General features: G+C 70.7%; 41 protein-coding genes and 1 riboswitch (1 of these 42 only partly in view). Of the genes, 20 read left to right on the forward strand and 21 right to left on the reverse strand.

The window, feature by feature from the left end; genetic code table 11:
- Positions 1–15: 15 nt before the first annotated feature.
- Positions 16–357 (forward strand): DUF5713 family protein, encoded by a 342-nt coding sequence (locus OCJ37_RS04070; RefSeq protein ID WP_263112419.1) that lies wholly within the window; start codon positions 16–18, stop codon positions 355–357.
- Between the two features lie 230 nt (positions 358–587).
- On the opposite strand, the gene OCJ37_RS04075 is transcribed toward OCJ37_RS04070, so the two are convergent.
- Together OCJ37_RS04075 and OCJ37_RS04080 are read right to left on the reverse strand one after the other, a co-directional pair.
- Positions 588–3260: a hybrid sensor histidine kinase/response regulator gene (locus OCJ37_RS04075; protein WP_263112420.1), complete on the reverse strand. Its 2673-nt coding sequence runs from the start codon at positions 3258–3260 to the stop codon at positions 588–590.
- Between the two features lie 268 nt (positions 3261–3528).
- Positions 3529–4701, reverse strand: a complete 1173-nt coding sequence (locus OCJ37_RS04080; RefSeq protein ID WP_263112421.1) for an OprO/OprP family phosphate-selective porin — start codon at positions 4699–4701, stop codon at positions 3529–3531.
- A 470-nt stretch (positions 4702–5171) separates the two neighbouring features.
- Between OCJ37_RS04080 and OCJ37_RS04085 the strand changes: the two genes are divergently transcribed.
- Both OCJ37_RS04085 and OCJ37_RS04090 read left to right on the forward strand, forming a co-directional pair.
- Positions 5172–6509 (forward strand): dicarboxylate/amino acid:cation symporter, encoded by a 1338-nt coding sequence (locus OCJ37_RS04085; RefSeq protein WP_263112422.1) that lies wholly within the window; start codon positions 5172–5174, stop codon positions 6507–6509.
- A gap of 147 nt (positions 6510–6656) precedes the next feature.
- On the forward strand, positions 6657–8951 hold the full coding sequence (locus tag OCJ37_RS04090; protein ID WP_263112423.1) for an NADP-dependent malic enzyme: 2295 nt from the start codon (positions 6657–6659) through the stop codon (positions 8949–8951).
- Between the two features lie 442 nt (positions 8952–9393).
- Here OCJ37_RS04090 and OCJ37_RS04095 read toward each other — a convergent pair whose 3' ends face one another.
- Positions 9394–9633, reverse strand: coding sequence for a helix-turn-helix domain-containing protein (locus OCJ37_RS04095; RefSeq protein WP_263112424.1), 240 nt, complete (start codon positions 9631–9633; stop codon positions 9394–9396).
- 213 nt (positions 9634–9846) lie between these two features.
- Here OCJ37_RS04095 and OCJ37_RS04100 point away from each other — a divergent pair, with 213 nt between their 5' ends.
- The 3 genes from OCJ37_RS04100 to OCJ37_RS04110 are packed head-to-tail and all read left to right on the forward strand — an operon-like array spanning position 9847 to position 12504.
- Complete coding sequence (locus OCJ37_RS04100; RefSeq protein WP_263112425.1) at positions 9847–10044, forward strand: zinc-finger domain-containing protein; 198 nt, start codon at positions 9847–9849, stop codon at positions 10042–10044.
- Between the two features lie 11 nt (positions 10045–10055).
- Complete coding sequence (locus OCJ37_RS04105) at positions 10056–11168, forward strand: glycosyltransferase (protein WP_263112426.1); 1113 nt, start codon at positions 10056–10058, stop codon at positions 11166–11168.
- On the forward strand, positions 11149–12504 hold the full coding sequence (locus tag OCJ37_RS04110; RefSeq protein WP_263112427.1) for an O-antigen ligase family protein: 1356 nt from the start codon (positions 11149–11151) through the stop codon (positions 12502–12504). The genes OCJ37_RS04105 and OCJ37_RS04110 overlap by 20 nt, the downstream gene beginning before the upstream one ends.
- Before the next feature lie 291 nt (positions 12505–12795).
- On the opposite strand, the gene OCJ37_RS04115 is transcribed toward OCJ37_RS04110, so the two are convergent.
- Positions 12796–13740 (reverse strand): LpxL/LpxP family Kdo(2)-lipid IV(A) lauroyl/palmitoleoyl acyltransferase, encoded by a 945-nt coding sequence (locus OCJ37_RS04115; protein WP_263112428.1) that lies wholly within the window; start codon positions 13738–13740, stop codon positions 12796–12798.
- A 120-nt stretch (positions 13741–13860) separates the two neighbouring features.
- Between OCJ37_RS04115 and waaA the strand changes: the two genes are divergently transcribed.
- Positions 13861–15180 carry a lipid IV(A) 3-deoxy-D-manno-octulosonic acid transferase gene (gene waaA / locus OCJ37_RS04120; RefSeq protein ID WP_263112429.1) on the forward strand — a complete coding sequence of 440 codons (1320 nt, stop codon included), beginning with the start codon at positions 13861–13863 and terminating at the stop codon, positions 15178–15180.
- Between the two features lie 440 nt (positions 15181–15620).
- Here waaA and OCJ37_RS04125 read toward each other — a convergent pair whose 3' ends face one another.
- The 3 genes from OCJ37_RS04125 to OCJ37_RS04135 form a co-directional block, all read right to left on the reverse strand.
- The gene (locus tag OCJ37_RS04125) at positions 15621–16985 is read right to left on the reverse strand and encodes a TolC family outer membrane protein (protein ID WP_263112430.1); all 1365 of its coding nucleotides are present in this window, start codon (positions 16983–16985) and stop codon (positions 15621–15623) included.
- A 19-nt stretch (positions 16986–17004) separates the two neighbouring features.
- Positions 17005–17664, reverse strand: a complete 660-nt coding sequence (locus OCJ37_RS04130; protein ID WP_263112431.1) for a protein-L-isoaspartate O-methyltransferase family protein — start codon at positions 17662–17664, stop codon at positions 17005–17007.
- Positions 17665–17791: 127 nt separating this feature from the next.
- Complete coding sequence (locus OCJ37_RS04135) at positions 17792–18382, reverse strand: TetR/AcrR family transcriptional regulator (protein ID WP_263112432.1); 591 nt, start codon at positions 18380–18382, stop codon at positions 17792–17794.
- 412 nt (positions 18383–18794) lie between these two features.
- Between OCJ37_RS04135 and OCJ37_RS04140 the strand changes: the two genes are divergently transcribed.
- Positions 18795–21812: a ligand-binding sensor domain-containing diguanylate cyclase gene (locus OCJ37_RS04140; RefSeq protein ID WP_263112433.1), complete on the forward strand. Its 3018-nt coding sequence runs from the start codon at positions 18795–18797 to the stop codon at positions 21810–21812.
- A gap of 316 nt (positions 21813–22128) precedes the next feature.
- On the opposite strand, the gene leuB is transcribed toward OCJ37_RS04140, so the two are convergent.
- The 9 genes from leuB to ilvC form a co-directional block, all read right to left on the reverse strand.
- Positions 22129–23220 (reverse strand): 3-isopropylmalate dehydrogenase, encoded by a 1092-nt coding sequence (gene leuB / locus OCJ37_RS04145; RefSeq protein WP_263112434.1) that lies wholly within the window; start codon positions 23218–23220, stop codon positions 22129–22131.
- The gene (leuD, locus tag OCJ37_RS04150; protein WP_263112435.1) at positions 23210–23788 is read right to left on the reverse strand and encodes a 3-isopropylmalate dehydratase small subunit; all 579 of its coding nucleotides are present in this window, start codon (positions 23786–23788) and stop codon (positions 23210–23212) included. The genes leuB and leuD overlap by 11 nt, the downstream gene beginning before the upstream one ends.
- The gene (locus tag OCJ37_RS04155; protein WP_263112436.1) at positions 23788–23964 is read right to left on the reverse strand and encodes a hypothetical protein; all 177 of its coding nucleotides are present in this window, start codon (positions 23962–23964) and stop codon (positions 23788–23790) included. Before OCJ37_RS04155 ends, leuD begins: the two co-directional genes overlap by 1 nt.
- The gene (leuC, locus tag OCJ37_RS04160) at positions 23964–25379 is read right to left on the reverse strand and encodes a 3-isopropylmalate dehydratase large subunit (protein ID WP_263112437.1); all 1416 of its coding nucleotides are present in this window, start codon (positions 25377–25379) and stop codon (positions 23964–23966) included. The genes OCJ37_RS04155 and leuC overlap by 1 nt, the downstream gene beginning before the upstream one ends.
- Positions 25380–25463: 84 nt before the next feature.
- Positions 25464–27023, reverse strand: a complete 1560-nt coding sequence (locus OCJ37_RS04165) for a 2-isopropylmalate synthase (protein ID WP_263112438.1) — start codon at positions 27021–27023, stop codon at positions 25464–25466.
- Positions 27020–28132: a threonine dehydratase gene (locus OCJ37_RS04170; RefSeq protein WP_263112439.1), complete on the reverse strand. Its 1113-nt coding sequence runs from the start codon at positions 28130–28132 to the stop codon at positions 27020–27022. The genes OCJ37_RS04165 and OCJ37_RS04170 overlap by 4 nt, the downstream gene beginning before the upstream one ends.
- Before the next feature lie 195 nt (positions 28133–28327).
- Entirely contained in the window at positions 28328–28576 is a 249-nt protein-coding gene (locus OCJ37_RS04175) for an ACT domain-containing protein (RefSeq protein ID WP_263112440.1), read from the reverse strand.
- Positions 28560–30281 (reverse strand): acetolactate synthase 2 catalytic subunit, encoded by a 1722-nt coding sequence (ilvG, locus tag OCJ37_RS04180; protein ID WP_263112441.1) that lies wholly within the window; start codon positions 30279–30281, stop codon positions 28560–28562. The genes OCJ37_RS04175 and ilvG overlap by 17 nt, the downstream gene beginning before the upstream one ends.
- Before the next feature lie 43 nt (positions 30282–30324).
- On the reverse strand, positions 30325–31332 hold the full coding sequence (gene ilvC, locus OCJ37_RS04185) for a ketol-acid reductoisomerase (protein ID WP_263112442.1): 1008 nt from the start codon (positions 31330–31332) through the stop codon (positions 30325–30327).
- A 489-nt stretch (positions 31333–31821) separates the two neighbouring features.
- Here ilvC and ggt point away from each other — a divergent pair, with 489 nt between their 5' ends.
- The 7 genes from ggt to OCJ37_RS04220 all read left to right on the forward strand — a co-directional run bounded on the left by ggt (position 31822) and on the right by OCJ37_RS04220 (position 45620).
- Positions 31822–33537: a gamma-glutamyltransferase gene (gene ggt / locus OCJ37_RS04190; protein WP_263112443.1), complete on the forward strand. Its 1716-nt coding sequence runs from the start codon at positions 31822–31824 to the stop codon at positions 33535–33537.
- Positions 33538–34205: 668 nt separating this feature from the next.
- Complete coding sequence (locus OCJ37_RS04195; protein WP_263112444.1) at positions 34206–36056, forward strand: methyl-accepting chemotaxis protein; 1851 nt, start codon at positions 34206–34208, stop codon at positions 36054–36056.
- A 217-nt stretch (positions 36057–36273) separates the two neighbouring features.
- Positions 36274–36374: riboswitch (TPP riboswitch) on the forward strand.
- 109 nt (positions 36375–36483) lie between these two features.
- Positions 36484–38361 carry a phosphomethylpyrimidine synthase ThiC gene (gene thiC, locus OCJ37_RS04200; RefSeq protein ID WP_263112445.1) on the forward strand — a complete coding sequence of 626 codons (1878 nt, stop codon included), beginning with the start codon at positions 36484–36486 and terminating at the stop codon, positions 38359–38361.
- 69 nt (positions 38362–38430) lie between these two features.
- Positions 38431–39096: an ion channel gene (locus tag OCJ37_RS04205; protein ID WP_263112446.1), complete on the forward strand. Its 666-nt coding sequence runs from the start codon at positions 38431–38433 to the stop codon at positions 39094–39096.
- A 256-nt stretch (positions 39097–39352) separates the two neighbouring features.
- Positions 39353–41677, forward strand: coding sequence for a winged helix-turn-helix domain-containing protein (locus tag OCJ37_RS04210; RefSeq protein ID WP_263112447.1), 2325 nt, complete (start codon positions 39353–39355; stop codon positions 41675–41677).
- Positions 41678–41798: 121 nt separating this feature from the next.
- Positions 41799–42695, forward strand: coding sequence for a helix-turn-helix transcriptional regulator (locus OCJ37_RS04215; RefSeq protein ID WP_263112448.1), 897 nt, complete (start codon positions 41799–41801; stop codon positions 42693–42695).
- 48 nt (positions 42696–42743) lie between these two features.
- On the forward strand, positions 42744–45620 hold the full coding sequence (locus OCJ37_RS04220; protein WP_263112449.1) for a TonB-dependent receptor plug domain-containing protein: 2877 nt from the start codon (positions 42744–42746) through the stop codon (positions 45618–45620).
- 518 nt (positions 45621–46138) lie between these two features.
- On the opposite strand, the gene OCJ37_RS04225 is transcribed toward OCJ37_RS04220, so the two are convergent.
- Positions 46139–47251 (reverse strand): HDOD domain-containing protein, encoded by a 1113-nt coding sequence (locus OCJ37_RS04225; protein ID WP_263112450.1) that lies wholly within the window; start codon positions 47249–47251, stop codon positions 46139–46141.
- Positions 47252–47404: 153 nt separating this feature from the next.
- Positions 47405–47938 carry an inorganic diphosphatase gene (gene ppa / locus OCJ37_RS04230; protein WP_263112451.1) on the reverse strand — a complete coding sequence of 178 codons (534 nt, stop codon included), beginning with the start codon at positions 47936–47938 and terminating at the stop codon, positions 47405–47407.
- A gap of 189 nt (positions 47939–48127) precedes the next feature.
- On the opposite strand from ppa, the gene OCJ37_RS04235 reads away from it, so the two are divergent.
- Positions 48128–48613: a hypothetical protein gene (locus OCJ37_RS04235; RefSeq protein ID WP_263112452.1), complete on the forward strand. Its 486-nt coding sequence runs from the start codon at positions 48128–48130 to the stop codon at positions 48611–48613.
- A 60-nt stretch (positions 48614–48673) separates the two neighbouring features.
- On the opposite strand, the gene OCJ37_RS04240 is transcribed toward OCJ37_RS04235, so the two are convergent.
- Complete coding sequence (locus OCJ37_RS04240) at positions 48674–50701, reverse strand: sodium-translocating pyrophosphatase (protein WP_263112453.1); 2028 nt, start codon at positions 50699–50701, stop codon at positions 48674–48676.
- A gap of 342 nt (positions 50702–51043) precedes the next feature.
- Here OCJ37_RS04240 and OCJ37_RS04245 point away from each other — a divergent pair, with 342 nt between their 5' ends.
- Positions 51044–51499, forward strand: a complete 456-nt coding sequence (locus tag OCJ37_RS04245; protein ID WP_263113580.1) for a hypothetical protein — start codon at positions 51044–51046, stop codon at positions 51497–51499.
- 621 nt (positions 51500–52120) lie between these two features.
- Here the strand turns inward: OCJ37_RS04245 and OCJ37_RS04250 are convergent.
- Positions 52121–52660 (reverse strand): hypothetical protein, encoded by a 540-nt coding sequence (locus OCJ37_RS04250; RefSeq protein WP_263112454.1) that lies wholly within the window; start codon positions 52658–52660, stop codon positions 52121–52123.
- A gap of 138 nt (positions 52661–52798) precedes the next feature.
- On the opposite strand from OCJ37_RS04250, the gene OCJ37_RS04255 reads away from it, so the two are divergent.
- Positions 52799–53374, forward strand: a complete 576-nt coding sequence (locus tag OCJ37_RS04255; protein ID WP_263112455.1) for a TetR/AcrR family transcriptional regulator — start codon at positions 52799–52801, stop codon at positions 53372–53374.
- Positions 53375–53539: 165 nt separating this feature from the next.
- Here OCJ37_RS04255 and OCJ37_RS04260 read toward each other — a convergent pair whose 3' ends face one another.
- The gene (locus OCJ37_RS04260; RefSeq protein WP_263112456.1) at positions 53540–54799 is read right to left on the reverse strand and encodes a 6-phosphofructokinase; all 1260 of its coding nucleotides are present in this window, start codon (positions 54797–54799) and stop codon (positions 53540–53542) included.
- Positions 54800–54944: 145 nt separating this feature from the next.
- On the opposite strand from OCJ37_RS04260, the gene OCJ37_RS04265 reads away from it, so the two are divergent.
- Both OCJ37_RS04265 and mpl read left to right on the forward strand, forming a co-directional pair.
- Positions 54945–55508 (forward strand): adenylate kinase, encoded by a 564-nt coding sequence (locus OCJ37_RS04265; RefSeq protein WP_263112457.1) that lies wholly within the window; start codon positions 54945–54947, stop codon positions 55506–55508.
- 1383 nt (positions 55509–56891) lie between these two features.
- A protein-coding gene (mpl, locus tag OCJ37_RS04270) for a UDP-N-acetylmuramate:L-alanyl-gamma-D-glutamyl-meso-diaminopimelate ligase (protein WP_263112458.1) crosses the window boundary here: on the forward strand, positions 56892–57671 show its 5' portion. Its footprint extends 705 nt past the window's final position; the window shows 780 of its 1485 coding nt (coding positions 1–780); its start codon is at positions 56892–56894; the stop codon falls past the right edge of the window.

Raw genomic sequence — 57671 nt, forward strand, 5'->3', positions numbered from 1 at the left:
CAGGGACCCCCGACCATGCCCATCCGCAACGAGCAGATCGCCTACTACCCGTTCCTGCAGGAAATGCTGGACGACGACTACTTTCCCTCCTTCCTGGTCGGCAAGGGCCAGAAGATCCTGCTGCGGCTGTGCGAGGCGATCGAGGCGCAGGCGCCGCAGGACCTGCCCGCGCTGTACCGGCTCACCCACGCCGCCACCGAGGAATTCAACGCGCTGGCGCAGGAATTCGAGGCGCACGACAGCGAGATCGAGACCGCCGCGCGCGACAACATCGGCGTGGACTTCCTGTACATCGCCAAGACCTACGGCTTCGAAGCCGCCGACGCCGAGGAACTGATCGCCCCGCGCGAGTGGTGAGCGGGGCGGTGACGGTGCGCGCGGCCGGTGGGCCAGGGCGCGCCGCGGCTGTTCCCTTCTCCCATCGGACCATGGCCCCTTCTGGGGGGAAGGTGGCCCGCAGGGCCGGATGAGGGTACGGGCGCAGCCTCGCGCACTCGAACGCAGCGGGTCGCCTTCGCGCCGGACCCTCGCCCCAACCCCTCTCCCGGTGGGCGAGGGGCTACGGCGCGCCGCTGTGAGAAGAGGGGCTAATGCCGCGGTGGAAGAGGAGCTTGGCCGCGACGCAGCAGCATCTGCGTCATCAGTGCGCGCAGCGCCGGGGCGCGGACCGGCTTGGCCAGGAAGCCCCAGCCGCGTTCCTGGGCCAGGGCGCGCAGCGCCGGATCCGGTTCGGCGGTGACCAGGATCACCCGCGGTTCGGCGTTCCAGCGCCGGCATAGCTGTGCGAACAGGGTCGGGCCGTCGCGCTCGCCCATGCGCACGTCCAGCAGCACCAGCTCCGGCGCCTGCGCCGGCTGCGCCGCGGCCAGCGCGTCGTCCGGGCCGGCGGCCAGTTCCACCCGGCATGCCCAGCGCTCCAGCAGCGTGCGGCTGGCCTCGCACACCCGCGGGTCGTCGTCGATGCACCACACCCGGCAGCCGTGCAGGATCGGGTCGTCGCCGTTGTCGCTGGCCACCGCGGTCGGCGGCTGCACCTGCGCCGCGGCGGCGGCGTCGCCCAGCGCCACGGTGACCGCGAACACGCTGCCGCGGCCGAGCTGCGAGCGCAGCCCGATGCGGTGGCCGAGCAGGCGGCCGATGCGCTCCACGATGGCCAGGCCCAGGCCGGCGCCGCGGTCGTGGGCGACGCCGTCGCCGAGGCGGCGGAACTCCTCGAAGATCTCCTGCTGCAGCGCTTCGGGAATGCCCGGGCCCTGGTCGTGGACCTCGATGCGCAGGTGGTCGCCGTCGCGGCGGCAGCCCAGCAGCACGCGGCCGCGCGGGGTGTAGCGCAGCGCGTTGGACAGGAAGTTCTGCAGGATGCGCCGCAGCAGGGTCTCGTCGCTGCGCACCGCGGCGCGGGTCGGCACGTAGTCCAGGCGCAGCCCGCGGTCCTCTGCGACGATGCCGAATTCGTGCGCCAGGGTCTGCAGCAGCGGGCCCAGCGCGAAGTCGCGCACCTGGGTCTTCAGCGTGCCCGCTTCCAGCCGCGAGATGTCCAGCAGGCTGTTGAGGATCGCGTCCTGCGCGACCAGCGCGTTGTCCACGTGGTCGGCGATCTGCCGCGCATCGTCGTCGTGCAGCTTGCCGCGCAGCGCCGAGACGAACATGCGCGCGGCGTTGAGCGGCTGCAGCAGGTCGTGCACCGCCGAGGCGACGAAGCGGGTCTTGTAGCGGTTGGCGTTCTCGGCCTCGCGCTTGGCGTCGGCCAGGTCGCGGGTGCGCTCGGCGACGCGGTGCTCGAGCGCGTCGGCCAGCGAGCGCAGTTCGCGCGCGGCGTTCTTGTAGCTGGTGATGTCGGCATAGCTGGTGACGAAGCCGCCGTCGGGCAGCGGGTTGCCGCGGATCTCCAGCACCGTGCCGTCGTCCTTCTCGCTCTCGCGCATGTGCGGGCGGCCGCTGCGCAGGTGGTCCAGGCGCCGCTGGATCGCCGCTTCCACCGGACCGGGGCCGAGCAGGCCGCGGCGCGCGTTGTAGCGGAACACGTCCTCGATCGGGCGGCCGATGCGGATCAGTTCCGGCGGGAAGCGGAAGATCTCCAGGTAGCGCGAATTCCACGCCACCAGGCGCAGCTGCGCATCGATGATCACCACGCCCTGCGGCAGGTGCTCCAGGCTGCGGCTCAGGCCGGTGTCGGCCTGCTGCGCGGCCTGCACGATGCCGTCCTGCGCGGTGCGCAGCTCCTGCGCGTGCTGTTGCAGCAGCGACTCCAGTTCGCGCCGGCTGCGCTGACGCAGCCGCGCCAGGCGCTGGCGCTGCTGGAACAGCAGGCCCAGGAACACCAGCGCCAGCCAGACGCCGGCCGCGGCCAGCGCGGCGGCGCGGCCGGCGGCGCGGCTGCCGCCGATGTCGTGCAGCAGGTGCAGGCGCCAGCCGCTCTCCGCCAGCGGCATGCTCTGCCACAGCACGGGCGCCGGTTGCGCCGGCGCGCCGATGCGCATCACCTGGCCGCCGTCGTCCAGCGTCTCCAGGCTGCGCCGCTGCGCCGGCAGCAGCGCCTGCCGGGCGTACTGGCGGGTGGCCAGCAGCTCCTCGCGTTCGCGCGCGCTGAGCGGCTGCAGCTGGCGGTAGCGCCAGGCGTCGCGGCTGGACAGGAACACCACGCCGTGGCGGTCGCTGACCAGCACCACGTCGGGCACGCGCAGCCACTCGCGCTCCAGCGCGGCCAGCTCGATCTTGATCACGATCACGCCGAGGGTGCGCCCGGCCTCGTCGCGGATCGCCTGCGACAGGAAATAGCCGGGCACGCCAGTGGTCATGCCGATGCCGTAGAAACGGCCGCTGCCCTGCGCCAGCGCCTGTTTCACGTAAGGACGGAAGCTGTAGTCGGCGCCGACGTTGCTGCTGGCCAGGCGCCAGTTGCTGGCGGCCACGGCGACGCCGTCGGCGCCGATCAGGGTCAGCGTCGAGGAGCGGGTGACGTCGTTGGCGCGCTCCAGTTTCAGGTTCAGCCGCTGGTGCGCGGCTGGGTCCAGCGGCCGAGTCAATGCGTCGCGCAGTTCCGGATCCAGCGCCAGCACCTGCGGCAGGGTGCGGTAGCGGTCGATGCGCTGCTGCAGGGTCTGCGCGTACAGCTCCAGTTGCTGGCGCAGCTGCCGGCTCTCGGCGCGCAACGCGCGCTGTTCGGCGAAATGCCCGGCCGACAGCATCGCCAGGGCCATGCCGCCCAGGACGGCGAGCAGCAGCAGGGCGAGGTGGCGGTAGCGCGAGGCGGAATACATGCGACGTGGACGCGGGCGGACGATGGCCGTCAGCTTAGCGGCAGCAGCGGGTGCGCTGGTGGTGCGGCGTCGTGCAGGCGGCGTTGCGCCGCTGCGACCGGGCCGCCGGCCGTCGTGGCCGGGGCGCCGTGATCGGCGTTTCCCGCTGGGGCGTCACCCGAGCGGGATTGCCGATGGGGGCCGATCGGGACGCGCGGATCCGGACGTTCCGATCGGGGTGTACCGATCGGGATGTGCCGATCAGTGCACCCCGATCAGAACGCGTCGATCAGAACTGCACCTGCGCGCGCAGGTCGATCGAGTCCGGCTTGGTGTGCACGCCGGCGCGTTCGGCATCGGCGCGCACGTAGTTGGCCTGGAACTTGAAGTGGCTGGTCAGGTACCAGTTGGCGCCGAAGGTCCAGTTGTGCTCGCGGCCGCCGAGGATGCTGCCGTCGTTCAGGTCCAGGCGGCTGTAGCGGGCCAGCAGCTCGACCGCGCCGTAGGCGTTGGCCGGCTTGATGTTGGCGACGTTGCCGGCGCTGTACGGGCGCGATTCGCCGGTCAGCACGTAGCTGGCGAAGATGTACTGGCCGTCGGCGGTGTAGTCGGGGCGGCCGTTGTCGCGGGTGACCTCGGCGCGCAGCGCCTCGCCCTGCAGCGAGAACGGGCCCTTGATCCAGATCCCCTCCAGGCCGGTGCGGCGCACCTGGTCGGCATCGACCAGGGTGCCCGAATCGACCAGGCGCACGTCGGTCAGGCCGGCTTCCGGGCGCGCGCGCAGGCGCACGCGCGGGCTGAAGCTCACGTCCAGGCCGTTGTGATAGCCGCGCGGGTTCTCCTGCGAATACGCCAGGCCCAGGTGCAGCACGTCGCCCTCGGCCTTGAACGGGGTCCACACGCCGCGCACCGCCTGGGTGGTGCCGGGGTTGTCGCCCTGCAGGTCCTTGCCGCCGTACGCGCCGGCCTGCAACAGGTACTGCGGACGCTCGAAGGTCCATTCCACGCCGGTGCGGCGGCCCTGGTAGATCGCCTGGATCGGCAGCGCGGTTTCCAGGAAGCTGTCGGCGCGCGAGCTGGTCACGCCTTCCAGGCCGACCGGCACCTTGATGTAGCCCAGGCGCACCTTGCCGTAGTCGCTGCCGAACAGCGCCTTGGTCTCGAAGCGGAAGAACACGTCCAGCCACAGCTTGGACTGGAAGTCGAAGTACACCATCGCGTCGTACACGCCCTTCTTCTTCAGCGTGGCGCCGAATTCCTTGCGCCGGAACGCGTTGTCGTCCTCCAGGCGCGCGTCGTCGTCGGAGAAGTTGTTCCAGTCGTAGCCGTAGTTGCCGGTCAGGGCCAGCTCGGTGCCGTCGTTGAAGGCGACCTTGGTCGGCCAGTCGTCGAAGCCGGCGGCGGCGGCGGCGGGAGCGGCGGCGGTCAGGCACAGCGCGGCGAAGAGAAGGGTATGGCGCATGGTGTGATGTCTTCTTGATGAGGAAATGAAGCGCGCCGGCACTCGACGGACGGCAAGGCTTGCGCGGGCGGTGCAGCGTGGTGCCGACCGCGGCCGATCCTCGGCCACGGTGCGGGCGCATCCGTCGGAACAACGAGCCGCCCGCATGCATTAGCGGACGCGTCCGCCGGTTCTTTACAGCGATGTTGCGATCCTGCGACGGCGCATTCCCCTGAATACGCATGCGCCACCGGCAGCGCGGCGGCAGATCGGTGCGCAGCGCCGCGTCGGCCGGGCGGGGCCCGGCGCCGTTCGTGCGCCTCGCACGTCCCTCCCGTGAGCGTGCCGGGACACTGTAACTGCGTCGGTGGCGCCACGGACAGGGGACTAGTACCAATAGGTTATCTGCTTAGAAGCCGCTGCCGCGTACAAAGGCAGCATTCCGGGACCCGGGTCGGGTCTCCGGTCTATCCCGTTCCGGAGCGCTCTGCATGCATATCCCAACTTCCCCGGCCGACGGCCTCGTGCATCGGCATGTGCCGTTCTACCGGCAGCTGTATTTCCAGGTGGTGGTCGCCATCGTGCTCGGCGCGCTGCTCGGCCACTTCGAGCCGGCCTTCGCCGAGAAGCTCAAGCCGCTGGGCGACGCCTTCATCAAGCTGGTGAAGATGATCATCGCGCCGGTGATCTTCCTGACCATCGTCACCGGCATCGCCGGCATGACCCACCTGAAGACCGTCGGCCGCGTCTTCGTCAAGGCGATGGTGTACTTCCTGTTCTTCTCCACGCTGGCGCTGGTGGTCGGCATGGTCGTCGCGCACGTGGTGCAGCCGGGCGCGGGCATGAACATCAATCCGGCCGACCTGGACCAGAGCGCGGTGCACAGCTACGTGGAGAAGTCGCACGAGCTGACCCTGGTCGGCTTCCTGATGGACATCATCCCGAAGACGCTGCTCAGCCCGTTCGTCGGCGACAACATCCTGCAGGTGCTGTTCGTGGCGGTGCTGTTCGGCGTGTCGCTGGCGCTGGTCGGCGAGCGCGGCAGGCCGGTGCTGAACCTGCTGGAGGCGCTGGTCGCGCCGGTGTTCAAGCTGGTGCACATCCTGATGCGGGCCGCGCCGATCGGTGCGTTCGGCGCGATCGCCTTCACCATCGGCAAGTACGGCGTGGAGTCGCTGATCAACCTGGCCTGGCTGGTGGGCTCGTTTTACGTGACCGCGCTGCTGTTCGTGCTGGTGATCCTGGGCGCGGTGGCGCGCCTGTGCGGCTTCTCGATCTTCAAGCTGATCCGCTACCTGAAGGCCGAACTGCTGCTGGTGCTGGGCACGTCCTCGTCCGAGTCGGCGCTGCCGTCGCTGATGGAGAAGATGGAGAAGGCCGGCTGCGAGAAGTCGGTGGTCGGCCTGGTGGTCCCGACCGGCTATTCGTTCAACCTGGACGGCACCAACATCTACATGACCCTGGCCGCGCTGTTCATCGCCCAGGCCACCAACACCGAGCTGACCCTGGGCCACCAGATCGCGCTGCTGCTGGTGGCGATGCTCAGCTCCAAGGGCGCGGCCGGCGTGACCGGCGCCGGCTTCATCACCCTGGCGGCGACGCTGGCGGTGGTGCCGGAGGTGCCGGTGGCGGGCATGGCGCTGATCCTGGGCGTGGACCGCTTCATGAGCGAATGCCGCTCGCTGACCAACTTCATCGGCAACGCGGTGGCCACCGTGGTGGTCTCGCGCTGGGAGAACGCGCTGGACCGCGACCGCCTGCGCATCGCCCTGGACGGCGGCGAAGACGCGCTGCCGGCCGTCGCCGCCGAGCCTGCCGCGATCCGCTGAGTTCCATGACCCTGCGCGCGCGCCGGCCCCGCCGGCGCGTCGCGTTTTCCGGCACCGGCCTGCGCGGCGACAGCCGCAAGACAGGCTCGGCCCTGGCCCAGAGGGTAGAATCCTGGGTCCTCGCGCCTTTCGACCACAGAAGCCTCGATGTCAAACGACGATTTCAAACAGGCCGCCCTCGACTATCACCGCCAGCAGCCGCCGGGCAAGATCAAGGTGTCGGCGACCAAGCCGATGCTGACCCAGCGCGACCTGTCGCTGGCCTATTCGCCGGGCGTGGCGTTCGCCTGCGAGGCGATCGTCGCCGACCCGCAGCAGGCCAGCGCGCTGACCGCGCGCGGCAACCTGGTGGCGGTGATCAGCAACGGCACCGCGGTGCTGGGCTTGGGCAACATCGGCCCGCTGGCGTCCAAGCCGGTGATGGAAGGCAAGGGCGTGCTGTTCCAGAAGTTCGCCGGCATCGACGTGTTCGACATCGAGATCGACGAGAACGACCCGGACAAGCTGGTCGACATCATCGCCAGCCTGGAGCCGACCTTCGGCGGCATCAACCTGGAGGACATCAAGGCGCCGGAGTGCTTCATCGTCGAGCGCAAGCTGCGCGAGCGGATGAACATCCCGGTGTTCCACGACGACCAGCACGGCACCGCGATCATCGTCGGCGCGGCGGTGCTCAACGCGCTGGTGGTGACCGGCAAGAAGATCGAGGACGTCAAGCTCGCCACCACCGGCATGGGCGCGGCGGGCATCTCCTGCGTCAACATGCTGGTATCGCTGGGGCTGAAGCCGGAGAACATCCTGGCGCTGGACCGCGACGGCGTGATCCACACCGGCCGCACCGACCTGGACCCGGACAAGCTGCGCTACGCGCGCGACACCGACAAGCGCACCCTGGCCGAGATCGTCGAGGGCGCGGACATCTTCCTGGGCCTGTCGGCCGCCGGCATCCTCAAGCCGGAGATGGTGGCGACGATGGCGCCGCAGCCGGTGATCTTCGCGCTGGCCAATCCCAATCCGGAAATCACCCCGGAGGCGGCCAAGGCGGTGCGCCCGGACGCGATCATCGGCACCGGCCGTTCGGACTACCCGAACCAGATCAACAACGTGCTGTGCTTCCCGTACCTGTTCCGCGGCGCGCTCGACGTCGGCGCCACCGGCATCAACGAGGCGATGAAGATCGCCTGCGTCAAGGCGATCGCGGCGATGGCGCGGCGCGAGGCCTCCGACCTGGGCGCGGCCTACGGCGGCGAGACCCCGAGCTTCGGCCCCGACTACCTGATCCCGCGGCCGCTGGACCCGCGCCTGCTGGTCGAGCTGTCCTCGGCGGTGGCGCAGGCGGCGATGGACTCGGGCGTGGCCACGCGCCCGATCGCCGACATGGCCGCCTACCGCGACACGCTCAGCCAGTTCGTCTACCGCACCAGCCTGATGATGAAGCCGGTGTACGACCGCGCCCGCGCCGACAAGCAGCGCGTGGTCTATGCCGAGGGCGAAGAGGAAGTGGTGTTGCGCGCGGTGCAGAGCGTGATCGACGAAGGCCTGGCCTTCCCGATCCTGATCGGCCGCCCGGACGTGATCGAGGCGCGCATCCAGCGCCTGGGCCTGCGCATCACCGCCGGCGTGGATTTCGAGATCACCAACATCCACGACGATCCGCGCTTCAACGACTACTGGCAGTACTACCACACGCTGACCGAGCGCCGCGGCGTCACCGTCACCGCGGCCAAGGAACTGATGCGCTCGCGGCCGACCCTGATCGCCGCGGTGATGGTCGCGCGCGGCGAAGCCGATGCGCTGCTGACCGGCGTGGTCGGCCGCTTCCACAAGAAGCTCGGCTACGTGCGCAGCGTGATCCCGCTGGAGCCGCGGGTCAGTTCGACCTCGGCGATGACCGGGGTGATCAACCAGCAGGGCGCGTTCTTCTTCCTGGACACGCACGTGCAGGAAGACCCGAGCGTGGAGCAGATCGTCGAGGCCACGCTGCAGGCCGCGTACCGGCTCAGGCTGTTCGGCATCGAGCCGAACATCGCGCTGCTGTCGCATTCCAACTTCGGCAGCCACGACTCGCGCGACGCGCTGAAGATGCGCCAGGTGCGCGAGGCGCTGCTCAAGCGCAAGCCCGAACTCAACATCGACGGCGAGATGCAGGGCGACACCGCCTGGGACGAGGCGCTGCGCAAGCAGATCATGCCCAACAGCACCCTGAAGGGCCGCGCCAACCTGTTCGTGCTGCCCAACCTGGAAGCGGCCAACATCGCCTACAACCTGGTGCGCGTGTTCACCGACGGCGTGGCGATCGGCCCGATCCTGATGGGCATCTCCAAGCCGGTGCACATCCTCACCACCAGCGCCACCTCGCGCCGGGTGATGAACATGACCGCGATCGCCGCGGTCGATGCGCAGATCCGCAAGCAGCTGGAAGCGGAGAAGAACGCGCCGTAAGCGAGCGCGTCGGGCGTTCGGTGCGAAGGCGCGCAGCCCATGGCGGTTGCGCGCGGAGGCCGGCGATCCCATGCAGGCGGCGTGTGCGGCGTCTGTCTGCGGCGAATGCCCCGGTGCCACACGTCGGGCGTTGCCGTCGCTGCAGGACTACGGCCATCGAGATCGCTGCGGCGATCGGCGGCGAGCGGCTGTGCGCAGGGTGGCGAAGCGCTGGGCTCCGATCGAGCGCGTCGTCGGCCGGGGGCGAGGGGAGGCCGATCGGCGCATGGCCGACAGGCGTCGCACAGACGCATCCCTTGCGCGCCATCGGCGCGCGCCGCATGAACGATTTAGCGGCCGGTGCGGGATGTCCGCGATTGGCCGGCCAGGCAGGGCGCCATGACGGCGCCCGCCGCGCGGTTTGCGCAGGATCGAACGCGGCGCCAGCGGCGCCGCGGAACTCTCAGGCCAGGCGCTTGCCTGCCGGCAGCGGCAGGCTTTCGTGGTCGCCCTGGTTCAGCTTGGACGGCTTGCCGGTCAGCAGCACGTAGGCATCGACGCCGGTAAGTTCGGCGATCTTCAGCAAATGCCGGGCATTGGGGACGGAACGATTGTTCTCCCAGTGACCCAGGGTGCTGTGCGCCACGCCGAGCAAGGCAGCCAGCTCGCGCAGCGTGAAACCGGCATTGCGCCGCGCCTGCATCAATCGCACACCTATATCCACGGGACACCTCAGAGCGGCAGGTTTGCGCCGCGTGTCCCCGAGCATAGTGGATGTCGTCGCCTGGCATCAAGCCGATACCTGCGGGACAGGCCTGGGCCAGGGCCGCCGACGCCATGCGCCGCTCCGGGCCCGGTCCGGCGCGCGGGACGGGCTGCTAGAATTCGCTGTCCCCTCCCGCCGTGCCACACCGCCATGAGCCATACCGCCACCGCGCCCGCCAATGCAGAGAAGCGCTACACCGTGCACCGCGCCGACCTGCCGCTGAGCTGCCCGACGCCGGAGATGGCGTTGTGGAACTCGCACCCGCGGGTCTACCTGCCGGTGGAGGAAGAACCCAGCAACGAGGCCAAGTGCCCGTACTGCGGCGCGGTCTTCGTGCTGGTCGACTGACCGCCGGCGCGATGCACCGCCTGACCGTGGTGCAACTGCTGCCGGCGCTGGAATCCGGCGGCGTCGAACGCTCGACCCTGGAAATCGCCGCGGCGCTGGTCGCGGCCGGGCACCGCGCGCTGGTGGTGTCGGCCGGCGGCCGCCTGCTGCCGGCGCTGGCGGCGACCGGCGCCGAGCACGTCGCGCTGGACATCGGCCGCAAGTCGCTGCTGACCCTGCGCCACGTGCCGGCACTGCGCCGGCTGTTCGTACGCGAGCGGGTGGACATCGTGCATGCGCGCTCGCGGCTGCCGGCCTGGCTGGGCTGGCATGCGCTGCGCGGGCTGCCGCAGGCGCAGCGGCCGCGCTTCGTCAGCACCGTGCACGGGCTCAATTCGCCGAGCCGCTACAGCGCGATCATGGCCCGCGGCGAGCGGGTGATCTGCGTGTCGGCCACGGTGCGCGACTACGTGCTGCGCCACTACCCGCGGACCGACCCGGCGCGGCTGCGGGTGATCCCGCGCGGCATCGACCCGGCGCAGTTCCCTCGCCGTGCGCAGCCCGATCCCGCCGCGCGTGCCTGGGCCGCGACCCAGGCGCCGGCCACGGCCGGCCGCGGCCCGCTGCTGCTGCTGCCCGGGCGCGGCACCCGGCTCAAGGGCCACGCCGACGCGCTGCGCCTGCTCGCCGCGCTGCGCGCCGACGGCAGCGACGCGCGGCTGTGGCTGCCCGGCGCGCGCGAGGCCGGGCGCGCGGCCTACGTGCAGGAACTGGAGGCCGAGGCCGCCGCGCTGGGCATCGCCGAGGCCGTCGCGTTCACCGCGCCGACCGCGCGCATCGCCGACGCCTATGCGGCCAGCGACCTGGTGCTGCAGCTGTCGCGCAAGCCGGAAGCGTTCGGGCGCACCGTGGTCGAGGCGCTGGCGGTAGGACGGCCGGTGCTGGGCTGGGCGCACGGCGGCGCCGGCGAACTGCTGGCGCAGCTGCAGCCCGACGGCGCGGTGCCGGCCTTCGATCCGGCGGCGCTGCACGCCGCCGCGGCGCGCCTGCTGGCGCAGCCGCCGCTGCCGCCGGCGCAGATTCCCTACACGCTGCAGGCCATGCAGCGCGCGACCCTGGCCGTGTATGACGAACTCCGCAGCTGATTCCTCCCTGCTGGCGCCGCTGACCCCGGCGCGCAACGAGCGCTGGGCGCCGGTGTGGGTGCTGGCGTTCGTGGCGCTGTGGCCGGCGCCGGGCCTGGCCGCGGGGGTGCTGGCGCTGGGCGCGCTGGTGACCCTGGCGCGATTGCTGCACAGCCGTTTCCGTGGCGGCGCCAGCCTGCTCAGCGGCCCGGCGTGGGCGCTGACCACGCTGCTGTTCCTGACCTACTGGCTGCCGCAGCCGCTGTCGGCGCTGGACGCGGTGGACGTGCCGCTGGCGCTGCGCGAATCGGCGGTGGACCTGCGTTTCCTGCCGTTCCTGTGGCTGGTGGCGATGGCGGTGGCGACGCCGCGCGGCCGCCGCACTACCTTCAACGGCCTGGCGTTCATCGCCGCGATCTGGACCGCGGATGCGCTGGCGCAGGCGCTGTTCGGCAGCAGCCCGTTGTTCTGGTCGATGGACCAGCTGAAGTGGGCGATCAGCCACCACGGCCTGTGCACGCCGCAGGAGATCGCGCTGGCCGACCGCCTCAGCGGCGTGTTCGGGCCGTGCAACCTCAAGTTCGGCCAGGTCCTGGCCAGCCTGTCGCCGTTCCTGCTGTTCCTGGCCGGGCGCCGCGGCGGCGCCTGGGGCTGGCTGCTGGCCGCCGCGGCGGTGGGCGTGGTGCTGGTGCTGGCCGGGTCGCGCGCCTCGTGGATCACCTACGCGCTGGTGCTGCTGCTGTCCGGGCGGCGGCTGCTGGGCATGCGCCGGCTGCTGGCGCTGGGCGTGGCCGCGGTGCTGGTCGCCGGCGTGCTCGGCGCGCTCTCGCCACAGGTGCGCGAACGCTTCGCCCGCACCACGCTGGCGCTGAGCGGGCGCCCGGCCGATCTCGATGCGGCGCTGGCCGGGCGCACCCGGATCTGGAACGCCTCCTGGTGCATGATCCGCCAGCATCCGCTCAACGGCGTGGGCGTGCGCGGCTTCCGCGAAGCCTATGTCGCCTGCGACCCGGACCCTGCGCGCGGCGGCGCCTGGGGCCGCGAGCCGGCCTTCCATGCCCACCAGATCGTGCTGGAAGTGCTCAGCGAGACCGGCGCGATCGGTCTGCTGCTGTGGCTGGCCGGTGCCGCGCAGGCCTGGCGCGCGTGGCGCTACGCCTCGCCGCAGGCGCGCGAACGGGCGCGGCCGGCGATGCTGGCGCTGCTGGCGACGGTGTTCCCGTTCAACACCCACCTGGCGTTCTACTCGTCGTTCTGGGGCTCGCTGGCGCTGATGCTGGTCGGGCTCTATGCCGGTGCGCTGCTGGCGGAGGACGACGGCGACGCTGCGCCGGCAGATTCGCCGACGCCGGCCTGATCGCCGCGCGCGCGTCGCGGCAGCGGCGCACGCTGGCGAACGCTGCAGGGGCGTGCGACGCGGGTCGCGAGGCTGCGCCCGTCCCCGCATCCGGCCCTGCAGGCCACATTCTCCCGAAAAGGACCATGGTCCCGATCGAAGACGGGGAACAGCCGGCTTAGCCCCGCTCCCCTCGGGAGAGGGTTGGGGCGAGGGTACGGCGCAAAGCGTCCCGCTGTATTCGGGTGCGCAAGGCTGCGCCGGAACTACCGCTCATCCGCACCGCAGATCGGCGCGCCGCGCATCCGTCGCTCAATCGCGCGCATAGAACGTGCTGCGGCCATCGGGCTGGCGCTTGAAGCGGCGGTGGATCCACAGGTACTGCGCCGGCGCCTCGCGCACCATCGCCTCGATCGCGGCATTGACCCGCGCGGTGTCGGCGATCATGTCCTGCGACGGAAAATCCTCCAGCGGCGGGGCGATGCGCAGCACGTAGTCGGCGCCTTCGCGGCGGTGGAAGTACGGCACCACCGCGCAGCCGGTCAGCCGCGCCAGCTGGTGGGTGGCGGTGATGGTGGAGGCGGGCATGCCGAAGAACGGCACGAACACGGTGTCCTTGCCGCGCATGTCCTGGTCCGGCGCGTACCACAGGAAGCCGCCGCGCTTGAGGTGGCGCACGCTGCCGCGCAGGTCCTCGTTGGCGAACATGGCGATGGCGTAGCGCAGGCGGCCGCGCTTGACCGCCCATTCGAACACCGGGTTGCGGTGGCGGCGGTACATGCCGGCCAGCGGCACGTACTGGCACAGCAGCCGCCCGCACATCTCCAGGGTCATGAAATGGCCCGATACCAGCAGCACGCCGCGGCCCTGCGCCTGCAGCGCGTGCAGGTGCTCCAGGCCCTCGATGCGGGTGCGGCGGCGGATCGGGGCGATGCTGCCCCACCAGGCGCGCGCGAACTCGAACACGCCCACGCCCAGCGCATCGAAGCTGTCGCGCAGCAGGCGCGCGCGCCAGGCCTCGCTCTGCTTGGGGAAGCACAGCTTCAGGTTCACTTCGGCGGCGTGGCGGCGGGTGCCGGCCAGGCGCAGCGCGATCCAGCCGACGCCGCGGCCGAGCGCGCGCTGCAGCAGCCACGGCAGCCGTGCCAGGGCCACGGCGATGCCGAGCAGCGCCCAGGTCGGCCAGTGCCGCGGCGAGCGCGGTGGCGGTGCGGCGGTGGTGGCGGCGGCCGGAAGGGCGGGGGAGGGATCGGACATGCGCCAAGTTTAGCCGGGCGCGGGCAAGCCGGCGTCTGCGCGGTAGCGCGCTGCCGCCGACAGGCGATGGCGGCCGCGATCGTCTGCCGCCTGCGCGGCGCAACCGGCTATGCTTTCGCGATGCGCAACGATTTCATCGAGCGGCTGCTGCGCGGCCTGTACTCGGCCGTGCTGTACATGCTGCTGCCGGTCACCGTCTATCACCTGGTCTGGCGCGGGTTCCGCGTGCGCCAGTACTTCCAGCGCTGGGACGAGCGCTACGCCTCGTACCCGCAAGCGCGCGGGCGGCCGCGGGTGTGGCTGCACGCGGTGTCGGTGGGCGAGGTCAACGTCGCCGCGCCGGTGGTCAACGCGCTGCGCGCGCAGCGCCCGGACATCCGCTGGGTGATCACCACCATCACCCCGACCGGGTCCGAGCGGGTGCGCGCGCTGTGGGGCGATGCGCTGGACCACGTGTACCTGCCGTACGACGTGCCCGGCAGCGTCGGCCGCTTCCTGCAGCATTTCCGCCCCAGCCTGGCGCTGATCCTGGAGACCGAGCTGTGGCCGAACATGCTGTTCGGCTGCCGCGACCGCGACATCCCGGTATACGTGCTCAACGCGCGGCTGTCGGCGCGCTCGCTGCGCGGCTACCGCCTGTTGCGGCCGCTGATCGGGCGCGCCCTGCGCACCGTCACCTGCGTGGCCGCGCAGTCGCAGGCCGACGCCGAACGCTTCATCGAGCTCGGCGCGCGGCCGCAGCAGGTGCGCGCGCTGGGCAACCTGAAGTTCGATATCGACGTGCCCGGGCACCTGCCGGAGTTCGTCGCCGCGTTCGCAGAGCGCGTGGCGCCGACGCGGCCGGTGTGGATCGCCGCCAGCACCCACGAGGGCGAGGAGGCGGCGGTGATCGAGATGCACCGGCAGCTGCGCCGGCAGTGGCCGGACCTGCTGCTGCTGTGGGCGCCGCGCCATCCCGAACGCTTCGCCAAGGTCGAGACGCTGGCGCGCGACCAGGGCTGGCGGGTGGCCACGCGCCGCCAGCAGCAGTGGCCCGGCGGCGAGGACGACGTGTTCGTGATCGATACGCTGGGCGAACTGATGGCGTTCTACGCCTGCGCCCGGGTCGCCTTCGTCGGCGGCAGCCTGCAACCGATCGGCGGGCACAACCTGCTGGAACCGGCCGCGGTCGGCACGCCGTCGGTGAGCGGGCCGCACCTGCACAATTTCGCCGACATCTCGCGGCGCATGCGCGAGGCCGGCGCGGTGGCGATCTGCGAGGACGCCGCGGCGGTGTGCGCGGCGCTGCGCGAGCTGCTCGGCGATGCGGCCGCGCGCGCGCGCATGGCCGAGGCCGGCTGCGCGCTGGTCGCCAACGGCCGCGGCGCGCTGCAGCGGGCGCTGCAGCTGATCGCGCGCGACCTGCCGCCGGTGGCCCACGAGCTGCCGCCGGGCGAATAGGCGTTCCGGCCGCTCGGGATCTGCGGTGTAGGGGTGTTTCCGGCTGTTGTAGGAGCGACTTCAGTCGCGACGGGCCGTACCCGCGGGGCCAGACCTGCCCGATGAGCCGAGCATCCGCAGCCTCTTCCAACAGCGGCCGCATCGCACCGGCCCACACGTGCGCAGCATCACGCAGATGCACGTTCTACCAGCGGGCGAACAAGGCGTTGCAATCGGGCGCGCAGCGGCATCCGTGATACCAGCCCCAATGCAAACGGCGGACCCGAACCGCCGCCCTTCGCAGCGTCACGCAGAGGCAGCTTTGCCGGCGAGCGAGCCGGCGTTGCGATGGGCCGTTGCGATCGGGCGCTCGAAAGCGGCAGCGGCGACAACCGCGCCCAAGCAAAACGGCGGACCCGAAGGCCCGCCGTTCGCGGTATCGCACAGACGCCGGCGCGGCGTTACTGGGTGCTGCTGCCCGAGTTGAGCTTGGATTCGGCGCTCTGCGTCAGCAGCGCGTTGATCGACTGCACCTCGGCCACGTCCAGCGAGCCCAGCGCCTGGCTCAGCAGCAGGCGGTTCTGCAGGAAGTTGTAGCGCGCCTGCGCATAGGCCAGCTGCGCCTGGTACAGGGTGCGCTGGTTCTGCACCACGTCCAGCACGGTGCGCGTGCCCACTTCCAGGCCGACCTGCGAGGCGTCGTATGCGGCCTGCGCCGAGACCACCGCCAGGCGCCGCGCCTCGATCTCGCTGATGCCGGCGACGACCGTCTGGTAGGCGTTGCGGGTGTTGCGGTCGAGCGCGCGCTTCTGCTGCTCGTAGGTGTCCTGGGCGATGTCGCGCTGCGCCAGCGCCTGGCGCACCGCCGACTGGGTGGCGCCGCCGGCGAAGATCGGGATGTTCAGGGTCACGCCGATGGTGTTGCTGTCCGAGCGCGGCGTGTTGCTGCCGGAGACGCCGTCGCCCCAGTTGGCGTCGCGGCCGACGCTGGCGGCCAGGTTCAGCGTCGGCAGGTGGCCGGCGCGCGCGGCGGAGACGCTGTTCTCGGCCGCCTGCACCTGGTACTGGTAGGCGCGCAGCGACGGGTTCTTGTCCAGCGCCGAGGCGATCAGGCCGTCGATGTTGCTGCTCTCGGCCGGCAGCTGCGGGCGGAAATCCTCCGGCAGGCTGCGCAGGTCGCGCACCGGCTGCCCGGTGATCTCGGTCAGCGCCTGGTACAGGTCCTGCAGCGAGTTGCGCGCGGTGATCGTGTCGGCGCGCGCCTGGTCGTACTCGGCGCGCGCTTCGTGCACGTCGGTGATCGGCGCCAGGCCCACTTCCAGGCGCTTGTCGGCGTAGTCGAACTGCTTCTTGGCGGCGGCCTCGTTGGTTTCCGCGGCGACCAGCGACTCGATCGCGACCAGTACGTTGAAATAGGCCGCCGAGGTGCGCACGATCAGGTCGTCGTTGGCCGATTCCAGCGTGTAGTCGGCCGCCAGGCTGTTGGCCTTCTGCGCGCGCAGGGTGGCGAACTGGGCGAAGTTGACCAGCGTCTGCTGGCCCTGGATCGCGTAGCTGCGGCTCTTGCCGGTGCCGGCCAGCTCGCCGCTGCCGCGCTCGACCTCGCTGTGGCTGCGCTGCAGCGAGGCCGAGCCGTTCAGCTGCGGCAGCAGGGCGGCGCGCGCCTGCACCTCGCCTTCCTTGTTGTACAGCCGGTTCGATTCCGCACTGGCCAGCTGCGGATCGCTGTTGCGCGCCATTTCGTAGACTTGCAGCAGGTCCGTGGCGTTGGCGGCCAGCGGAGACAGCGCGGCGGCCAGCGCCAGGACGAGGGATCGGCGGATCATTGCGGCTTCCTTGGATGGATCAGAATGTGAACTGGGGGACCGGCGCGGCGCCGCGCAGGTAGTACGCCAAATCGGTTTCGAACAGCGATTCCACGCGCGGCGCGGCGGCCTCGGCATGGACCAGCACCGCGTCCATGACCGGCGCGCGGCCGCGGACCGCGAACAGCCGGCCGCCGGGGCGCAGCCAGGCCAGGAACTGCGCCGGGATCTCGGTGACCGCGGCGGTGACGCAGACCACGTCGAAGCGGCGCTCGCTGTGCCAGGCGAACGCGTCGGCGGTCTCGATGCGCACGTTGCTGCCCAGCCCGGCGGCGTCCAGGTTGGCGCGCGCGGCGGCGGCCAGGGCCGGCTCGATCTCCAGGCTGACCACCTCGCGGCCGAGCTCGCCCAGGCAGGCGCTGATGAAGCCGCTGCCGGTGCCGATCTCCAGCACGTCCTCGCCCGGTTGCAGGTCCAGCGCCTGCAGCATGCGCCCTTCGATCACCGGCTTCATCATGTACTGGCCGTGGCCCAGCGGGATCTCCAGGTCGGCGTAGGCCACCGCGCGGTGGCTTTCCGGCACGAACAGCTCGCGCGGCAGCCGCGCCAGCACGTCGAGCACGCGCAGGTCGAGCACGTCCCAGGGACGCACCTGCTGTTCAACCATCTTTTCGCGGGCTTGGGAGTAGTCGATCGTCATCTGGGCATCCAACGCGGTGGGTCGCGCATTTTAGCCGGCCCGCGGGCCGTGCGTATGCTGCAGCATCGCCGCAGGACCGCCGCCGCGCGCAGTGCCGGAAGTCACCGGGCCTGCCGACGGCGCGGACTCAGCGCGGCGCATAGGCGCGCAGGAAGAAGTCGACGCTGGCCTGGACATGGGCCTGGATCCGGGCCTGGCTGGGGTCGCGGCACAGGCCGCACATCATCAGCGAGTGCAGTTCGCCCTTGACCAGGCAGAAGAACTGGGAGGCGGCCAGGCCCAGGTCGGGGATCTCCAGCTCGCCGGCGGCGACATGCGCCTGCAGCAGCTGCGCCAGGTCCTGCTGGGTCCGTTTCGGACCGGCATTCCAGAACATCTCGCGCACGTGCTCGTCGCCGGTGCCGGGCGCGAGCATCATGCGGTGGGTGGCCATCGCCGCCTCGCTGCTGATCATCGCGAAGAACGCCAGCCCGATCTCCACCAGCTGCGCGCGCAGCGGCCCTTTGCGTGCATGCCCGAACAGGTCGTCGGGCAGCAGCGCCTGGCATTGCGCGCGCACCGCCTCGGCGAACAGGGTCTCCTTGTCGCCGTAATGGCTGTAGACGGTGAGCTTGGACACGCCGGCCCGGGCGGCGATGCCGTCCATGCTGACCCCGCCGAAGCCCAGTTCGGTGAACAACTGCTTGGCCGCCTCCAGGATCGCCGCGCGTTTGCCCATGTCCTTCGGCCGGCCCGGCCCGGCGGCGCGGGGAGGGGATTTGGAAGCGGGGGCGACAGAGGGTTTGCTGACCATGGCGGCAATACTAGACCAGTCGGTTCGATATTTATACTATACCGTGCAGTGCACTATTTTTGTGCGATGCCGTTACGTGCGACGCGTGACTGGCTTAGCGGTTCAGCCGTGATCCATGGCGACGTTCTTTCGGCCCAAAAACGCTCGCCATGGCGAGCGCCGTCCCCGTTGTCCGCGGCGCGTGCGCATTGCCCTGCGGCCCGGCGAGGATACTGTCGCCGCATGCCACGCAGCGCGCAACGTAGGGAACGTCCTGACATCGGCGGCGAACACGCAGTGATAAATTGTGTTCCTGCATGGGGGATGCCGCGTGCCGTCGCGGCGTGATCGGAAGGCAATGGAGCAGGGGTACCACCGTCACTCGACTGCCGACGACGCGCACGCGCCGCGTCGCCGGCTGCGCGCGCGTCTGTGCCTGCTGTTGGCGCTGCTGTGCGCCTGTTGCGCGCCAGGGGCCGGCGCAGCGGCGGCGGCGCCTGCCCTGTCCGAGCGGGCGATCACCGACCGGCCCACGGTGGCGCGCTGGACCATGGACCAGGGCCTGCCGCACAACCTGGTGCATGCGCTGGCGCAGGACCGCGACGGCCTGCTGTGGATCGGTACCTGGGAGGGCGTGGCGCGCTTCGATGGCCGCGAATTCACCGTCTTCGACCGGCAGAACACCCCGGGCATGGAGATGTCCGGGGTGTTCGCGATCGTGCCCGAGCGCGACGGCGGGGTGCTGGTCGGCACCGCCTACGACGGCGTGTTCCGCTATGCCGGCGGCCGCTGGGAGCACCTGGGCGATGCGCGTGCGCGGCGGTTGCCGGTGGTCTCGATGCTGCGCGACCGCGATGGCGCGCTGTGGGTCGGCAGCGACGAGGGGCTGTTCCGGATCGAGGCCGATGGCCGCCTGAACGCCGTCGGCGCCGCCGCCGGGCTGCCGCCGACGCGGGTCGCGGCGCTGCTGCAGCAGGCCGACGGCGGCGTGCTGGTCGGCACCGCGCAGGGCCTGTTCCGGCTCGATACCGCCACCGCGCGCGCGCAGCGCTGGGGCCGCACGGCGACGATGCGCGCGGCGCCGGTGCGGCGCCTGGGCCACGACCGCGACGGCGGACTGCTGGTCGCCGGCGATGCCGGCGTGTTCTGGCTGCATGCCGACGGCACCCTGCAGTGGCTGCGCCAGGGCCAGCGGGTTGATGCCGCGCTGCAGGATCGCCAGGGCCAGCTGTGGACCAGCCTGTCCAGCGGCCAGTTGCTGCGGCGTTCGCCGGGCGGCGCCAGCGAGGAGATGCTGTCGATCTCCGGCGTGGTCAGCCCGGCGCTGATCGAGGACCGCGAAGGCCTGATCTGGGCCGGCAGCACCGACGGCCTGTTCCGTGTCGCCGCCGGCGACGCCGGCGGCCTGACCCGGCACGACGGCCTCGGCGGCGACTACGTGCGCGTGGTACGGCAGAGCGCCGACGGCGCGATCTGGATCGGCCATGCCGCCGGGCTCGATCGCTGGCAGCACGGCCGCATCGCTGCGTTGCGCATCGCCGCCGGCGGCCGCGACCCGTCGGTGCTGGCGCTGGCCGCGGCCAACGACGGCGGCATGTGGGTCGGCACCTACGACCAGGGCGTGCTGCTGCTGGCGGCCGACGGTGCGGTCCGGCAGCGCCTCGGCGCCGAGCAAGGGGTGCCGCGGACGATGGTGCGGGCGCTGCTGCAGGATGCCGACGGCGGCCTGTGGATCGGCGGCAGCGCCGGGCTGATCCATCGCAGCGGCGGCCGCACCCGCCTGTACACCGTCGCCGACGGCCTGCCGGCGCTGCAGGTGCAGGCGCTGTACCGCGACCGTGCCGGGGTGTTGTGGATCGGCACCAGCGACGGCATCGCCTCGCTGTCGGCCAACGGCGCGCTGCGCGGCTGGCCCGCGGGCGCCGCGTTCCCGGCGCACAACGCGTTCGATTTCCTGGCCGATGCCGACGGCTCGCTGTGGATCGCCAGCGACCGCGGCCTGCTGCGGCTGCGCGGCGGCCGCTTCCAGGTCTACGACCATCGCGTCGGGCTGCCGCGCGACAAGCTGTTCCGGGTCATCGACGACGGCCGCGGCCACCTGTGGGTGACCAGCAACCAGGGCGTGTTCCGCATCGCCCGCGACGGCATCGCGCAGCTCGACGCCGGCCACCGCACGCAGCTGGCGGTGGACGCGGTCGATCGCAGCGACGGCATGCCCGGCAGCCAGGGCAACGGCAGCAGCGCGCCGGCCGGCTGGCTGAGCCGCGACGGCACCTTGCTGATCCCGACCTCGGCCGGCCTGGCCCTGGTCGATCCGGCGCTGCCCAGCCGGCATGCGCTGCGCGCGCCGGCGGTGGTGATCGAGCGGCTGCAGGTCGAGGGCCGCGAGCAGCCGCTGCGCGGCGACTACCGCCTGCACGGCAGCGTCGGCCGGCTCGCCGTCGACTACGCGGGGCTGAGCTTCCGCTCGCCCGACCAGGTGCGCTACCGCTATCGCCTGCATGGCTTCGACCGGCAATGGATCGATGCCGGCAGCAGCGAGACGGCGGTCTACACCAACCTGCCACCGGGCAACTATCGCCTGGAGATCCAGGCCACGACCAGCGCGATGGACTGGTCGCGCAGCGCGCTGGTCGGGCGCACCTCGCTGCGGCTGGAGGTGGTGCCGCCGTTCTGGCAGCGCGGCCCGTTCGTGGTGCTCGCGGCGATCGCGCTCAGCGGCCTGCTGATGTGGTGGTACCGCAGCCGCAGCCATCGCTACCTGCGCCGCCAGCGCCGGCTCAACCGCATCATCGCCGAGCGCACCCACGAGCTGCGCGCGAAGAACCTGGCGCTGAAGCTGGCCGATCGCGAACGCGACGAGCTGGTGCGCAAGCTCGCCTACCAGGCCGGCCACGACGCCTTGACCGGCCTGCCGAACCGGCGCACCGCCGATCCGCACCTGACCGCGGCGCTGGAGCGCGCGCTGGCCAAGCCGGCGCCGCTGTGCGTGGCGCTGCTGGACCTGGACAACTTCAAGCGGATCAACGACACGCACGGCCACGAACTCGGCGACGAGGTGCTGCGCCGGGTCGGCGAGGTGCTGCGCGCCAGCCTCGGCGACCAGGCGTTCGCCGCGCGCCACGGCGGCGAGGAATTCCTGCTGGTGCTGCCGGGCCTGGACCGCGAGCAGGCGCGCGTGCGGCTGGACGAACTGCGCCGCCGCGTCGCCGCGGTCGTGGTCCACGACGCCGACGGCCGCGCGCTGCAATGCACCGCCAGCATCGGCTTCGCCTGCCTGGACGCGGCGCGGCAGACCCGGCGCGAACTGCTCGCCCTGGCCGACCAGCGCCTGTACCAGGCCAAACGCGAAGGCCGCGACCGGGTGATCGGCTAGGGCGTCAAGCGCGGTCGCGAGACGGCGACGGGTCCTTGCGGGAGCGGCTCTTGCGTCTGTTTCGGATCATCTGCGACATCCGTACGGCGGGCCTGCGGCGTGAGTGCCTGTCGGGGCTGAAGCCCCTCCTACAAGGGCGCGCACGCTGCCCGCATGGGCTGCTTGCGCCGCGTCCCACGCCGAGCGGCATGGGGGACGCGGCATCCTGCCACGCGCATGCGCCAGGCATGGCACTGGCCACGCGATTCCATGCGACCCGAAACCCGGCCGCTGCCTACCAGCGCCGCGGCCGAACGCCGTTGCCAATCCCCAATCCCTACTCCCGAATCCCGGCCTCAACCACCGCATGCGCCTGCAACTGCTCCACCACCGCGCGTGCCGCCGCATTGGTGGAAATGCCCTGGCCCGGCGCGGCGAGGTCGGCAGTGAAGGCCTGCGCGTTGAGCGCGGCGTCCACGGCCTGCTCGATGGCCTCGGCCTCGGCGCTCAGGCCCAGCGAATGGCGCAGCAGCAGCGCCGCGCTGAGGATGGTGGCGTAGGGATTGGCGATGCCCTTGCCGGCGATGTCCGGGGCCGAGCCGTGGATCGGCTCGTACAGGCCGATGCGGCCTTCGCCCAGCGACGCCGACGGCAGCAGGCCCAGCGAGCCGGCCAGCATCGAGGCCTCGTCGGTGAGGATGTCGCCGAACATGTTCTCGGTGACGATCACGTCGTACTCGCGCGGCTTGGCCAGCAGGTGCATGGCCATCGAATCGACCAGCTGGTGCTCCAGGCGCACGTCGGGGAACTCGTCGCGGCCGATGCGCGCGGCAACGTCGCGCCACAGCCGCGAGGTCTCCAGCACGTTGGCCTTGTCCACCGAAGTGACGTGGTTGCGGCGCTGCTGCGCCAGCCGGAACGCGCTGCGCAGCACCCGCTCGATCTCCTCGACGCTGTAGCGGCACAGGTCGCTGGCGTCGGTGGCGCTGCGGGTCTTGTCGCCGAAATAGATGCCGCCGGTCAGCTCGCGCACCACCACGATGTCCACGCCGGCGAGCAGGTGCGGCTTGATCGGCGAGGCGTCCAGCGCCGCCGGGTGCGGCTTGACCGGGCGCAGGTTGGCGAACAGGCCCAGGCCCCGGCGGATCGCCAGCAGGCCCTGCTCGGGACGGATGGCGGCATTGGGATCGGACCACTTCGGCCCGCCGACCGCGCCCAGCAGCACCGCGTCGGCCTGTTGGCAGGCGGCCAGCGTCGCCGCCGGCAGCGGCTCGCCGTGGCGGTCGATGGCGATGCCGCCGATGTCGTGCTCGTGGAACTGGAACGTGTGCTGGTAGCGGCGGGCGATGGTGCGCAGCACCGAGACCGCGGCGGCGGTGACTTCGGGGCCGATGCCGTCGCCGGGCAGGACGACGATGTCAGCGTGCATGGGCGGCCTCGTACTGTTCGATGGCGGGTTGGCGCAGCAGCAGGTAGCCCAGCTCGTCGACGCCTTCGAGCAGGCAGGTCTGCGAGAACTCGTCGAGCGGGAAGGGATAGACGCGCCCGTCCGGGGTGCGCAGTTCGCGCGCGGCCACGTCCACGGTCAGCGCGTCGTCCGGGCGCTGCATCAGCGTCTGCACGTCGGCCTCGTCCAGCACGATCGGCAGCAGCCCGTTCTTGAGGCTGTTGTTGCGGAAGATGTCGGCGATCTCGCTGCTGACGATCGCGCGCAGGCCCAGGTCGGTCAGCGCCCACGGCGCATGCTCGCGCGAGGAGCCGCAGCCGAAGTTGCGCCCGGCCAGCAGGATCTGGCGGCCGGCGTTGTGCGGCTGGTTGAACGCGAACTCCGGGTTCGGCGTGCCGTCGGCCTGCCAGCGCCAGTCGTTGAACGCGTTGCGGCCGAGGCCGGCGCGCTCGGTGGTGGACAGGAACCGCGCCGGGATGATCTGGTCGGTGTCGATGTTGGTCTGGCGCAGCACCACGCTGGCCGAGGTGAGGGCGGCGAATCCGGCCATCAGCGGGCCTCCTGGGAAACGGCGGCGGGCGTCGCCGCGTCGGGCAGCGGTGCGGGCGGCAGCGCCGGGGTGGGAACGTGCGGCGGCAGCAGCGGCTTGCCGCGATGGGCGAAGGCGCGGGTGGTGGCGGCGACGAAGGTCAGCGTGGCCGCGAACGCGGCGATGTGCGGCACCATCACGCGACCTCCGCGAACAGCGTGCGCGGATCGCTGACGTGGCCATTCACCGCCGCCCACGCCGCGGTCATTGGCGAGGCCAGCAGGGTGCGCGAGCCGGGGCCCTGGCGGCCTTCGAAGTTGCGGTTGCTGGTGCTCACCGCCAGTTGGCCCGGCGCGACCAGGTCGCCGTTCATCGCGATGCACATCGAGCAGCCGGATTCGCGCCACTCGGCGCCGGCGGCGCGCACCACTTCGTGGATGCCCTCGGCCTCGGCCTGGCGCTTGACGATCTCCGAGCCCGGCACCACCAGCATGCGCACGTTCGGCGCGACGCGGCGGCCGCGCAGCACCTGCGCCACCTCGCGCATGTCGCTGAGCCGGCCGTTGGTGCAGGAACCGACGAACACCACGTCCACCGGCGTGCCGATCAGCGCGTGGCCGGATGCGAAATGCATGTAGTCCAGGCCCTTCTGCGCGGCCGCGTCCTGCGCGGCCGGAATCGGCACGTCCACCGCGATCGCGGTGCCCGGGTGCGTGCCCCAGGTCAGGGTCGGGCGGATGTCGCGCGCGTCGATGCGCACCTCCACGTCGAAGCGCGCGCCCGGGTCGCTGCGCAGCTGCGACCAGCGCTGCACCGCGGCGTCGAAGTCCGCGCCCTTGGGGCCGCGCGGGGTCTTGGCCACCCAGTCGAAGGTGACCTGGTCCGGCGCCACCATGCCGGCGCGCGCGCCGGCCTCGATCGACATGTTGCACAGGGTCATGCGCTGCTCCATGTCCATCGCCTCGATGGTGGAGCCGCGGTACTCGAGCACGTGGCCGGTGCCGCCGTTGACGCCGATCACGCCGATGATGTGCAGGATCACGTCCTTGGCGCCGACGCCCGGCGCCAGCGGCCCGTCCACGGTGATCGCCATGGTCCTGGCCTTGCGCTGCAGCAGGCATTGCGTGGCCAGCACGTGGCCGACCTCGCTGGTGCCGATGCCGAACGCCAGCGCGCCGAACGCGCCGTGGGTGGAGGTGTGGCTGTCGCCGCAGACGATGGTCATGCCGGGCTGGGTGAAGCCCTGCTCGGGCGCGATCACGTGCACGATGCCGCGGTTGTCCGAGGCCATGTCGAACAGTTCGATGCCGTAGTCGGCGCAGTTGCGCGCGAGCATGTCCACCTGCGCCTCGGAGGCCTTGGTGTAGTAGGGCAGCTTGCCGTCGGCGCCGCGCGGCAGGGTCGGCGTGGAGTGGTCCATCGTCGCCTTGGTGCGGTCGGGCCGGCGCGGCTTGAGGCCGCGCGACTTCAGTTCGGTGAACGCCTGCGGCGAGGTCACCTCATGGATCAGGTGCAGGTCGATGTACAGCACCGCCGGGGCGGTGCCGCTTTCCGGGACGACGACGTGCGCGTCCCACAGCTTGTCGTACAGGGTACGGGGGGTCGAAGACATTGCGGGACTACCTGGCAGGGACGCTGGGCAAGGGTGGGAAACGGAAGGAAGCGTGCATCGCGACGATGACGGCGTCGTGGCCGCTCAGGCGGCTGCGGTCGCGGCGCCGGCGTGCGCGCCCTGGCGCTGGCGCAGCACGCGGTTGGCCACGTCCAGCCAGGCCAGCGCGCTGGCCTCGATGATGTCGCGGCTGGTGCCGCTGCCGTCGTACTCGGTCTCGCCGTGGCGCACGCTGAGGTTGGCCTCGCCGCGCGCGTCCGCGCCGATGCCGACGCTGTGCACCTGGTAGCTGTCCAGGGTCAGCTGCACGCCGGTGGCCGCGGCCAGCGCCGCGAACAGCGCATCCACCGGGCCGTCGCCTTCGGCGCGTTCGGTGACCCGCTGGCCGTCCGGATCGGACAGTTCGATCTGCGCGCTGGCGCGCTGGCCGCGGTCGCTGACGGTCATCGACGCGAGCCGGTAGCCCTGGCTTTCCGGCGCGTCCTGCATCATCGCCTGCAGGTCGGCGTCGTTGACCACGCGCTGCTGCTCGCACAGCGCCTTGAACGCCTCGAACGCCAGGTTCAGTTCGGCTTCCTCCAGCACGTAGCCCAGCGCGCGCAGGCGCTGCTCGACCGCGGCGCGGCCGCTGTGGCGGCCCAGCACCATCTGCGAGGACTCCCAGCCCACGTCTTCCGGGCGCATGATCTCGTAGGTGCCGCGGTGGCGCAGCATGCCGTGCTGGTGGATGCCCGACTCGTGGGCGAAGGCATTGCCGCCGACGATCGCCTTGTTGCGCTGCACCGGCATGCCGACCAGCCGCTGCAGCAACTGCGAGGTGGAGACGATGCGCGGGGTGTTGATCGCGGTGTCGATCTCGTAGAACGCGTTGCGCACCTTCAGCGCCATCGCGATCTCCTCCAGCGCGCAGTTGCCGGCGCGCTCGCCGATGCCGTTGATGGTGCACTCCACCTGCCGCGCGCCGCCTTCCACCGCGGCCAGCGAATTGGCCACGGCCAGGCCCAGGTCGTTGTGGCAGTGGGCGCTGAACACCACGCGGTCGGCACCGGGCACGCTGGCGATCAGCCGCGCGAACATGCCGCGGATCTCTTCGGGCGTGGTGAAGCCGACCGTGTCGGGCAGGTTGATGGTGGTGGCGCCGGCGGCGATCGCCACCGCGGCGACCTCGGCCAGGAAATCCTCCTCGGTGCGGGTGGCGTCCTCGGCCGAGAACTCCACGTCGTCCACGTACTGGCGCGCCAGCGACACGTGCTTGCGCACCGATTCCAGCACCTGCTCGCGGCTCATCCGCAGCTTGTGCTCGCGGTGCAGCGGGCTGGTGCTCAGGAACACGTGCAGGCGCGGCCTGGCCGCCGCCTCCAGCGCGCGCGCGGAGGTCTCGATGTCGGCGGTCAGGCAGCGCGACAGCACCGCCAGGGTCGGTTCGCGCAGTTCGCGGCCGATCAGCGCCATCGCCTCGCGGTCGGACTGCGAGCTGGCCGGGAAGCCGGTCTCGATGACGTCCACGCCCAGCTCGGCCAGCGCACGCGCCATGACCAGCTTCTGCGGCGGGGTCATGCTGCAGCCGGGGGATTGCTCGCCGTCGCGCAGGGTGGTGTCGAAGATGCGGATGCGGGGGGTCTGGGAAGAAGACGAAGTGTTCACCAGATGGTTTCCTCTACGGCGGCGGTGGCTGGCGGATGGGGCGGCGGCGTGGGCATGGGACGGCGTGGTGGAGCGGGCGGAGCGGCGGCGAGCTGGCTGCGAAGTCGCTCGGTGTTGCGGCGCCGCGGCTTGCGCGGCGTGCGCGGGCGCACCTCCGACAGCAGCGTCGCCAGCACGCCGGCGTCGATGTTGCCGCCGGACACCACCGCGCACTTGCGCTTGCCGGAGACGCGGCGGCCGGCCGCCAGCGCCAGCGCGCCGGCGCCCTCGGCGATGACGTGCTCCTCCAGCGCCAGGCGCACCAGCGTTTCGCGCAGTTCCGCCTCGCGCACGATCACCACGTCGTCGAGCAGGCTCGCGCACAGCCGGCGGGTGATGAACCCGGGGATTTTAACCTTGACGCCGTCGGCCAGGGTGGGCACCGGGTCCACGGCGCGGACATCGCCGCGGATCGCCCGCGCCATCGAGTCCACGCCCTCGACCTGCGCGCCGACGACGCGCACGCCCTGCGAGCGCAGCGCCAGGGCCACGCCGGCGGCCAGGCCGCCGCCGCCGATCGGCACGATCACCACGTCCGGGGCGTGCGCGGCCAGCTCGATGCCGACCGTGCCCTGGCCGGCGATCACGTCCGGGTCGTCGAACGCGGACAGGAAGCGGTAGCCGTTCTGTTCGGCCAGCTCGCGGGCGAAGCCGTAGGCCTCGTCGTAGCTGTTGCCGTGCTGGCGCACGGTGGCGCCCCAGTGCGCGACGCCGGCGATCTTGGTCTGCGGCGCGCCGTGCGGCATCACCGTGATCGCCTGCACGCCCAGGCGGTGCGCGGCCCAGGCCACGCCCTGCGCATGGTTGCCGGCCGAGGCGCAGATCACCGCGCGCTCGTCGCCGCGCTCCAGCCCGGCCAGCAGCGCATTGAGCGCGCCGCGGACCTTGTAGGAGCCGGTGCGCTGCAGGTTCTCCAGCTTCAGCCACACGCCGAAGCGCTCGGCGTAGTGCAGCGGCGTCGGCGGCAGGTAGCGGCGCAGCCGCGCCTGCGCGGCCAGCACGTCGGCCACGCTGACCGCTACGTCGCCTACGTCCGGCTCCTGCGCGGCGGGGCGGCCGGGGTCAGACATGCAGGGGCCGGGCGTGGGGATTGGGGAGTGGGGATTCGACGTGCGAATCCTGGGCGCGGAGAAGAGACCTCCCTGGAAGAAGACTCCTCCGCATCGTCGCGCGGCCCCGCCGCGCAGCCGGCATGAAGCCCGAGACCATGGAACTGCCAGCGCAGCCCCCCAATCCCGGATCCCGGATCCCGAATCCCGGCTTCGTCATGGCGCCCCATCCAGCGCGGTGACCCGCACCGATTCGCAGTCGTACACCTTCTCCATCTGCAGGCGCAGGCTTTCGCCGGGACGGTTGCCGTCCACGACCATCTGCAGGTGCCAGCGGCCGGCGTCGTCGGCCACCGGCGCGCCGCTGATCGACAGCGGCGCGAAACCGCGCCGCTCGGCCATGCCGATCGCGCGCAGCAGCGCGCCCTCGGCCGGCTTCAGCACCAGGTCAAGCTGGTATCGCATGGGGGATCTCCTGGCGCTGGGTCGCGGGGTTGCTCTCCAGCATGGTGCTGTTGGCGGTGTTCGGCGGCACCAGCGGCCACACGTTGGCGCGCGCGTCGATCGCCACGTGCAGCAGCGCCGGACCCGGCTGCGCCAGCAGTTCGGCCAGCCCGTCCTCGACCTGGCCGCGCGCGGTGATGCGCTTGGCCGGGATCCCGAACACCTGCGCCAGCGCGGCGAAGTCCGGGTTGTCGGACAGGTCGATCTCGCTGTAGCGCTCGGCGAAGAACAGCTCCTGCCACTGCCGCACCATGCCAAGCGAACTGTTGTCCAGCAGCACGATCTTCACCGGCAGCTTGCAGCGCGCGATGGTGACCAGCTCCTGCACGTTCATCATGAAGCTGCCGTCGCCGCTGACCAGCACCACGGTGCGGTCGGGGCAGGCGAACTGCGCGCCCATCGCCGCCGGCAGGCCGAAGCCCATCGTGCCCAGCGCGCCGCTGGTCAGGTGGTTGCGCGGGTGGTTGAAGCGGCAGTGCTGGGCCACCCACATCTGGTGCTGGCCGACGTCGCAGGCGATCACCGTGTCGGCCGGGGCCAGCTCGCTCAGCCGCTTCAGCAGGCCGGGCGCGTAGATGTCCTCGCCCGGCGCGTCGTAGCGGGCGCCGAACTTCTCGCGATGGCCGATGCAGCGCGCATGCCAGGCCTCGCAGGTGCTGGTGGCGGTGCACAGGGTGCGCAGCGCTTCGGCCACGTCGCCGGGCACGGCGATGTCGGCATGGCGCAGCTTGGAGATCTCGCAGGCATCGGCGTCCAGGTGGATGACCCGCGCGAACGGGGCGAACTCGGCCAGCTTGCCGGTGGCGCGGTCGTCGAAGCGCGCGCCGACCACGATCAGCAGGTCCGACTCCTGCACCGCCATGTTGGCCGCGCGGGTGCCGTGCATGCCGAGCATGCCCAGGTAGTGCGGATGGCCGTGCGGCAATGCGCCCAGCCCGCGCAGGGTCAGCACGGTGGGGATGCGGGTGGTGTCGACGAACTGGCGGAACGCATCCACCGCATCGGCCAGGGCGATGCCACCGCCGCCGTAGATGACCGGCTTCTCGGCGCCGGCGATCGCCGCCAGCGCTTCGGCCAGGGCCTCGGCCTGCGGCGCCGGCGGCACCGGCACCGCGGCCGGCACGTGGTCGGGCAGGTGCGAGGCGTCGCCCAGCTGCACGTCCTTGGGCAGGTCGATCAGCACCGGTCCCGGACGCCCCTCGCGGGCGATGCGGAACGCGTCGCGCACCACCTGCGGCAGATCGTCGACGCGGCGCACCAGGAAGCTGTGCTTGACGATCGGCAGGGTCAGCCCGAACACGTCCAGTTCCTGGAACGCGTCGGTGCCCAGCAGCGGCGTGGCGACCTGCCCGGTCAGGCAGATCATCGGCACCGAGTCCAGCATCGCGTCGGCGATGCCGGTGACCAGGTTGGAGGCGCCCGGCCCGGAGGTGGCGACGCACACGCCGACCCGGCCGCTGGCGCGGGCGTAGCCGTTGGCGGCCAGCGCCGCGCCCTGCTCGTGGCGGACCAGGATGTGCTTGAGCTGGCTGTCTACCAGCGCGTCGTAGAACGGCATGATGGTGCCGCCCGGATAGCCGAACAGCGTGTCCACGCCTTCGGCTTCCAGGGCCTGCGTCAGCCAGCGCGCGCCGTTGCGGGGCGTGCCGTGAGCGGAGGAGTTCATACGGTGGCGACCTTTCGGTGGAAGCGGGTGGGGAAGCCGCGGGTTACGCGGCTTGCTGGCCGGTGGCCGGCTTGGCGGCAGCCGCCTCGCCGTTCAGCCAGACCATCTTGGCGCGCAGCTGCTTGCCGACCACTTCGATCGGGTGCTCCAGGTCGGCCTGCTTGAACTTGGTGTAGTTCGGCAACCCGGCGTCGTACTCGGCCACCCAGTTCTTGGTGAAGGTGCCGTTCTGGATGTCCTTGAGCACGTCGCGCATGCGCTCCTTGGTGGCCGCATCGATGACCCGCGGGCCGCTGACGTAGTCGCCGTACTGCGCGGTCTCGGAGACGAACTCGAGCATGCGGGTGATGCCGCCTTCGTAGAACAGGTCCACGATCAGCTTCAGTTCGTGCAGCACTTCGTAGTAGGCGATCTCCGGCTGGTAGCCGGCTTCCACCAGCACTTCGAAGCCGGCCTGGACCAGCGACGAGGCGCCGCCGCACAGCACCGCCTGCTCGCCGAACAGGTCGGTCTCGGTCTCTTCCTTGAAGGTGGTCTTGATCAGGTTGGCGCGCGCCCCGCCCAGGCCGGCGGCGTATTCGAGCGCGAACTGCTCGGCCTTGCCGCTCTTGTCCTGGTACACCGCCCAGATGCACGGCACGCCGCGGCCGATCTCGTACTCGCGGCGCACCAGCGCGCCCGGGCCCTTCGGCGCGACCAGCACCACGTCCAGGTCGGCGCGCGGCTTGATCATGTCGAAATGCACGTTCAGGCCATGCGCGAACAGCAGGCACGCGCCCTGCTTCATGTTCGGCGCCAGCACCTCGTCGTACAGCTTCTTCTGCACCATGTCCGGGGTCAGCACCGCGACCAGGTCGGCGTCCTTGACCGCCTCGGCGGGGCTCTTCACCACGAAGCCGTCGGCCTGCGCCTTGGCTTCGGTCGGGCCGCCCGCGCGCAGGCCGACGGTGACGTCGAAGCCGGACTCGCGCAGGTTCAGCGCGTGCGCGCGGCCCTGGCTGCCGTAGCCGACGATGGCGATCTTGGTGGTGGGCTGGGCGGAACTGGTCATGGGGCGGATTTCCTCGGGACGGTGTGTTGGAAGGGGAGGGGCGGCTTTCGCGGTTACTAAAATGAAAAACCCCGCGCCGTTGCCGGTGCGGGGTCTGATCGAATCCAGGCTGCTTGTCGCTTACACGCCGGTTCGTCCCGCACTTGTGGGCGAGGTAATAAGCACGAGTACGAGGAGCGACGCGGCGGCGTCCGCGCGCAGCGCGGCGGGCAGGCGGGTCGGCTTCGGGCTGGTGTGGCGATGCAACATGCAGCGAGATAAACATGGGCTTTGCGGCACTGTCAACCCTGTCGCCGGTGCACCGCGGCGAATGTGCCGAAAGCCGCACCAGCACTGCTTCGTTACGCCTGAAACGGTGTGCCTGGGTGGCGCATGCAGGGCCGATTGCGCGGAAAACCGCCGCCGCGCGGCGTGCCGGACCAGGCGATGGCGGCTGCATGCCTGGCCCTGCTCGGGTAGGGTGGGGCGGTATCCGATCGAGGCCTGTCCATGTCTGCGTTGAACTGTTCCGTGGCGTTCATCACCATCGCCCTGGCGTTGCCGCCGCTGGCCGGCGCCGCCGACCGCATCACCGGCCAGCCCTTCGCCACGCGTTCGGAAGTGATCGCGCCGCACGCGATGGCCGCCACCTCGCAGCCGCTGGCCACGCAGATCGCGCTGGACACGATGCAGGCCGGCGGTTCGGCGGTGGATGCGGCGATCGCCGCCAACGCCGCGCTTGGGCTGATGGAGCCGACCGGCAACGGCGTCGGCGGCGACCTGTTCGCGATCGTGTGGGATCCCAAGACCCGGAAGCTCTACGGCTACAACGGCTCGGGCCGTTCGCCCAGGTCGCTGACCCTGGCCGAATTCCAGCGCCGCGGCTTGAAGGACATCCCGCCGACCGGGCCGCTGCCGGTGTCGGTGCCGGGCGCGGTGGACGGCTGGTTCGCGCTGCACGAACGCTTCGGGCGCCGGCCGATGGCGCAGAACCTGGCGCCGGCGATCCGCTACGCGCGCGAGGGCCACCCGGTGGCCGAGACCATCGCCTACTACTGGGACCGTTCGGTGCCGCGGCTGTCGCAATATCCCGGCTTCAAGGAGCAATTCACCCTCGACGGCCGCGCGCCGCGCAAGGGCGAGCTGTGGAAGAACCCGAACCTGGCCGACACCCTGCAGCAGATCGCCGACGGCGGCCGCGACGCGTTCTACAAGGGGCCGATCGCCCGCACCATCGACGCCTATTTCAAGGCCAACGGCGGCTTCCTGAGCTACGACGACCTGGCCAGCCACCACGGCGAATGGGTCGAGCCGGTCAGCACCAACTACCGCGGCTACGACGTGTGGGAACTGCCGCCCAACAGCCAGGGCATCGCCGCGCTGCAGATGCTCAACATCCTGGAGGGCTACGACTTCTCAAAGATCCCGTTCGGTTCGGCCGAGCACGTGCACCTGTTCGCCGAGGCCAAGAAGCTGGCCTTCGCCGACCGCGCCCGCTTCTATGCGGACCCGGCGTTCCAGCCGGCGCCGCTGGCCAAGCTGATCTCCAAGGACTACGCCGCGCAGCGCCGCGCGCTGATCTCCATGGACAAGGCGTTGAAGGAAGTGCAGCCGGGCACGCCGAAGCAGCTGGAGGAGGGCGACACCATCTACCTGACCGTGGCCGACGCCGACGGCATGATGGTGTCGCTGATCCAGTCCAACTACCGCGGCATGGGCAGCGGCATGGCGCCGCCGGGGCTGGGCTTCATCCTGCAGGATCGCGGCGAGATGTTCGTGCTGAAGAAGGACCACCCCAACGGCTACGCGCCGGGCAAGCGCCCGTTCCAGACCATCATCCCGGCGTTCGTGACCAAGGACGGCACGCCGTGGCTGAGCTTCGGCGTGATGGGCGGGGCGATGCAGCCGCAGGGCCACGTGCAGATCGTGATGAACCTGGTCGATTTCCACATGAACCTGCAGGAGGCCGGCGACGCGCCGCGGATCCAGCACGAGGGATCCACCGAGCCTACCGGCCAGGCCACGGCGATGCGCGACGGCGGCGAGCTGAACCTGGAGACCGGCTTTTCCTACGACACCATCCGCGCGCTGATGCGCAAAGGGCATCGGGTGATCTTCGCCGACGGCCCCTACGGCGGCTACCAGGCGATCGCCCGCGACCCGGCCAGCGGCGTGTACTACGGCGCCTCGGAAAGCCGCAAGGACGGCCAGGCCGCCGGCTACTGAGCCTGCGCCGCGGCCGGCCCGGAGGGCGAACGCGCGGCCCGGCCATGCGTGCAGCGCGCGTGCGGCGGGCGTGCGCGTACCGGCGCTGCCGCCGGCGCGTTCACTCCTGCGCTCGCGTGCGCGCCGCCTCCCCGCGCGCGTGGTCCTGCGCCGCCTGTTCGCGCGCGATCCACGCCTCGAGCATGTGCCGGGCGCGCTGCACGCGGCGGATCCGGTCGAGGAATCGAGAGGGAGCGCGCCGGCCCTGCAGCGATGCGCAAGGGCAGGCGGCGCGTAGCGGTTGCCGGTCCGGATCGCTGTGGCAGCGAGCGGCAACGCACGGACGAAGCCGGCGAGGATACGGAGCGGATCGTCACGGCGCCGTTATGGCGCAATCCGCTCGGCGCCCGGTGCGCGCGGTCGCCGCCGATGCGGGCGAACAACCCGGCGCGGCCGGCGTGGTGCATCCCCGCGACCTGCCCCTGCCCATCGACGCCCGCGCCGCCGTCGGCTCCCGGCCGGACGCGCTTCGCCGCCGCGACCGGCGCACCCCGATGTCCGCCGGGGCGCGGCCGGCGCCTGAATGCGCGAGACGGCGGCATGACGCCGGTCCCGGTTGCGCGCCTGCCCGCTCAGGTTGTGCGGCGGCGGCCGATACCATGGCGAAGGATGCCTGGAGGGGGAAGACGATGTCGTTGTTCACACGCAGTCCGGACGCTGATGCCGGACACGCCGCGGCCTTGCCGGATGCCCCGGTGGCGCTGCTGCGGCTGGATCCGCACGGCCGGGTGAGCGCCGCCAATCGGGCCGCGCTGGACCTGCTCGGGGTACGCGCGGAGGCCTTGCTCGGCGAACCCAGCGAGGCGGTGTGGGGCCTGCCGCTGGCGGCGCTGGCCGGCGCCGAGGGCAGCTGGCTGGCGTCGGCCGACGATCCGGCGCGGCGCGTGCGCTACCAGCGTGACCGCGACGGCGATGGCTGGCTGCTGTCGCTGCCGCATCCGGAGACCGCCGCGCTGCTGCGCGACGTCGCCCTGCTCGGCGCCGGGCAGGTACAGGGCGCGACCAGCCCGGCGCTGCAGGCGCTGGCGCAGCGGCTGCAGGCCGGCGCCGAGGCGCAGGCCTTGCTGGAACGGGTCGGCGAGCGCCTGACCGGCTGCGACCTGGACCTGGGCCTGAGCACGCCGCTGTCCGCGCAGGAGACCGAGGCGATGGCCGGGCGGCGCCTGTCGGCGGGGTTCGGCAACCTGGCCGAGGCGATCCGCCAGGCGGTGGCGCTGTCGCTGCAGATCGCCGCCGACGTGCCGCACGTGGTCGCCGAGAACGACGAGCTGGCGCGGCAGTCGCAGACCCAGATGGAGGCGCTGCAGACGGTGGTGGCGACCACCCGGCGGCTGCTGCAGGGCCTGCAGGAGATGGACCAGGAACTGCGCGCGGTGATCGCGGTGGCGGCCAGCGCCGACGACAGCGCGCGCCAGGGCGTGGAGGCGGCGCGCGCGCTGGGCCAGGCGATGCGCGAAGTGGAGCGGCGCTCGGCGCGCGCCACCGAGGTCATCGAGGTGATCGACGCGGTCGCGTTCCAGACCAACATCCTGTCGATCAACGCCAGCATCGAGGCGGTGCACGCCGGCGCCGCCGGGCGCGGCTTCGCCGTGGTCGCCAGCGAGATCCGCCGGCTGGCCGAACGCGCCGCCACCGCCGCGCGCGACGTGCGCACCATCATCGGCGAGACCGGCAGCGCCCTCAACGACAGCGCCGCCTCGGCGCAGCGCACCGAGCAGGTGCTCGGCGGCATCGGCCAACTGCTCGGCCGCGCCAGCGCGGCGATGGAGACCGTGGCCACCCGCGTCGCCGCGCAGGGCGAGGAGATCGGCGGCATCGACCGCGCGGTCGAGCACGTGGTCGGGCTCAGCCGCAGCAACCTGGAGCATGTGGCGCAGGTGGTCGAGCGCAGCGCAGCGCTGGCCGCGGGCAGCGCCACGCTGCACGACTGCGTGGGCCTGTTCCGCTTGCCGGCCGATCCGATGCAGCAGCCGCGCCACGCGCGCATCCGCGACCTGGCGACGGCGACCGCCGGCAGGATCGGCCAGGCGCTGGCCGAGGCGGTCGCGCGCGGGCGCATCGGCGAGGAGGCGCTGTTCTCCACCGACTACACGCCGATCGCCGGCATCGACCCGCCCAAGTACCGCACCGCCTTCGATGCGCTGTGCGACGAACTGCTGCCGCCGTTGCAGGAACCGCTGCTGGCGGCGCATCCGTGGATCGTGTTCGCGATCTGCGCCAATCCCGACGGCTACGTGCCGACCCACAACCTGCGCTTCAGCCAACCGCTGAGCGGCGACCGCGATCGCGACCTGGTCGGCAACCGTACCAAGCGCATGTTCGCCGACCGGGTCGGGCGCAGCGTCGGCCGCCACACCCAGCCCTATCTGCTGCAGGTGTACCGGCGCGACACCGGGCAGATCCTGTTCGACCTGTCGGTGCCGGTGTACGTGCGCGGCCGCCACTGGGGCGGCTTGCGGGTGGCCTACGTGCTGGAATGAGTGCGCGGCGGACGCCGCACAAAAAAACGCCACCGGGGATGAGCCGGCGGCAGGGAGAGAGAGACGTCGTTCTTGTGGGGCCCAGGCTAGGCCCGGCAGTTCGCCGTGGTGTGCCGCAATGCGCTGCGCGCGTGGCGAGGCTGACAAGAAGCGGGTCCGGTTGTGCGCCGATTCAGCTGCGCGCGGTTGGCTGACGCGGCGGAAACGGGTCTAATAGCCGCAGAAGCGGGGGTACCGCCGGCGCAGGCCGCGGTTGAGACAGTCCCTTCGAACCTGATCCGGTTGATACCGGCGTAGGGAAGCTTCGCAAGCCCGGTCCGTGCGCCTTTGCGCCGGGCCGTGCCCGCGCCGCCGCTTCGTCCGTGATGCGAGTTCGCTCGCAACCGCCCGCACTCGCTGCAGGCTCTCAGAACTAGGACGAATGCCGATGAATGCCGTACCCAGCCCGTTGCTGCAGCAGGCCGATACCCTGTCCGAGTCGGTGACCCGGCCGATCCCCGGTTCGCGCAAGATCTTCGTGCAAGGCACGCGCGCCGACCTGCGCGTGCCGATGCGCGAGATCGTGCTGACCCGCACCCCGACCCTGTTCGGCGGCGAGGACAATCCGCCGGTGACCGTCTACGACACCTCCGGCCCGTACACCGACCCGCACGCGACCATCGACCTGCGCGCCGGCCTGGCGCCGCTGCGCGCGGGCTGGATCGCCGAGCGCGGCGACACCGAGGCGCTGGAGCGGCTCAGCTCGGAGTTCGGCCGCGGCCGCGAGCACAACGCGCGCCTGGACGCGGTGCGCTTCCCGGCCCGGCGCCTGCCGCGGCGCGCGCTGGCCGGCGCCAACGTCACCCAGATGCACTACGCGCGGCGCGGCATCGTCACCCCGGAGATGGAGTTCGTCGCGATCCGCGAGAACCAGCGGCTGGAGGCGGTGCGCGACGCGCTGCTGCGCCAGCAGCATCCCGGCGAGGCGTTCGGCGCCAGCATCCAGCACACTATCACCCCGGAATTCGTGCGCGACGAGATCGCCCGCGGCCGCGCCATCCTGCCCAACAACATCAACCACCCGGAAAGCGAGCCGATGGTCATCGGCCGCAACTTCCTGACCAAGATCAACGCCAACATCGGCAACAGCGCGCTCAGCTCGGGCATCGCCGAGGAAGTGGAGAAGCTGGTGTGGGCGATCCGCTGGGGCGGCGACACGGTGATGGACCTGTCCACCGGCAAGCACATCCACGAGACCCGCGAGTGGATCGTGCGCAACTCGCCGGTGCCGATCGGCACGGTGCCGATCTACCAGGCGCTGGAGAAGGTCGACGGCCGCGCCGAGGAACTGACCTGGGAGATCTTCCGCGACACCCTGATCGAGCAGGCCGAGCAGGGCGTGGACTATTTCACCATCCACGCCGGGGTGCTGCTGCGCTACGTGCCGCTGACCGCCAAACGCGTCACCGGCATCGTCTCGCGCGGCGGCTCGATCCTGGCCAAGTGGTGCCTGGCGCACCACAAGGAGAACTTCCTCTACACCCACTTCGAGGACATCTGCCAGATCATGAAGGCCTACGACGTGGCCTTCTCGCTCGGCGATGGCCTGCGTCCGGGCTGCATCGCCGACGCCAACGACGCGGCGCAGTTCGGCGAGCTGGAAACCCTGGGCGAGCTGACCAAAATCGCATGGAAGCACGACGTGCAGACCATGATCGAAGGCCCCGGCCACGTGCCGATGCAGCTGATCAAGCAGAACATGGACAAGCAGCTGCGCGAGTGCGGCGAGGCGCCGTTCTACACGCTGGGGCCGCTGACCACCGACATCGCGCCCGGCTACGACCACATCACCTCGGCGATCGGCGCGGCGATGATCGGCTGGTTCGGCACCGCGATGCTGTGCTACGTGACGCCCAAGGAACACCTGGGCCTGCCCAACCGGCAGGACGTGCGCGACGGCATCATGGCCTACAAGATCGCCGCGCATGCCGCGGACCTGGCCAAAGGCCATCCCGGCGCGCAGGTGCGCGACAACGCGCTGTCCAAGGCGCGCTTCGAGTTCCGCTGGGACGACCAGTTCCACCTGGGCCTGGACCCGGAGAAGGCCAAGGAGTTCCACGACGAGACGCTGCCCAAGGACGCGCACAAGCTGGCGCACTTCTGCTCGATGTGCGGGCCGCACTTCTGTTCGATGAAGATCACCCAGGACGTGCGTGAGTACGCGACCGAGCATGGGGTCGGCGAGAGCGACGCGCTGCAGGCCGGCATGGCCGAGAAGGCGGCGCAGTTCCTGGACGCCGGCGCCGAGGTCTATCGGCAGGGGTAGCCCGCCGTGCCGCCGCCATGGCGTGCGCTTGTCTATGATGCGCGCACGTCACTTCCGGATGAATGCCGCATGCTCCGCTACGCGCTCGCCCTGCGCCGCCATCCGTCCGCGTTGCTGCTGGGCGTGCAGTTGCTGGGGCTGCTGCTGTATCCGCTGATGGAGGACACCGCGTCCGGGCGCGCGCTGTTCGGCGCCTTCGGCATCGTGGTGCTGGGCCTGGCGCTGTGGGTGGTCAACCGCAGCCCGGCGGTGCTGTGGATCGCCTGGTGCCTGGCGGTGCCGTCGGTGGTGCTGTCGATCGCGGCGGCGATGCGCGATAGCGCGGCGCTGGGCACGTTCGCGCAATCGCTGGAAAGCCTGCTGTACTTCTATACCGCGGCCAGCCTGATCGCCTACATGCTGCAGGACCACGAGGTCACCCGCGACGAACTGTATGCGGCCGGCGCGACCTTCACGCTGCTGGCGTGGGCGTTCGCCTTCGCGTTCTCGGTGTGCCAGCAGTGGCTGCCCGGCAGCTTCACCGCCGCGGTGGACGCGCAGTCGCCCAGAACCTGGATGGAACTGCTGTACCTGAGCTTCAGCGTGCTGTCCGGGGTGGGCCTGAGCGACGTGGTGCCGGTGATGCCGCTGGCGCGCGCGCTGGTGATGCTCGAGCAGTTCGCCGGCGTGATGTACATCGCGCTGGTGGTGTCGCGGCTGATTGGGCTCAGCGTCACACGCAAGCCGAAAACCTGAATCGCAGTTAAAAAAAACGCGCCAAGTGGCGCGTAATCTTGCAGCGTTTATGTGAGTTTCGTCGGCGGAGAGAGAGCCTGTAGTTGCTTCGCCGCGATTGGCGGCGGCAACGACTAGGGTAGAATTTGTCGGCCTCGCCACGCCTGGCTGCATTCGTCGCATTGGTTTGCCGAATCTGCCCGTTGGCGCCACATGGCGCGCGTGCGCCGTGCCGTGATTCCCACCCAAACGCAGATCGTCGTTGCCTTAGTCGCGCATGTCCTCGCCATCTCCTGCCACCCCGCTGCTTCCGGAACGGATGCAGGTCGGCGATTGCCTGGTGCTGCTGTCGCTGCGCGAAGTGCATGCGCCGCGCGCGCGGCGGCCGCAGCGGCTCACGCCCAAGGCGATGGGCGTGCTGCGCGTGCTGCTGGCGCAGCCGGGGCAGGTGGTGGAGCGCGAGGCGCTGCTGGCCCAGGTCTGGCCGGACACGCAGCCGACCAACGACGTGGTGACCCAGGCCATCACCCAATTGCGCAAGGCCTTCGCCGCCGGCGCCAAGGGCGACGCGCCGGCCTACATCGAGACCCTGGCCAAGACCGGCTACCGGCTGGTGGCGCCGGTGCAGGCCTTGCCGGAGGTGGAGGCCGGGACGAGCGCGCCGGCCGCTGCGGCGGTGGCCGACGGCGTCTCCCTCGACGCCGTGCCGCACGCAGCCGCCGCCGCGCCGCCTGTGGCGGTGGCACCGCCTGCGCTGCCGCGCCGCATGCAGGTGGTGCTGGCCGCTGTTGCCGGCGCCGGCCTGATGCTGCTGGCGATGCTGCTGTGGTGGTTGCCGTCCGGCAGCCAGGGCCCGGCGGACAGCGAGCAGGAGCGGGTGGTCGGCAGCCCGGAGCGGCCGTACCGGCTGATCACCACGATGCCGGGCTTCGAGCTGGAGCCAGCCTTGTCGCCGGACGGCACGCAGGTGGCGTACGCCGCCGGGATCGAGGGCCGCGCAGGCACGCAGTTGCTGGTGCAGGCGACCGGCCGTGCCGCCGGCAGCGCGCCGGCGCGGCCGCTGGTCGTGCCGGGCGTGGGCCATTCCGACCGCCTGCCGGCCTGGTCGCCGGACGGAAAGCGCATCGCCTTCGCCCGGCTGGGGCCGGACGGGCAATGCCAGGTGCTGGTGGCGGCCGCCGACGGGCACCAGGCGCCGCGCCCGGCCGTGCGCTGCGACGGCACCGAACTGCTCAGTTTCGATTGGACCCCGGACGGTCGCGGCCTGCTGTTCGGCAGCATGACCGGACGCCAGCCTGCCCGCGGGATCCGCGTGCTCGACCTGTCCAGCGGCCGCTGGCGCGCGCTGCCGTATCCGGTCGCTGCCGGCGCGTTCGACTACGCGCCGCGCTATTCCCCCGACGGGCAGTGGATCGCGTTCGTGCGCAACCCGCAGATGGGCGGCCTGTGGCGGGTGCCGGCCGCCGGCGGCCAGGCCGAGCCGCTGACCCGCGAGTTCGCCGAGATCCGCGGCTGGGACTGGACCCGCGACGGCCGCGGCATCGTGTTCGGGCGCCGGGTCGACAGCGAGACCCGCCTGTACCGGCTGGATACCGCCTCGCGGCGCCTGCGCGACCTGGGCCTGGGCGACGCGCAGTCGCCGACCGTGTCGCGCGACGGCGAGCGCCTCGCCTTCGTGCACCGGCGCCCGCAGTTCGCGCTGTACCGCATCGCCGCCGGCGATGGCCGCGGCAAGCGCGAGAGCCAGCGCCTGTTCGCCTCCACCGGGCGCGACAGCCAGCCGGTGATCGCGCCCGATGGCCGCCAGTTGGTCTTCACGTCGGACCGCTCCGGCAGCTTTGCGCTGTGGTGGGGCGACGTGACCCGGCCGCAGTCGCTGCGGCTGATCGAGGGGCTGCGCCCGGAAACGCGGCAGCCGCCGGCGTGGTCGGCCGACAGCCAGTCGCTGCTGGTCAGCGGCCGCGACGCGCAGGGGCGCTCGGTGATCTACGAAGTGCGGCCGCAATCGGGCAGCGTGGTCCCCTTGCCGGTGCCGTCCGGCGAACCGCTGCAGGCGGCGTACACCGCCGACCCGGGGCAGGTGCTGGTCCTGCTCGGCGAGCATGGCCGCACCCGCCTGCAGCTGTATGACCGCCGCAGCCTGCCGTGGCGGCGCCTGGCGGCGCTGGACGACGTCTCGCAGCTGCGCGTGGACCCGCTCGGCCGGCAGGTGCTGTTCACCCGCCTGGCGCGCAGTGGCCTGTGGCGCGCCGACGCCGCGCTGGACCCGGGCAGCGTGGCGGCGGTCGACACCGCGGTGCCGTCGCTGTGGCGCTACCGGACCTGGGCGATCGGCGCGGCCGGCGAGGTGCGCTACCTGTTCCCGACCGGCGAGTGCGCCAGCCGGCTGGCGCGGATCGGCGGCGGCCTCAGCGACAGCGTGTGCCTGGACCGCGACCGGCTCAGTTCGGTCAACGGCTTCAGCCTCGATCCGCGCAGCGGCGACGTGTATGCGTCGCTGGCGGTGGAGGACGGCAGCGACATCGGCTTCATGCGCATGCCCGCGAGCACCGGCTGGTTCTCGGTGATCACGTCCAAGTGGCTGCTGCGCAAGGAAAAATGAGCATCGTAAGTCGTTCGTGACGACTTCGTGCCGATTTCGGACAAACATCGCCACATCGTCCTGACCCTGCCGCCACATCCGGCAAGACTGCGCGCCGGTTCGAGCAAAGCGGGTGCAACGGATGCGACAGATATTCCTGGCCGATCGTGGGCAACAACTGATCCTGGACAACGAGGACGCGCCGCTCGGCTCGGCCTGCCTGGGCGTGGCGCGGCTGGGCAGCCTGCAGGCCGGGGCCGCCGCGTTCACGGTGTGGATCCAGCTGCGCGGCAGCGCCTGGATCGATGCCAAGGAAGGCCGCTTCGAACTGCGCCGCGGGCAATGGCTGGCGCTCGAGCGTGATTCGCGGCCGCTGCTGCAGGCCGATCGCGACGGGCTGTGCATCGGCCTGAGCCTGGACGCCGACGCATTGAAGGCGCTGGGGCGCATGGCCGACGCGACCCTGTACGCCGGCCGCGGCGTCCTGCCGGCGCGCGAGGCGCGGATCGCGCTGCGGCTGTGGCGGCAGGCGGCGGCGCGGCCGGGCGACGTGCTGGCGATGCGCCCGGTGCTGCTGCATCTGGCCGCGATGCAGGGCGAGCTGTCGCACCGCGTGCAGCGCTGCCCGGGCCGTTCGCGGGTGCGCAAGCGCCAGGTGTTCGGGCGCATGCAGCGCGCGCACCTGTATCTGGAAGGGCACCGCGACCGCGTGGTGCGGATCAGCGAACTGGCCGAACTGACCAACTTCTCCAGCTGGTACCTGTCCAAGACCTTCCAGAGCCTGTACGAGGAAAGCCCGCAGGCGCTGTCGGCGCGGCTGCGCCTGGAGCGCGCCGCGGACCTGCTGCGCGACACGACGATGATGATTGGCGAGGTCGCCGCAGCCAGCGGCTTCGACAATTGCTGCAGCTTCGCCCGCGCCTTCCGTGCGCGCTTCGGCGTCTCCGCTTCGCAATATCGACAGGCGGTGGCGGTGCCGCCAGATTCGGCAAAGTCTGCGAACGGCCGCGGCAAAGCAGCCATGCTCACCGGAACGTAACGTGCCGAGGGCGCTTAACACGCCCCTAACGTTACCCTGGAGAGATTGATGAACCTTCGCACTTCCGCAGTGCGGCTGGGCCTGTTGCCCGCCAGCATCGCGATCGCGTTGACGCCGGCCATCGCCGGCGCGCAAGAGTCCGCCGCCACCGATGGCAACCCGACCAACCTCGACCGCATCGAGGTCACTGGTTCGCGCATCCGTCAGGCCAGTTCCGAGACCGCGCAGCCGGTAATCGCGCTGCAGCGCGCCGACATCGAGAAGCAGGGCTACACCAGCGTCGCCGATATCGTGCAGAACCTGTCGGCGACCGGTTCGCCGGCGATCAGCCGCGCCGACGCGCTGTCCTCCGGCGAAGAAGTCGGCGGCCAGTACGTCGACCTGCGTAACCTGGGTCCGCAGCGCACCCTGGTGCTGCTGGACGGCAAGCGCATGGGCGTCAGCTCCGGCGGCTATACCGATCTGGCCTCGATCCCGACCTCGATGGTCGAGCGCGTGGAAGTGCTGACCGACGGCGCCTCGGCGCTGTACGGCTCCGACGCCATCGCCGGCGTGATCAACGTGATCACCCGCAAGAACTTCGACGGTCTGGAAGCCAGCGCCTATGTCGGCCAGTACGGCCAGGGCGACGGCCACAAGGAAACCTACAACTTCGTCTACGGCGCCAGCAACGACCGCGGTTCCCTGACCCTCGGCGCCGAGTACAGCAAGGAAGATCCGGTCTACGCCAAGGACCGCGATTACAGCGCGTCGCCGAACGGCTATTTCCACCCGGTTCCGACCGCCGATGAGTCCAACGGCTGGAGCGCGATCAGCGAGAAGGGCGTGCTGATCGACGGTTCGGGCAACATGTATTCGCTGAATCCGGGCGGCAATCCGCGCAACTTCGCCGACTACCACGAGTTCAGCAACGCCGACCTGTCCAACCCGAGCCAGCAGATGTTTCTGCAGACCGGGATCGAGCGCCGCTCGGTGTTCGCCAACGGCAACTTCGATTTCACCGACAACGTTCGCGGTACCGCCAGCGTGCTGTACACCGAGCGCGAGACGCTGCAGCAGATCGCCGGCTATCCGTACCGTTCGGTGGCCTACGACACCGCGCTGTCGGGCCAGAGCTACTTCAATCCGCTGCCGGGCCAGGACGTCGACTTCATGCGCCGTACCTGGGAAGTGCCGCGCCAGACCCGTTCGGAGCTGAACACCTTCCGCTTCAGCGGCGGGCTCGAAGGTTCGTTCCAGTTGGGCGACAACTACTGGGATTGGGACGTCGGCTACGTCTACAACCGCAATAAGGGCACCAAGACCGGCACCGGCAACCTGTTCATTCCGAATGTGCAGAACGCGGTCGGCCCGTCGTTCCTGGACAGCGACGGCGTGGTCAAGTGCGGCTCCGCCGGCAACGTGATCGCCGGCTGCATGCCGTGGAACCCGCTGTTGCCGAACGGCGCCGCCGGTGCCGGTTCGCTGTCCGATCCGGCGCTGCAGGCCTATCTGTTCCTGCCGTCGCACGACACCTCCGAAACCATCACCAAGGTCTACAGCGCCAACCTCAGCGGCACCATCATGGCGCTGCCGGCCGGCGACCTGGCGATGGCCGCCGGCATCGAGCACCGCAGCGAAGACGCGCGCTACGATCCCGACGCCCTGCTGCAGTCCGGCCTGAGCACCGACCTGGCCGGCGCGCCGACCAAGGGCGGCTACTCGCTGGACGAGGTGTACCTGGAGTTCAACATCCCGGTGCTGGCCGACATGCCGTTCGCCAAGGAACTGTCGTTCGACGTGGCCGGTCGCTATTCCGACTACGACACCTTCGGCGACACCACCAACAGCAAGTTCGGCCTGAAGTGGAAGCCGATCGACGACCTGCTGGTGCGCGGTACCTACGCCACCGGCTTCCGTGCGCCGACCGTGTCGGACCTGTACGGCGGCACCTCGCAGACCTTCGACTCCTACACCGATCCGTGCGACACCCTGTTCGGTGCCGCCACCCGCAATGCGGGCGTGGCCGGGCGCTGCGGCGCCGCGGTGCCGGCGAACTTCCGCCAGGAAGCCTCCGGTGGCGTGAATGCCAGCGGCCCCGGGTCGCAGTCGAATTACGCGTACCTGTCCGGTTCCAACCCCGAGCTGCTGCCGGAAACCTCCAAGACCTACACGCTGGGCCTGGTGTACAGCCCGAGCTACGTGAATGGCCTGGACATCAGTCTGGACTGGTGGAAGATCCGCATCGACGACGTCATCGCCGCCGAGTCGGTCACCTCCATCCTCAACCAGTGCTACGTGCAGAACATCGGCGCGGCCTGCGATCGGTTCGTGCGTGACGCCACCAGCGGCCAGGTCGTCGACGTGACCCGTACCCTGATCAACGGCGGCTACCAGGAAACCGCCGGCTACGATCTGGGCGTGCGTTATCGCCTGGCCGATACCGGCTTCGGCAACTTCGTGTTCGACTGGAAGACCACCTACGTGGACTACCAGGAATACAAGCGCGACAACGAGTCCGAAACGCCGATCGAACAGCACAATGGCTGGGGCAGCAGCGACTGGGGCTCCAACTTCCGCGTGCGTTCCAACCTGAACGTGGATTGGAGCTACGGCAACTTCGGCGTCAACTGGGGCGTGCGTTACTACTCCGGTCTGCGCGAGGCCTGCGCCTACGACCTGAGCGGCGGTTCGGAGTGCAATGAGCCGGGCTTCACCTCCGCGTACACGCTGGAGCAGCCGTCGCGCACGGTCGGTTCCAACACGTTCCACGACGTGCAGATCCGCTACAACGCGCCGTGGGATGCCACGGTGTCGCTCGGCGCCAACAACGTGTTCAATCACGAGGGCCCGATCATGTACAGCCAGCCGAACTCGAACTTCTCCTACAACGGCAGCTTCGACATCGGCCGCATGCTCTACATGAAGTACACCCAGCGCTTCTGATCCACCAGCGTCTGAGCAAGAAAAAAGACGGGCCGCAAGGCCCGTCTTTTTTTTGCGGCTCCGGCCAGCGCTGGCGAGCAGCGAGCAGCGAAAGAAGCGGCAGGAGCTGTTTTTGTAGGAGCGACTTCAGTCGCGACGGGGCATTGCCGGTGAAGCCGTCGCGACTGAAGTCGCTCCTGCAAACGGCAGCAGTGCCCGTGCCAAGGCATCGCTGGCTGAGCTGTTATGGCGGGGATGCCGCTTGCAGGTGACGGATGGGCAGTGCAGCCAAGCTGGGTGCCCGCTCGGGTCGCCCGCGAGCGATGCGGGATCGCCGAACCGCCGGAATCGTCCGAGACGCTACCTAATGGCTTCGAAGAAAATCAGCTATCCCCCGGCCGATTGGTTGCCGGAATGCCGACAGCCACTGGCAGCAGCCCCGCGTGGGGGCTGTCATGGTTCCGATACGCTCGCATGGCCCTGCCAGTTCGGGAGGCTCACTCCCACGAGCGTCCGCACAGCGAGGGCGGGCGCCGCGGCTACGCCGAAGTCAGCCCCATCAGGTTTTCCGCCTGTTCGCGCCAGGTCGGCAGCTTGTTCAGCGTACCGGTCTTGGCCAGGTAGTCCTCGTCGATCTCCGAGCCGCTGGCCAGCGCCATCGCCACGTGCACCGCGCCGGTGACCCAGAAGCTGCGGGTGCTGGAACGTTGCGGCTGGCGGTGGAACGCCACCGCCTCGATGATCGGCATCGGCAGGCCCCACACGCCGAGCAGGTAGGCGCCGGCCTCGGCATGGCCGGGACGATCGTCGTTCGGGTCGGCCGGCTCGCGCTCGTTGCGGATGCCCGGCAGCAGCAGGCCGATATCGGCCAGCAACGCCGCGGTCGCGCCCAGTTCGGCGCTGGAGGACGGCAGCATCTTCGAGGCCAGCTTCGAGGCCAGCAGCGAGCGCTGCTGCAGCGCATTGCGTTCGGCATTGGACAAGGCCTGCACCGAGAACACCTCGCTGGCCAGGACCAGGTCGCGCAGGGTGGCGATGCCCAGCCGGGTCACCGCGGTGCGCAGGTCGGACATCGTGCGCCCGTTGGAGAAGTACGCCGAGTTGCACAGCTGCAGCACCTTGGCCGCGATCGCCGGGTCGGCCGAGACCAGCTTGGCCAGGTCGGCGGCGTTGGTGCCGTCGTCCTGTTCCAGCGCATGCATCAGACTCAGGTACAGGTGCGGCGGCGAAGGCAGTTTCTCGATGCGGCCGATGCTGGCGCGCAGCGTCTGGTTGCCGAGCAGTTCCTGCAGTTCCTCGATGCTGGTGACCGCTTCCAGCAGCATCTCCGGCGACAGCGGCAGCGGCAGGAAACGGTGCGCCACACCGATGATCCGCGCCGGCGGGGCGCGATTGCTCTGCTCGGCCTCGATCAGCGCGATGCGGATGGTTTCCGGGCTCAGCGTGCGGATCTGGCCGAGCAGGGTGGCCGTGGTCAGGTCCGGCAGCGCCGGCGCGGCGATCACCGCATCCAATTGCACGGTGGCGGCGGCGGCGATGGCGGCATTGCCGTCGACCACGGTCTGGACCTGCCAGTCCTCGCCCAATTCGCGGATGTATTCGGTGACTTCGGCCGGCAGGCTCGCTTCGTCGCCGACGAACAGGATACGCAAGAGACTACCCCCCAATAGCGGCCGGTTGACGCTCGCCCGGCCCGGACATTCGATCCGCAATGTACCCCAAACCCCGCGATGCGGCAGCGTTCGCCGTCGTAAAACGTGAAGCGGGTCAGCCGCGGCGGGCAGGCGCCCGCCGCGGCGCCGGATTCAGGCGCCGGCCTTGTAGCGCTCGACCGCGTCCAGCAGGATCTGCTTGGCCTCGGCGGCGTTGCCCCAGCCGTCCAGCTTGACCCACTTGCCCTTCTCCAGGTCCTTGTAGTGCTCGAAGAAGTGGCCGATGCGCTCCATCCAGTGGCCGGAGACCTGGGTGATGTCCTCGATGTGGCCGTAGCCTTCGAACACCTTGGCCACAGGCACCGCCAGGATCTTCTCGTCGCTGCCGGCCTCGTCGCTCATCTTCAGCACGCCGACCGGGCGGCAGCGCACCACGCAGCCGGGCACCAGCGGCAGCGGCAGCACCACCAGCACGTCGGCCGGGTCGCCGTCGCCGCACAGGGTGTTGGGCACGTAGCCGTAGTTGCACGGATAGCGCATCGGCGTGGACAGGATGCGGTCGACGAAGATCGCGCCGCTGGCCTTGTCCACTTCGTACTTGACCGGCTCCGAATCCTTGGGGATTTCGATGACGACGTTGATTTCTTCCGGGAGATTCTTGCCGGAGTTGACCAGTTCCAGACCCATGCGCTAGCTCCAGTGGAGTGGCTTCTAAAGAGGCCTGCATTCTAGTCGGTTGGCTGTTGCAATGCAGCGCGGCCTATTCCTACAAGGCTTTCGGACTCCGTACCCGTGCGCACGGGGAGGATCCCGATACTGCCCGGCCGGCCGCGGCGCGACGCTGTGCCCACAGTCCACCCACCAAGGAGCAAGGCGATGAAAGGAATCCCGTTTTCGATGGGCCCGCTGCTGGCGGCCGCGCTGCTGGCCTTCGGCGCACCCGCCGCGCAGGCGCAGCAGGTCTACGTGGATGCGGTCGACTATCCCAGCCCGGGCGCCGGCTGGGAGGCGTTCTACGACCTGGAGCGGCGGCTGGCCGAGGACTTCGACCAGATCTGCGGCGACACCTTCTGCGAGGGCGAGTACAGCGATTACCAGCCGCTGCGCTACCGCTGCTCGGTGCGCCAGCGCGACGGCGTGCTCGGCCAGTGCGTGTGGACCTTCGGCGCCAGCGAGGCCAGCATCGATCCGGCCACCGGCCAGGTGCTGGTCGATGCGAAGCTGTGGCAATGCCCCACGCCGCTGCAACCGCGGACCCGGCTGGCGGCGCTGTACAAGGCGCTGGCGGTGGAGCGCCCCTTGTTCGCGCCGCTGCCGCACAGCCAGCGCAGCGTCAACGACGGCCTGATCGAGTGTCTGTAGCGGCGATGCGTGCGCACCGGCGCTGGCGGATCGCCAGCGCCGGTGCGGTCAATGCCAGCCCTACAGCAGCGGCACCATCAGCAGCGCCACGATGTTGATGATCTTGATCAGCGGATTGATCGCCGGGCCGGCGGTGTCCTTGTACGGGTCGCCGACGGTGTCGCCGGTGACCGCGGCCTTGTGCGCCTCGCTGCCCTTGCCGCCGAAGTGGCCGTCCTCGATGTACTTCTTGGCGTTGTCCCAGGCGCCGCCGCCGGTGGTCATCGAGATCGCCACGAACAGCCCGGTGACGATGGTGCCGATCAGCAGCCCGCCGAGCGCGCGCGGGCCGAGCAGCAGCCCGACCACCACCGGCACCGCCACCGGCAGCAGCGACGGCACGATCATTTCGCGGATCGCCGAGCGGGTCAGCATGTCCACTGCGCGGTCGTACTGCGGCTTGCCGGTGCCTTGCATGATGCCGGGGATCTCGCGGAACTGGCGCCGCACTTCCTCCACCACCGCGCCGGCGGCGCGGCCCACCGCTTCCATCGCCATCGCGCCGAACAGGTAGGGGATCAGCCCGCCGAGCAGCAGGCCGATGATCACCGTGTGGTCGGACAGGTCGAAGGCGAAGGTTTCGCCCGGATGCGCGGCGCGCAGGTTGTGCGTGTAGTCGGCGAACAGCACCAGCGCGGCCAGAGCGGCCGAGCCGATCGCATAGCCCTTGGTCACCGCCTTGGTGGTGTTGCCGACCGCGTCCAGCGGGTCGGTCACCGCGCGCACTTCCGGCGGCAGTTCGGCCATCTCGGCGATGCCGCCGGCGTTGTCGGTGATCGGGCCGTAGGCGTCGAGCGCCACGATCATGCCGGCCATCGACAGCATCGCGGTGGCGGCGATGGCGATGCCGTACAGACCCGACAGCGCGAACGCGCCCCAGATCGCCGCGCACACCGCGATCACCGGCAGCGCGGTCGATTTCATCGAGATGCCGAGCCCGGCGATGATGTTGGTGCCGTGGCCGGTGGTCGAGGCCTGCGCCACGTGCTGCACCGGCTTGTACTGGGTGCCGGTGTAGTACTCGGTGATCCACACGATCAGGCCGGTCAGCACCAGGCCGATCAGTGCGCAGCCGTAGAGCTTGGTCGCGCCGGCGGCGGTATCGCCCATCAGTTGCTGGGTCACCGGCCAGAACGCGATCGCGGCGAGCACCGCCGACACCAGCACGCCCTTGTACAGCGCGCCCATGATCGAGCCGCCCGGCCGCACGCGCACGAAGAAGGTGCCGACGATCGAGGCCACGATCGACACGCCGCCGAGCACCAGCGGATACAGCACCGCGTTGCGCCCGGCCTCGGCGGCCATCAGCCCGCCGAGCAGCATGGTGGCGATGACGGTGACCGCGTAGGTCTCGAACAGGTCGGCGGCCATGCCCGCGCAGTCGCCGACGTTGTCGCCGACGTTGTCGGCGATCACCGCCGGGTTGCGCGGATCGTCCTCGGGGATGCCGGCCTCGACCTTGCCGACCAGGTCCGCGCCGACGTCGGCGCCCTTGGTGAAGATGCCGCCACCCAACCGCGCGAAGATCGAGATCAGCGAACTGCCGAAGGCCAGGCCGACCAGCGCGTGCAGGCTTTCCTCGACGCTGCGCCCCAGCCATTGCAGCATGCCGTAGTAGCCGGCCACGCCGATCAGGCCCAGCCCGACCACCAGCATGCCGGTGATCGCGCCGCCGCGGAACGCCACGTCCATCGCCGGCCCCAACCCGCGCCGCGCCGCCTCGGCGGTGCGCACGTTGGCGCGCACCGACAGGTTCATGCCGATGTAGCCGGCCGCGCCCGACAGCACCGCGCCGATCGCGAAGCCGCCTGCGGTGTACCAGCTCAGGAAGAACCCGACCAGCAGCAACAGCGCCACGCCGGCGATGGCGATGGTCTGGTACTGGCGGTTGAGGTAGGCGCGGGCGCCTTCCTGGATCGCATCGGCGATCTGCCGCATGCGTTCGTTGCCGGCCGGCTGCGCCAGGATCCAGCGCGTGGACACGATGCCATAGAGAATTGCCAAGGCCGCGCACGCCAGTGCCACGGTGACCGCATATCGTTCCAGCATGACCCCTCCCAAGGATGTGGATGTCGCCCAAGCGGTGGACGTACAGCGGGATCACACCGAAAGGAGCCTGACGCATGCAACGACTCCGCGGCCGCAACGCGCCGGTGGTGCGTATCGCAATGTTCGACCTGGCCTGAACCGGGCCGAGTATGCGCCCGGGTCCTGCGCATCGCCAGCAGCGGGCCCGTGCATCGTGCCTTGGCGCCTCGTTCAGTCTGCGCGTGGCAGCGTGGCGCATCGCGTTCAAGGAGCAAGCCCATGCAATCGACGACCCCGGCGCGGGTGCGCGCACTCGCTTCGACCTTGGCCCTGGGCCTGTGCGCCTGCGCGCCGCTGGCGGCGATGGCCGCCGACCCGGTGCCGGAGCTGCAGCGCCAGCCCGGCGCCGCGCAGGCGGTGGGCGTGGTGCACACGATCCGCCAGATCCCCGAGGCCTGCGTGCGTTTCGAAGGCGTCTACACCGGCGAGGCGGCGCAGCCCTACAAGTTTTCCGCGGTGCGCAGCAGCCCCACCTGCCAGCCGCGCGCCAGGCTGGTGGAATTCGACCAGGCCAAGCCCAGCGAGGCGACGGGTTGGAAGTTCAACGACGTGATCCGCGTGCCCAGCGCCGCCTGCCCGTCGCAACAGGCGGTGGTGCGGGTGTGGCGCAAACCGGTCGCCGCGCCGACCGAGCGCGACGGCCAGGGCCAGTCGCGGATCTATCTGGAGGAGGCCAAGAAGCAGGCCGCCGCCGGCACCATTGCGCAGGTGCCGCAGTTCACCGCGCAGATGACGGTGGAAGGCAAGCCCTGCCGCTGAGCCGAGGCGTGGTGGCGGCGCGCTCGCGCCGTTGCCGGGTTGCGGCATGGCGGTTCGGCGACCCGCCGCGGTGCGCCTTGGATGCCGCGTGACCGGGCGCGTCCTGGCCAGGCACGATGGACGGGGCACGCCCGTCTTCCTGGCGATCCATCGCCGCCAATGCGCGTTTTGGAATGCGTGTTGCGCGTTCGAGCGTTGCCTTCGGTGGTCAGGTCCCCGCGCGATGCCGCGTGGCGTTATGGAACCAGGTGTAGCCGGCCTGCCGCCGGCGCATCCCGTCCTCGGCGACCTCGCCCATGTGCCTGGGCGCGCCATCCTTGATTCCTCCTTGGTCCGCGCCCTGAACGCGCAATCGAATTTGAGTTCGGCTCCGCAGGCGCGGCCGCAGCACCGGCACGCGGCCTGCGTATTCCGATAGGCCTGGTCGACCGGCATTGCGCGCGTGGTCGGGCGAGTGCGCCAAGCGAAATCCGTTCTCGCCCATGAGCGCTCAGGTCGCGCTGCGGATGCCGGTTGGCCTCCGGCATCGCGCGGCATCGCAGCGGATCTTCGCCGTGAATCCGATCCGCCCGTGCGCTTGGACAAGCCCCTTCGAGACGGGAGGGCGCCTCAGCGGACGCCTCAGGAAGGCGAGGGCACCGGGCGCGGCTTGCGCAAGCTCAGCCACAGCGCGGAGAGCAGGAAGTAGGCCCCGCCGAAGCCGGCGTAGGGCGCGAGCTGGGCGAGCGCCGGCGCCGTGCCGAACGACTGGATGACGAAGAACACGCCGGCGAGCGCCGATTGGGCGCCGCTGATCATCATGAAGACCTGGCCGCCGAGCCGGCGGCGACGGATGCCGACGGCGAGCTGGAACAGCCCGGCGAGCAGCGCCCATGCGCCGAACACCAGGACGCCGCCCGCGTTGCCGTGCAGCGCGTACGCGACGGCCATGGCAACGGCGGTGACGGCACTGACCAGCGCATTGAACGTCTGCCCCGGATTGGCCTGGCGCCCGCCGCTGCGCCGCGCATCCAGCACGTTGGCGATCGCATCCCAGGCCGGGTAGAGCACCAGCAGCGTGACGGTGAGCGCCACCGATGCAGGTGCGGAGAGGAGGACAGCGGCCACCCAGGCAAAGGCGACGCCGGCACGCAGGAAGTAGAAGTTGCGAAGTGAATTCATGAGGTCGTCCTCGGAAAGTGCGTATCAACCTACTAGTTGGTAGATTACTAGTCAATGAATTTCGGCGCCCAGGTGAAGAATCGCATTTCTGAATCGATTGGATCTGGATGGCTACCTACCAGGTGGTAGAATCGCGCGATGACGACCCAGCAGAAACTCATCGATTCGGCCCGCTATCTGATCCAGACGCGGGGCTACAACGGATTCAGCTACGCCGACGTCGCCGAGCAGGTGCAGGTGCGCAAGGCGAGCATCCATCATCACTTTCCCGCCAAGGCCGATCTTGCGCGGGCGGTCGTGGAGGAATCCCGCGCGCTGATCCTCGCGCAGACGCGGATGCTGGAAAGCGGGGCCTTCGATCCCGAGCAACAGCTCGGCTTCTACACCGGCTACTGGGAGAAGTGCATCGCCGATGCGTCCGCGCCGTTTTGCGTCGCCGGCATGCTGGCCAGCGAATTGCCCACCTTGCCCGACGACCTGGCCGAGCAGGTGCGCGCGCATTTTCGCGACCTGTCGAACTGGCTGGAGATCGTGCTGACCAAGGGCGCGCAACTGGGCCGGTTCCAGCTGCAGGGCTCCGCCCGGGTGGAGGCGGCATCGTTCATGTCGATCGTGTACGGCGCGATGCTCACCGCGCGTGCCTATGGCGAACCGAAGGTGTTCGCGGAGATCGTCCAAGGCGGCCTGAAGAAGCTCCTGCGCCCGCCGGCCTGATGGCGCTCAGCGCTCCTCCGGCACAGCGCATCGTGGCCCGATGACTCGCGTCCAGGACCAAACTTTCCGGAGGCGGCATTGTTTTCCCGCCCCGCGCCGAGCACGCTGAAAGCCGAGTCCCGAGTCCCGAGTCCCGAGTCCCGAGTCCCGGCACCAGCACCGCCTTCACCCCTCCCAGGCCGGCAACTTCCTCTTCACCGCCACGTTCTTCAGCGCCACGTATTTCGGCAGGCCGTCGCTGCGGTCGTAGGGCGGGTAGGCCTCGCCGCGGATCAGCGGCTGCAGGTAGCGGCGCGCCTTGTCGGTGATGCCGAAGCCATCCTTGCGCAGGAACGCCGGCGGCATCTTCTTCTCGTGGTTGGCGATCTTGCTCAGCGGCGCGGCCTCGATCTTCCAGCGGTACGGCGCATCGCTGCTGCGCACGATCACCGGCATCACCGCGTTCATGCCCTTCAGCGCGAACTGCACGGCGGCCTTGCCGGCGGCCTGCGCCTGTTCCCAGTCGGTCCCGGAGGCGATGTGGCGGGCCGAGCGCTGCAGGTAGTCGGGCAGGGTCCAGTGCACCTTGTAGCCGAGTTCGGCCTTGACCTTGCCGGCCAGGTACGAGGCCACGCCGCCGAGCTGGCTGTGGCCGAACGCGTCGGTGCCGCCGCCGGCATCGGCGACGAAGCGCCCGTCGGCGGTCTGGATGCCTTCGCTGGCCACGACCACGCACCAGCCGACCCTGTCCACCACCTTGCGCACCTGCGCCAGGAACGCGGCCTCGTCGTAGGCGCGCTCGGGGAACAGGATGATCTGCGGCGCGTCGTCCGGCGACTGCGCGGCCAGCCCGGCCGCGGCGGCCAGCCAGCCGGCGTGGCGGCCCATGGCCTCGTAGACGAATACCTTGGTCGAGGTCTCGGCCATCGCCGCCACGTCCAGCGCCGCCTCGCGCACCGACACTGCGGTGTACTTGGCGGCCGAGCCGAAGCCGGGGCAGGTGTCGGTGACCGCCAGGTCGTTGTCGATGGTCTTGGGCACGCCGATGCAGTGCAGCGGGTAACCGAACGCCTCGGCCAGCTGCGACACCTTCCACGCGGTGTCGGCCGAGTCGTTGCCGCCGTTGTAGAGGAAGTAGCGCACGTCGTGCGCCTTGAACACCTCCAGCAGGCGCTCGTACTTGGCGCGGTCGGCGTCCAGCGACTTGAGCTTGTAGCGGCACGAGCCGAACGCGCCGCCGGGCGTGTGCGCCAGCGCGCGGATCGCCGCGGCCGACTCCTTGGAGGTGTCGATCAGGTCCTCGCGCAGCGCGCCGAGGATGCCGTTGCGCGCGGCCAGGACCTTGACCTTGCGCGCGCGCGCCTCGCCGATCACCGCGGCGGCGCTGGCGTTGATGACGGCGGTGACGCCGCCGGACTGGGCGTACAGCAAGGTGCCTTGGGCCATGGTCGGGACTCGCTCCTGGGGTGGGGACATTGCCGGGACATTGCCCGGATGCGGTAAGCTGGGGACCTTGCGGTACAGCGCAGGCGTGGCCCCCGAGTCTAACGCCGCCGGCCGCGCACGGTAATTTCCTCGAGGAGTCAGGTTGATGCGATTGGTTCTGTTGGGACCGCCCGGATCGGGCAAGGGCACGCAGGCGGCCCGCCTGAAGGACAAGCTGCAGATCCCGCACATCTCCACCGGCGACCTGCTGCGCGCCGAAGTCGCCGCCGGCACCGCGCTGGGCGTGCAGGCCAAGGAAGTGATGGCGCGCGGCGACCTGGTTTCCGACGACATCCTGCTCGGCATGCTCGAATCGCGCCTGGGCCGCGACGACGTCGCCAACGGTTTCATCCTCGACGGCTACCCGCGCAACCTGGCCCAGGCCTCGGCGCTGGACGACCTGCTGGCCAAGATCGGCCAGCCGCTGGACGCGGTGGTGCAGCTGGACGTGGCCACCGAGCTGCTGGTCGAGCGCATCGCCGGCCGCGCCAAGGCCGAAGGCCGCGAAGACGACAACCCCGAATCGGTGCGCAAGCGCCTGCAGGTGTACAACGATTCGACCGCGCCGGTGATCGGCTTCTACGACAAGCGCGGCACCCTGGCGCGCGTGGACGGCGTCGGTTCGCAGGACGACGTGCTGGCCCGCATCCTGGCGGCGATCGGCCGCTGAGGCGACCCTGTGCCGAGTAGCCGCAATGCGGCGCTCGGCCGATGTGGCGCTTGGTGACGGGGGTCCTGGGCCATCGAAAAGCCGGACTCCCTGATGTAGCCGTCGTTCTCAAGAGCCGTGTACGCGCTCCGCAGGGCGTGCGGGCTCCAGGCCGCAGACTTCCCACATGCTCGCTTGCGGCGTCGCGATGGATGGCCCGCCGCGACCCGAAGCGTTCCGCGCGACGGCGGCCATCTGCTGATGGGTGCACTGTGGGGGCTTCAGCCCGACAGCGAGCAACGCTGCCAACTTCCGAACTCCGCTCGTCGCGACTGAAGTCGCTCCTACAGGAAGCGGTTGTGGCGGCCATGCTGTGTGCGGTGTGGCGCTTCAGCATTCGGCGCATCCGCATTGTGCCCAGGCTCATCCGTAGCCGCCACGCCGCTGCGTTCGTCCAGGTTGAAACTGCTTGCAGGGCCTTTGCGCCTCGCCAGCCCGATGCAGTGCAGGAGGCTCTGGGTGGCCTCGGGTTATCAGCCCGACCGGGAGCGACCAAGCCGGCCAACTTCCGAGTTCCGCGCGTCGCGACTGAAGTCGCTCCCACGGGAGGCGGTTGTGGCGATCCTGCTGTGTGCAGCGCGGCGCTTCAGCCTCCAGTGCAGCCGCAGCCAGGCCCGGCGCGCGCCCGGGGCCGTAACCACCGCCACGTCTGCCGCGATTGAACCCATTCCTGCAAGGCAATCGCGCTGCGCTGGCCGGGTGCACTGTGGGAGGGGCTTCAGCCCCGACGCGGGAAGGTCTGCCGTGTCATTCGCCACGACGCGAAAGGCTGCAGCGTTGCTCCCAGGAGTGTGCGATCCCGGCCAGGTGCACGTAGGAGGGCTTCGGCCCCGACCGGCCGCAAGGAGGCGCTGGCTGCGCATTCCCGCACCAGGCCACCAAAGCCTTTTTCCCGAAGCGCTCATCATGGATCGTCGCGCGCCGTGTCGTAGGCGACCTGGTCGCGCGGCACGTCCGCCTTGTCCGAGCCCCGGGTGATCGCATCGCACAGGAACAGCCGGGAAAACCGCGCCTCCCGCCACGCTCGAGGCGGGCGGGAGGCCGGAAACCGTCAGGTGCCAGCGGACGGGCTTGCTCAGGGCCCCGCAACATGAGCTCCCTTGGGGATGGCCTCTTGGGGAGTAGGACCGTAGGGTGCTGCGGCTGGCTGGTTCATTTTCGATGTTGGCTCCCGACTTGCCTATCGGGAACTTTCTGCAGGGGGTGTGGGGGATTCCCTACTTGACGCGGTGGCGCCCCGCATGCAGCCATGTGGGCCTGGCGTGCCTTGCCGGCGGCGCCGCGCGCCGGGCCGCCGCCGTCGCGCCGGTTTGCGCGCGTCGGGGGATCGGCGACAATCGGCGCATGAGCAAGATCCATATTCTCGGCATCGCCGGTACGTTCATGGGCGGTGTCGCCGCGCTGGCGCGCGAACTCGGCCATGCGGTCGAAGGCAGCGACCAGGCGATCTATCCGCCGATGTCCACGCAACTGGAGCAGCTCGGCATCGCGCTGAAGCAGGGCTACCTGCCCGAGCACATCGCTGCCGACTGCGAACAGGTGATCGTCGGCAATGCGCTGTCGCGCGGCAACGCCGCGGTCGAGGCGGTGCTGGATGCCGGCCGCGCCTACACCTCCGGCGCGCAGTGGCTGAGCGAGCAGGTGCTGCCCGGGCGCGACACGCTGGCGGTGGCCGGCACCCACGGCAAGACCACCACCACCAGCATCCTCACCTGGCTGCTGCAGGCCGCCGGCCGCGAGCCGGGCTTCCTGATCGGCGGCGTGGCCGAGGACTTCGGCGTCTCGGCGCGGCTGGGCGGCGATCCGTCCCCGCCTGCCGCCGCGCAGCGCGGCCAGGCGCCGGAGGCCGGCGCGGCGAACGCGAACGCGGCGGCCGTCGCCGGCCCCCGCGCGGACGCCGGCGGCGACGCCGCGCCCGTGGCGCAGCGGCCGCTGTTCGTGGTCGAGGCCGACGAGTACGACACCGCGTTCTTCGACAAGCGCAGCAAGTTCGTGCACTACCGGCCGCTGGTGGCGATCCTCAACAATCTCGAATACGACCACGCCGACATCTTCCCCGACGTGGCCGCGATCCAGCGCCAGTTCCATCATCTGGTGCGCACCGTGCCGCGGCGCGGGCGGCTG

Source organism: Xanthomonas sp. AM6 (assembly GCF_025665335.1).
Taxonomy (GTDB): Bacteria; Pseudomonadota; Gammaproteobacteria; order Xanthomonadales; family Xanthomonadaceae; genus Xanthomonas_A.

Bases quoted from the DNA above. Each gene is read 5' to 3' on its own strand.
- OCJ37_RS04070 (WP_263112419.1), top strand. From the start codon at position 16: ATGCCCATCCGCAACGAGCAGATCGCCTACTACCCGTTCCTGCAGGAA.
- OCJ37_RS04075 (WP_263112420.1), bottom strand. From the start codon at position 3,260: ATGTATTCCGCCTCGCGCTACCGCCACCTCGCCCTGCTGCTGCTCGCC.
- OCJ37_RS04080 (WP_263112421.1), bottom strand. From the start codon at position 4,701: ATGCGCCATACCCTTCTCTTCGCCGCGCTGTGCCTGACCGCCGCCGCT.
- OCJ37_RS04085 (WP_263112422.1), top strand. From the start codon at position 5,172: ATGCATATCCCAACTTCCCCGGCCGACGGCCTCGTGCATCGGCATGTG.
- OCJ37_RS04090 (WP_263112423.1), top strand. From the start codon at position 6,657: ATGTCAAACGACGATTTCAAACAGGCCGCCCTCGACTATCACCGCCAG.
- OCJ37_RS04095 (WP_263112424.1), bottom strand. From the start codon at position 9,633: ATGCAGGCGCGGCGCAATGCCGGTTTCACGCTGCGCGAGCTGGCTGCC.
- OCJ37_RS04100 (WP_263112425.1), top strand. From the start codon at position 9,847: ATGAGCCATACCGCCACCGCGCCCGCCAATGCAGAGAAGCGCTACACC.
- OCJ37_RS04105 (WP_263112426.1), top strand. From the start codon at position 10,056: ATGCACCGCCTGACCGTGGTGCAACTGCTGCCGGCGCTGGAATCCGGC.
- OCJ37_RS04110 (WP_263112427.1), top strand. From the start codon at position 11,149: ATGACGAACTCCGCAGCTGATTCCTCCCTGCTGGCGCCGCTGACCCCG.
- OCJ37_RS04115 (WP_263112428.1), bottom strand. From the start codon at position 13,740: ATGTCCGATCCCTCCCCCGCCCTTCCGGCCGCCGCCACCACCGCCGCA.
- waaA (WP_263112429.1), top strand. From the start codon at position 13,861: ATGCGCAACGATTTCATCGAGCGGCTGCTGCGCGGCCTGTACTCGGCC.
- OCJ37_RS04125 (WP_263112430.1), bottom strand. From the start codon at position 16,985: ATGATCCGCCGATCCCTCGTCCTGGCGCTGGCCGCCGCGCTGTCTCCG.
- OCJ37_RS04130 (WP_263112431.1), bottom strand. From the start codon at position 17,664: ATGACGATCGACTACTCCCAAGCCCGCGAAAAGATGGTTGAACAGCAG.
- OCJ37_RS04135 (WP_263112432.1), bottom strand. From the start codon at position 18,382: ATGGGCAAACGCGCGGCGATCCTGGAGGCGGCCAAGCAGTTGTTCACC.
- OCJ37_RS04140 (WP_263112433.1), top strand. From the start codon at position 18,795: ATGGAGCAGGGGTACCACCGTCACTCGACTGCCGACGACGCGCACGCG.
- leuB (WP_263112434.1), bottom strand. From the start codon at position 23,220: ATGCACGCTGACATCGTCGTCCTGCCCGGCGACGGCATCGGCCCCGAA.
- leuD (WP_263112435.1), bottom strand. From the start codon at position 23,788: ATGGCCGGATTCGCCGCCCTCACCTCGGCCAGCGTGGTGCTGCGCCAG.
- OCJ37_RS04155 (WP_263112436.1), bottom strand. From the start codon at position 23,964: ATGGTGCCGCACATCGCCGCGTTCGCGGCCACGCTGACCTTCGTCGCC.
- leuC (WP_263112437.1), bottom strand. From the start codon at position 25,379: ATGTCTTCGACCCCCCGTACCCTGTACGACAAGCTGTGGGACGCGCAC.
- OCJ37_RS04170 (WP_263112439.1), bottom strand. From the start codon at position 28,132: ATGTCTGACCCCGGCCGCCCCGCCGCGCAGGAGCCGGACGTAGGCGAC.
- OCJ37_RS04175 (WP_263112440.1), bottom strand. From the start codon at position 28,576: ATGCGATACCAGCTTGACCTGGTGCTGAAGCCGGCCGAGGGCGCGCTG.
- ilvG (WP_263112441.1), bottom strand. From the start codon at position 30,281: ATGAACTCCTCCGCTCACGGCACGCCCCGCAACGGCGCGCGCTGGCTG.
- ilvC (WP_263112442.1), bottom strand. From the start codon at position 31,332: ATGACCAGTTCCGCCCAGCCCACCACCAAGATCGCCATCGTCGGCTAC.
- ggt (WP_263112443.1), top strand. From the start codon at position 31,822: ATGTCTGCGTTGAACTGTTCCGTGGCGTTCATCACCATCGCCCTGGCG.
- OCJ37_RS04195 (WP_263112444.1), top strand. From the start codon at position 34,206: ATGTCGTTGTTCACACGCAGTCCGGACGCTGATGCCGGACACGCCGCG.
- thiC (WP_263112445.1), top strand. From the start codon at position 36,484: ATGAATGCCGTACCCAGCCCGTTGCTGCAGCAGGCCGATACCCTGTCC.
- OCJ37_RS04205 (WP_263112446.1), top strand. From the start codon at position 38,431: ATGCTCCGCTACGCGCTCGCCCTGCGCCGCCATCCGTCCGCGTTGCTG.
- OCJ37_RS04210 (WP_263112447.1), top strand. From the start codon at position 39,353: ATGTCCTCGCCATCTCCTGCCACCCCGCTGCTTCCGGAACGGATGCAG.
- OCJ37_RS04215 (WP_263112448.1), top strand. From the start codon at position 41,799: ATGCGACAGATATTCCTGGCCGATCGTGGGCAACAACTGATCCTGGAC.
- OCJ37_RS04220 (WP_263112449.1), top strand. From the start codon at position 42,744: ATGAACCTTCGCACTTCCGCAGTGCGGCTGGGCCTGTTGCCCGCCAGC.
- ppa (WP_263112451.1), bottom strand. From the start codon at position 47,938: ATGGGTCTGGAACTGGTCAACTCCGGCAAGAATCTCCCGGAAGAAATC.
- OCJ37_RS04235 (WP_263112452.1), top strand. From the start codon at position 48,128: ATGAAAGGAATCCCGTTTTCGATGGGCCCGCTGCTGGCGGCCGCGCTG.
- OCJ37_RS04240 (WP_263112453.1), bottom strand. From the start codon at position 50,701: ATGCTGGAACGATATGCGGTCACCGTGGCACTGGCGTGCGCGGCCTTG.
- OCJ37_RS04245 (WP_263113580.1), top strand. From the start codon at position 51,044: ATGGCCGCCGACCCGGTGCCGGAGCTGCAGCGCCAGCCCGGCGCCGCG.
- OCJ37_RS04250 (WP_263112454.1), bottom strand. From the start codon at position 52,660: ATGAATTCACTTCGCAACTTCTACTTCCTGCGTGCCGGCGTCGCCTTT.
- OCJ37_RS04255 (WP_263112455.1), top strand. From the start codon at position 52,799: ATGACGACCCAGCAGAAACTCATCGATTCGGCCCGCTATCTGATCCAG.
- OCJ37_RS04260 (WP_263112456.1), bottom strand. From the start codon at position 54,799: ATGGCCCAAGGCACCTTGCTGTACGCCCAGTCCGGCGGCGTCACCGCC.
- OCJ37_RS04265 (WP_263112457.1), top strand. From the start codon at position 54,945: ATGCGATTGGTTCTGTTGGGACCGCCCGGATCGGGCAAGGGCACGCAG.